We start from the raw sequence: 57,671 nt of genomic DNA, 5'->3' as shown, positions 1-57,671 counted from the left end.
GTAAAGTAAAACTAAAAACGCCCAAGAAAGCTGAGGCTATTGCGGTCATCAAAAACGTATTTTTGAGCATACCACTAGCGATTCCCTCTTCAGAATCCCAATGAAAAGCGTAGCTTATCAATAGACCAGCCACAATCCATCCAATCGTACCAAACACACGAACTAATGAGAATTGTTTTGCAGGGTCATTCATTTGATGAAAGGATACCGAATTTACCAGGGCTAATGTTGGCATATAAGCGATCATATACCCTAATACATAAGGGTAAAAAACACCAAAATCGGTGGCATTGGCCATTTGATACATCAAAAATGCTCCTATCAAATGAAGTACTCCTAATATTTTTTCGGCATTAAAAAAGCGGTCTGCTACCAATCCTATTATAAAAGGAGCAATGATTGCGCCCCAGGATTGAGTAGAATAGGCCATACCCGTTTCTATGTCTGAAGTTTTGAGTGTATTGGGTAAATAACTTCCCAGAGTAACGAACCAACCACCCCAAATGAAGAATTCTAAAAACATCATCAGGGAAAGCTGAAATTGTGTGCTTTTTTTCATGAACTTAGTTTAGCTTAGTTGAAAGATCAGTGAGTAAATCTCTTGTGGCTATAATTCCTTTTTCTTCACTCAATCGGTCTCCTTCATATTCTACTCCGATATACCCATCATATCCAGATTTTTTAATGATCTGAAGCATTTTCTTATAATCAATCGTCGTTTCGGCTCCGTTATCATCAAAATCATAGGATTTTGCGCTTACTGCCTTGGCAAAAGGCATCATTTCTTCTACACCTTGATATTTTGGGTACTCTTTTACACATTTAGTTCCCCAGCGTTCGCCTCCTTCACGTTCTAAGCAAAAATTCCCAAAATCAGGAAGGGTTCCGCAATTGGGCATATTCACCTTTTTCATTACTTGAACCAAAAGTTCGGCATTTGAGGATAGGTAACCATGATTTTCTACGATAACATTAACATTTTTTGTCGCTGCATACTGTGATAATTTGGTCAATCCATCGACTGCTGCAGTCAACCATTTTTCGGTATCGTTGGTACCGAATAAGTTAACACGAATAGAGTGGCATCCTAAAAACTGAGCTGCATCTACCCATTTTTTATGATTTTCAACGGCTTTATCTCTATCAGCCTCGCTAACCACTGCCAAATCGCCTTCATGATCCACCATGATCATCAAATTTTGCATACCATGCTCATCACTTTTTGCTTTAAGCGCTTCGATAAGATTTTGCAAGGCCTTTTCAGGTTCTGGATCTTTTTTGAGTTCTTCTGTATACAGCTGACTTACATATTCCAAACCTTCGAAACCAAGGTTTTTGGCTTTCTCTGCAAAATCCATAGGACTTAATTCTCCGGATTTAATGGCCTTATGAAGGGACCATTGCGCAAGAGATAGTTTGAAAAACGGTTTTGCTTCTTCTTTCATTTCAACTACAGGTTCTTTTTCTTCTTGAGTTGCTACTTTGTCATTCGTTTTTTCCTTACAGGAATATGAAATCACCAAAAGTGAAAATAAGCCTATTCTAAAAATTGATTTGAACATTGTATATCTATTAGGTTTTGTTTTTAGTTATAGTGACCAGGCACGTCCTTGTGTCAATTTATCCAGATCATCACATCCAACTTGCTCTCCTGGAACTGGCATATAAGCCAATACATCTTTTCCAATTTTTTCGCTGGTTTTAAATCCCCAAATAGATAAACCACGAACCCAGGATAGATAGGTGAAAATAAGAGCGTCTTCAGAAACTTTATCCAGATCTTCAGGGCTTGTCATATTTTCCAACTCTTTTTGGTAAGCTTCCTGTTGGTCTTTGGAAGCTCTAAGATATTTAGAGAGTAAAGCGTCATACGTTTCTACTTTGATCTTCTTCACTGGATTTTCTTCACTTACTCCTAAGGTATTATTGACGATCCCTGCTATTTTCTTAAACAGCATGGCTTCTTCTTCCTCCGAAGCATTGTTCACATACCGATCTACAAACATTGGAACATTAAGCGCTTTGGCTCCGGGCATATTCTCCGTTTCCGGAATGATGAGATCTACGAGTTGATCCAACACTTTTGCTTCGTCTTCCGAAAGTAATTCGGGAGTCCAGGTGAGTTGGATCTCTCTGGTACAGCTTTGTAGGATACTTAGCATTGTTGGCGTGGCCACCAATACTCCGGCCGATATCCCTATATTTTTTATGGCTTCTCTTCTTTTCATAATGGTAGAATTAAGCGTTTTTCAAGATTTGTTTTGCAGCATGATCTGCGGCTCTGGCTGTAAATGCCATATAGGTCAAAGACGGGTTTACACAACTAGCAGAGGTCATGAAAGAACCATCGGTAACATATACGTTAGGTACAGCATGAATTTGATTGTGTTTGTTAAGAACAGAGGTCTTTGGATCGTGTCCCATTCTGGCAGTACCCATTTCGTGAATTCCTAATCCTATTCCTCCGATATCGTCACGCGGTTCGATGTCTTTAAATCCTGCTTTCTTAAGCATATCCATCGCTTGCTTTATCATATCTTTTCTCATTTCGATTTCATTCTCTTTAAATTCAGCATCAAACGTAACTGTAGGTAATCCCCATTCATCTAGCTTTTCATAATCCAAAGTCATTTTGTTCTCATGATAAGGGAGACATTCTCCAAAACCGTTTAATCCCATTCTCCATTTCCCAGGTTTAAGAATTTCCTCTTTTAATTCTTTTCCATATCCTAATTCGGCCACCATATCTTCCCAATCATGTCTACTGGCACCTCCCTGAAAACCATATCCACGTTTAAAGGTTTCCTGATCGGTCTCTCCGCCAATATTTCTGAAACGAGGAATGTAAATTCCATTGGGTCTGCGTCCTTTATAATATTTGTCTTCAAAACCGTCAAAGGTTCCATAAGCACCAGCTTTAAAATGGTGATCCATGATATTATGTCCTAGCTCTCCAGAGTCATTTCCCATTCCGTTTGGAAATCTTTCAGACTTAGACTGAAGTAAAATACTGGCCGATGCAATTGCCGAAGCACACAAAAAGATGACCTTGGCAGTATATTCAAACTTTTCTTTGGTTTCTGCGTCGATTACTCTAACTCCCGTAGCTTTACCTGTTTTATCATCATACATTACTTCGTGAACGATAGAATGTGGTCTAAGGGTAAGATTACCGGTTCTTTCCGCTGCCGGTAGAGTGGAAGAGTTACTGCTGAAATAGGCTCCAAAAGGACACCCTCTCATACATCGATCTCGGAACTGACAGTTCATTCGACCTTCAAAAGTTTTGGTACCTGTGATATGAGCAGACCTACCGATAGTCATCACTCGATCCTCATAATTATCGGCAATATTTGATTTCAGATGTTCTTCAACACAATTTAATTCCATTGGAGGGAGGAATTGGCCATCCGGTAATTGTTCTAACCCTAATTTCTCTCCACTTACGCCTATGTATTCTTCAACTTTATCATACCAGGGAGCAATATCTTTGTAACGAACCGGCCAATCTACTGCAATACCTTCTTTTTTGTTCGCTTCAAAATCGATATCACTCAATCGATAACTTTGTCTTCCCCACATTAATGATCTACCGCCTACATGATAGCCACGTATCCAGTCAAAACGTTTGGTTTCGTTATAAGGATGTTTTTTATCGTTTACAAAGAAATGTCGATGCGCTTTTGCAGTAACATATCCTGTTCTATGCTGTTTTTCTTGTTCTTTAATTTCTTCACGGGACGGTTGCCCTTTATAGTCGTAGTCCCACGGATCATCGTTCATGGTGGGGTAATCTTCGATATGACGTACCATTCGTCCTCGTTCTAAGACAAGAGTTTTCAGTCCTTTTTCGCAAAGTTCTTTTGCTGCCCAACCTCCAGTGATTCCTGTCCCTACTACGATTGCATCATATTGTGGTTCTGTTTGCATAGTAAAAGATGATTTTGAGATTAATTAATTTTTTATTTCAAGGTTCTAAACCATTCTGCCATTGCTCTGGCTTCTTCTTCTGGGATATTTTGATTGATCATGAGTGTATTATTGTATTCCTTCAGAAGTGCTTTCGCAACCGGGTCTTTTTTTAGCATTTCATCAGGATTCATGATCATGTTCATTACCCATTCTGGACTTCTTTTTTCATAAATACCAGCCATAGGTGGGCCGATAAATTTTTGAGAAGCTTTATGGCAAGCAACACATTTTGATTTGAATAATGATTCTCCTTTTGTAGCGAGTTCTTGATTAATGTCTTTTTCGAAAGTGATAGATTCAATTGGTCCAACTCCTTTATTATCTAACATTACGGGAGTTTTTTCGACTTCTTTTTTTACTTCGGTCTTTATATTGTTGTTTTTGGTACCAATGGTAATCGTTTGTTTTTCTTTTTTAGTTTCAGAACAGCTTGTAGCGATCAATAGGAATGCTATTCCTAGACTTCGATAAAATAATTTCATAGTAATTCTTGTTTTCTTTTTACCCCTCTAGCTTATTAGAGAAGGGGATCGATGAAACATAGACAGAATAATTTCTAGATATTTTAGCAATCTTTAGGTTAATGTTGGGTATGTCTGGAGTATTATCAAATTTATTGTGAAAACTTTACAGTATTTTTAACTTGTTGTGCATTTTTTTGCATTAAATTGTCTTCGATTTTGTTCTTTCAGATAATTTAAGAGTATGAGAAAAGCTGCTTTTGAAAAGGTTGTTCCCCCAAAGGACTCCTCGTTTAAAGTATTCCATTGTAAAGCCTCTTTTGCTTCTTTTGAAGGGCGTTGGCATTTTCATCCTGAATACGAAATTGTATATCTACCCTCGGGAAGAGGAAAACGCTTTATAGGCACAAGGATCAGTAGATTCGAAGATGGAGATCTGATTTTATTGGGGCCAAATATTCCTCATAATTGCTTTAATGTAGGGTTTGAATCTGAGGAGTATGAAGAGTACGTCATCCAATTCAATGGAGCAGACATCAAAGAAATGAGCAAGTACTTTAAAGAGTTTGGAGATATAGAGCACTTGTTGATTCAAGCAAATACCGGATTGACGGTTAATTCTGATAAAAAGCATGAAATAGGCACTTTGATCAAAGAAATGATCGATCTTTCTCCTATAGAAAAATTATTACGATTATTTCGTGTATTACATCAATTCGCTCAAGTAACTCATCAAAGTTTGGATGCAAGACAATACTTGGCGCTATCTGTTACTACTACCGAAAGAGTAAAGGATATCTACAAAATCATTCAGGAACAGTATCAAACTAATATATCAACGAGACAAGTTGCCAATGAAATAGGAATGACAGAGAGTTCTTTTTGTAGGTTTTTTCTCAAAAATACAGGTAAAACTTTTAAGCAAGCCCTAACCGAAGTTAGAGTTCAGAATGCATGTAACTTGTTGGTTAATACAGATAATACTATATCTAATATTGCTTTTGATTGTGGTTTTAATAGTCTTTCCCTGTTTAATAGATTGTTTAAAAGAGTTGTTGATGATACACCAAATAGTTATCGTCAAAAATATGTCAATCACCTTCAGGTTTCTATTCCTAAAATAGCTTAGGTTCGTTTATAGATTCCTTTACTTTATTATTTTTTGTAATTTTGTACCATACATGAAGAGTTTTATTCAAAAAATATCGGCTGTTACTTTGGCATTAGTAGTGTTGTGCTCTACAATGTCATTTACGGTGAATATGCATTATTGCGGTAAAACTCTGGTCGATGTATCCTTGTATAAAGAAGCCAAAACTTGTGAGATGGATATGATGGAAATGTCGAACCATGAAACAAGTTTGATGAAGAAAATGGGGTGTTGTACTGACAAAAAACTGCAAGTAGAAGGTCAGGATGAGCTCAAAACTTCTTTTGATACATTTACATTGGATCAGCAATTATTTATTATTGCTTATTTCGAATCTTACTTAGATCTTTTTGAAGGTTTAGAAGAGCATATCATTCCGTTTAAAGAATATCCGCCACCATTTCTGGTCAGGGATCTTCAGTTATTAAACGAAACTTTCCTTATTTGATGATTAAATAAATGTTCATAATGCTCTACAGTAAAAACTGTTAGAGCTTAAAGTGCTTTGCACCAATGTTCAATTTGTTTAATTTTCAATTCATGCTAAATAAAAGCATCAAATTTTTTATAGAAAACAAGCTCGTTGCAGTATTGCTAGTGCTCATCTGTTTGGGAGCCGGACTGATATACTCGCCATTTGATTGGAAGATAAATGGGATTCTACATGATCCGGTAGCCGTAGATGCTATCCCTGATCTTGGCGAAAATCAGCAACTTGTTTTTACCCAATGGGATGGTCGTTCTCCTCAGGATATTGAGGATCAGATTACCTATCCCTTAACCACGACTCTGCTAGGTGTGCCTGGGGTGAAAACCATTCGTAGTTCCTCTATGTTTGGGTTCTCTACTATTTATATTATTTTCGAAGAAGATGTAGAATTCTATTGGTCACGAAGTCGTGTTCTGGAAAAACTTAATACGCTTCCTTCTGGACTATTGCCAAGTGGGGTAAATCCATCTCTTGGACCGGATGCCACAGGTCTCGGCCAGATTTTTTGGTATACCTTAGAAGGAAGAGATCCAGAAGGCAAGGTGACCGGTGGTTGGGATCTACATGAACTGCGAAGTATTCAGGATTATTATATCAAAAATGCCTTGTCTTCGGCTGGAGGAGTTTCAGAAGTTGCTTCAATAGGAGGATATGTTCAGGAATATCAAATCGATATCAATCCTGAACTAATGAGGCAATACAACATCAGTTTGCACCATATCGTAAAAGCGGTCAAACAATCCAATCGAGATATTGGAGCACAAACTTTAGAGATTAATCAGGCAGAATATTTGGTTCGAGGCTTGGGATATGTAAAATCCATTGCGGATATCGAGAATGCTGTGGTTGATGCAGCAAACTATACTTCGATACGAGTGAAAGATGTAGCTAAAGTACACTTGGGACCTGCTACCCGTCGTGGTATTCTTGATAAAGAAGGCGCAGAAGTTGTTGGGGGAGTGGTAGTAGCCAGGTACGGCGCTAATCCGTTGGAGGTCATCAATAATGTAAAAGACCAAATAGCGGAACTCTCTTCGGGTTTGCCAACAAAAGTACTAGCAGACGGAAGAACATCACAACTTACTATAGTTCCATTTTATGATCGAACCGAATTGATTCATGAAACATTGGATACTTTACATGATGCCTTAACCATGGAGATCCTCATTACCATATTGGTAATAGTAATGATGGTTTTTAATTTACGTGCGTCTATTTTGATTTCTGGACTATTGCCCATAGCTGTTTTGCTGGTGTTTGTGGCCATGAAATTATTTGAGGTTGATGCCAATATTGTTGCTCTTTCTGGTATAGCTATAGCCATAGGAACTATGGTTGATGTAGGAGTGATTCTCTCAGAAAATATCATCAGACATCTGGATGAAAATCAGCAAAAAGCCCCCGATAAAAAACAAACGATCAATACTGTAGTCTATACTGCTACAGCAGAGGTGTCGGGAGCTATCCTTACAGCGGTTTTGACTACAATCATTAGCTTTATTCCGGTATTTACGATGATTGGCGCAGAAGGCAAATTGTTCCGTCCACTGGCATTCACAAAAACAATGGCCCTAACGTTTTCTATCATCGTAGCCCTGTTTTTCATTCCTCCCTTTGCGGCGTATATATTTAAAAAACGAAATCTAAAGGTATGGTATAAATACTTGATTAATGCAATTTGCATTGTATTTGGAACTCTAGCTATCATTTATGGGTATTGGCTGGGATTGGTGATAATAGGGTTTGGCGTTTTATCCATAGTATTGCTGAGAGGTGTACTTTCTAAAAAGCAATATAACTTTGGTGCCATCTGTATATCAGCAATCACTATTGTCTTTTTGTTAGCAACATACTGGAGACCTTTAGGATATACTCACAACCTATTTGTCAACTTAATTTTTGTGGTAGCAATTTGCTCAGGTGTTCTGGGAGCGTTTTGGTTATTTAGAAAATACTATGTGCTGATGCTTAGATGGACTTTAGAGCACAAGTTTTTATTTCTGTTGATTCCTGCGGTAATCGTAGGTTGCGGATTTCTTATCATGAAAAATTCGGGGAAAGAATTTATGCCTTCTCTGGATGAAGGTTCATTCTTATTGATGCCTACTTCGTTACCGCATGCGGGTATAGCAGAGAACAAACGCGTATTGCAACAATTAGATATGGCGGTAGCCAGTATCCCTGAAATTGAAACAGTGGTTGGTAAAGCAGGCCGCACCACTTCTGCATTGGATCCTGCTCCCTTGTCGATGTATGAAAATTTAATACGATATCGATCAGAGTTTGAACAGGATAAAAACGGAAATCCACAGCGCTTTAAAATTGATAAAAACGGCCATTTTGAATTGAAAAATGGAAAAGTAGCTATAAATCCTAATTCGGTAAAGGAGTCCAATCAAATCTCGAATGCGGTTTCCAACCCATTAGAGATTGACAGAAATCAATTGATAATAGATGAAGACGGAGCATACTTTCGCAATTGGCGACCCCATATAAAATCCTCAGATGGTATTTGGAATGAAATTGTAAGCGTGACCCAATTACCAGGAGTGACATCAGCACCAAAATTACAGCCTATAGAAACCCGATTGATCATGTTGCAAACGGGAATGCGAGCACCCATGGGAATCAAAATTAAAGGTCAAAATTTGCAAGAAATAGAAGCTTTTGGATTGCAATTAGAAAACATTCTAAAAACCGTTGAAGGGGTTAAAAAAGAAGCAGTTTTTGCAGAACGGATTGTCGGTAAACCTTATCTGTTATTGGATATTGATCGTCAGAAATTAGCACGATACGGAGTTACTGTCGATGATGTGCAAAGTGTAATTTCAATCGCCATTGGAGGAAAGGCGCTAACACAAACTGTAGAAGGAAGAGAACGGTACGGGATTCGGGTTCGATATCCCAGAGAGTTGCGAAAAAATCCAGAGGATGTAAAAAACATTTATGTGCCGGTATCTAATGGGAGTTCTGTGCCTTTAAGTGAACTGGTCACCATTCGTTACGAACAAGGTCCGCAAGGAATAAAAAGTGAAGATACTTTCTTAGTAGGATATGTATTATTTGACAAGTTAAACAGTTTTGCCGAAATGGATGTGATAGAAAGTGCTCAAAAGGTCATCCAAGCGAAGGTAGATAGTGGAGAACTTGTGATTCCTAACGGCATTAGTTATGCGTTTACCGGAACCTATGAAAATCAATTACGCGCTGAAAAAACACTATCGTTTATAGTACCGCTAACACTTGTCATTATCTTTCTGATTTTGTACTTCCAATTTAAAAGTGTATCTACCACATTAATGGTTTTTACAGCTATTGCCGTAGCTTTTGCAGGTGGGTTCATCATGATTTGGCTTTATGGTCAGGATTGGTTTTTCAATTTTAGTTTGTTTGGAGAAAATTGGCGTGACCTTTTTCAGATCCATCAGGTGAATCTGAGTGTTGCTGTATGGGTAGGTTTTATTGCCCTCTTTGGAATAGCTACAGATGATGGAGTCGTTATGGCTACCTATCTCACGCAAACTTTTGATAGAAATAAACCAGAAACTCTTAGTGAAATCCGTGATGCTGTGGTCGAGGCAGGGGAGAAACGTATTCGACCATGTTTAATGACCACGGCTACAACGCTATTGGCATTGCTTCCTATATTAACTTCTAACGGACGTGGAAGCGATATTATGATTCCTATGGCGATACCAGCTTTTGGAGGAATGTTGGTAGCATTGATATCACTTTTTGTAGTTCCAGTTTTGTTTGGATGGAAAAGAGAAATTAAACTTAAAAAAGAGATGAAATGAGAAATTGGATATGGTATATAGGGTTTATTTTTACTTGTTGTTCTTTACAAGCACAACAGTTACAGGATTTCATACAAGAAGCAGAAGCAAATCACCCAGAAATAGCCGCCTATCAATTACGATATGAAATCGCACAGGAAAAAGTCGAAGGCTCAAAATGGTTACCTAATACCCAGTTTAGCGCTGGATATTTTGTGAGTGAACCAGAAACGAGAACGGGGCCACAACGCGCTAGATTTTCGGTGAGACAGATGTTACCTTGGTTTGGGACGATATCGGCCCGAGAAACATACCAAAATGCCCTAGCCGATACAGAATTTGTAAATATTGCTATTGTCAAAAGGAAACTAGGTTTGTCTGTTGCGCATTCGTATTATGAACTTTATAGTATTGTCGCTAGAAAAGATGCCTTTAAAGAAAACATAGAACTATTAAAAGTTTATGAGCAATTGGCCTTGTCCTCTTTAGAGGTAGGTAATGCTTCAGCGGTAGATGTGCTGCGTTTGCAAATGAGAATTAACGAATTGAATGAGAAGTATGAAGTCTTGAATGAGATGCTGGTTTCAGAAAAAAAGGCATTTGTAAAACTACTAAATAGAACATCTGATAACGATGCAATAGAGGTAATACCACTTCAAATTCCAGAACAGGATGTAGTGTTTGAAGACATAGATTTTGATTTGCATCCCGAATTGGTAAAATACGATAAACTGTACACTTCAATTGTACAGTCAGAGGAGCTCAATCTAAAAGAAAGTGCTCCACAGTGGGGTATAGGAGTGGATTATATTCCCGTTTCAGAAAGAACAGATCTTAGTTTTAGTGATAACGGAAAGGACGTGTTTATACCTTCTATTTCTTTATCTATCCCTGTTTTTACCAAAAAATACAAATCCAAAACCAGAGAAAACGAATTGAAGCAGCAAGAAATAGAGAAACATAAAGAAGATCGGATTAATGTTTTGGAAACAAGTTATATACGGGCTGTTTCAAAACGTAGGCAAGCCAGAATACGATATGAAACGATGAGTACGAATTTAGAACAAACCCAAAATGCAAAAGATATTTTGATAAAAAGTTATGAGACAGGAACCATTGATTTTGTGGATATTTTGGATGTTCAGGAATTGGAATTGAAATTTAGGATACAACAAATACAAGCGGTCAAGGACTATTTTAAACAGTCTGCGAACATCAATTATTTAAGTAATTCATATAATAAGCCACAACAATAAAATAAAAAGATGAAATCTATATATAATATATCAGGAATGACCTGCAATGGATGCAGAAGCGGGGTTGAAGAGAAATTAAGTCAGTTAGACGAAGTCACCGAAGTGGTCGTTGATTTAGAAAAAGCAGAAGCAGTTATTACTTCAGATACATCAATCCCTTTGGTGAAGTTACAAGGAGCATTACCTTCCAAATATCAGATCAATACGAAAAAAGGAGAAGATCCATTTGTGTTGGCTCCTCAGCCTTCAAAACTAAAGCAATTACAACCTCTTTTGATCATTTTTGGATACATCATTATAGCCAGCGTACTGCTTAACTATAAAGCATGGAAAACTAGTGAAGCAATGTTAGATTTTATGGGGTTATTTTATATCGTATTTAGTTTCTTCAAAATCTTGGATTTAAAAGGTTTCCCTAAGTCTTTTGCCATGTATGACCCTCTGGCCAAAAGCATACCTGCGTATGGTTGGATATATCCTTTTATAGAAGCAGGTTTGGGATTGTTGTTTTTGATGCGATTGTATATTCCTGTAGCATTGGTGATCACTTTGGTTATTCTCCCATTGACCACATTTGGAGTGCTTAAAGTATTATTGGATAAGAAGTCTATCCAATGCGCTTGTCTAGGGACCGCTATCAAATTACCTATGACTGAGGCTACTTTGATTGAAAATGTAATCATGATTGTCATGGCAATCCTAATGTTAATCCAAATAGTGTAATCATGAAGAAAAATAGTATTTATATTATCATATCAGTAGTCATTGGATTGTTACTAGGGTATTTAATTTTTGGTAAGGAATCCTCCTCACATCAGCATAATCATGCTACAACTTCGGAAGAAGTCTGGACCTGTTCGATGCATCCTCAAATAAGACAATCAGAACCTGGTGAATGCCCGATCTGTGGAATGGACTTAATTCCGGCAGGATCCATATCCGATGGATTGTCTCCAGAACAGTTCAAAATGACACCTAATGCGCTAGCTTTGGCGAATGTACAAACAACGATTGTTAATGGGGATACTGAAAGTGATGACCATGTGATTTCATTATCAGGTAAGATCACTTCAAATGAAGAAGGAATCGCCGTGCAGACTAGCTATTTTGAAGGAAGAGTTGAGCAATTACATATCAACTATGATGGGCAACAGGTTCAAAAAGGGCAATTATTGGCTACAATCTATGCTCCCGAACTGGTAGCTGCACAACAGGAACTTTTGACTGCAATCAGCTTAAAAGAGTCTCAACCAAAATTATATCAGGCGGTTCGTAACAAGCTAAAATTGTGGAAACTGTCAGACAAACAAATTAATAGTATTGAAGATTCTGGTAAGGTAAGAGAAAACTTCCCGATATATGCTACGGTTTCTGGGACAGTTTTAGAATTGATGAGTGCCGAGGGAGATTATTTGAAAGAAGGACAACCCATTGCAAAAGTGAGCAGTTTAAAAACCGTTTGGGCAGAATTTGATGTGTATGAAAGTCAATTGTCACAATTCAAAAAAGGACAATCCATTGATATTACTACCAATGCTTATCCCGATAAAACCTTTAAAAGCCAAATTGTTTTTATTGATCCTATTTTAAATGAGGCCACGCGAACAGTCAACATAAGAGCAACCTTGGACAACAAAAACAAGTTGTTTAAACCAGGTATGTTTGTTTCTGGAAAGATAACACCAATAGACGATTCGAATATAGCATCAAAACTATTAGTGCCGTCTTCTGCGGTAATGTGGACCGGGGAACGTTCTTTGGTTTATGTAAAGGTTAATGCAGACGAACCCGTATTCGAAATGCGCGAGGTGAATTTGGGCAAAAGAGTAGGAGCACAAATTGAAATTCGTTCGGGACTTGATTCTGGAGAAGAAATTGTAACCCATGGAACGTTTACCGTAGATGCAGCGGCACAGTTACAAGGTAAAAAAAGTATGATGAATCGAATAAGTACGATAAAAGCAGAGGTTGATTCTAGCAAAAAGTACTTACCTGTAGCTTTTCAAAAAACATTTTTAGAAGGGTTGACTACATACTTTGAAATGAAAGATGCTTTGGTGAACTCAAATCATGAGCAAGTAATTTACTTTACCAATCAGCTGCTAGAATTATTTAATAAGGCAGATGTTTCCTTGTTAAATGATGAACAAAAACAACTTTTTACAGATAGTAGAACGATGATTGAGCAGATCGGAAGTAGCAGCACTATAGACATGCAAAGAAAGTACTTTATAGCGCTCAACAATTCGATGGTGGATTTGACTTTACAATTACAAAAAGTAGCGAAACCTATTTATGTTCAAAAATGTCCTATGGCTAATGAAAATAACGGAGCAATTTGGTTGAGTCTTCAGCAAGAAGTTAAAAATCCGTATTATGGGAGTATGATGCTAAAATGTGGATCAGTAATCGATGTTATTGAGTAATTTGTTGGGAGTATAAAAGACTAAGCAACAGCTTCTTTTGATTTGGTGAGACTCTTGGCCCAGGCAATTGCTTCACCAAGATCTTTAAAGTTTTTGAGTTTGTTTCGCATAAAGAGCTTTTCCAGCATGGTATTTAATATTCCCTTTTGGTTATAGCTTACAATAGCATATCCTTTAAGCATATATTGAAATTTGTAGAAGTTTAGCCAATCACTGGGTACTACGGAGTATGGGTTAATTCTATTGGTAATATAGACCAAGTCCTTTCCGTTTTGATCATACAAGTTGGTAAGTTCTTCTACTACAATTTTACCATGATTCTCCCAGGTATACACAACATCTTTATGGACTTCTCCTACAACAAAAGTTTCAAAAAGAAAATAATCTCCAAACGGAAAATTAATTTCCTGAATGGCATCATGATAAAAAGGAGTATCTTTTATACTTTTCATACTACAAAAGTGAACAATTAATAATTCATTAAGCTATAGAATCGCCTGAAATTAAGTTCAAAATCGATTAATAGAATTAATGATCGACTAATGGTGGGGGATTTGTCTGAAAAGAAGATTTGAAACCTAAATATACAGATAATATTCTTAATATTTGATAAGGAAAGAAGTAGAATCTCGACATAGACTATAACGAATATGACCTATAAAGAACAATTTAACCTTTTTTATGATTAAAAAAGTTTATCAAATGCCGAATAGCATTATCTTTGTAGCCCCTAAAAAAGTAAGCTGTGATTAAGGAATTTATTATTGCCATGCTATGGAGTATTTCTCCGTTTGGAGAGGCCAAGGTAGGAATACCTTATGGCCTTATCAATGGTTTGAACATATACTGGGTATTTGTTTTGTGCTTCCTGGCCAATGTTTTGGTATTTCCGATTATGATCTTTTTTCTGGAGAAAATAAACAACTATTTATTACGATGGAATTTCTACAAAAAAGCAGCCATTTTTGTTGCCAGAAGAGCAAAAACAGGTTCTGGTGATAAAATAGAAAAATACGGTTTTTGGGGATTGTTATTTTTTGTAATGCTGCCGATTCCTGGAACAGGAGTATATGCAGGAAGTATTGCCACTTATTTGTTTAAAATTAAGAAACGTAAGGCGTTTGTAGCAAATAGCGTAGGTATATTCTTGTCTTCAGTTATTGTATGGTCTACTACCTTATTGACTATGCAAGGTGTATCATAATCTTTAATTTTTTATCCTTATTGCTTTTGATAGGACAAAGGTATTCTGTATAAAAGGTAAAAAAGTATACTTTTTACAGGATAACGTATACATTTTACAGATTCGATGCTAAAACATTGATTTTTAATGTTTAGTAGTGTTTTTTGTGTAGTGTTTTAAGTTGGTATGGTTTTTGGAAAACGACCAATGGAGTATCAAAATGTTAATAAATGAAGATACAACACTTTGAAAACCGATCGTGAAATTATAACTTTGAATTATGAATAGTTACCCCCTTCTACAAATGACAACAAAAATTAAAAAATTAGTATTTATTGTAGCTGCGTTCTGTTTCTTTTCGCAGGCCCATGCTCAAAATGAGCATATCGCATTAGAACGTATTAATGCTGAAGAGTTTCGTGTGCGAAGCACTAATGGTATTCCTTTTACCGTAGTTTTGGAAAACAGCAATAATAATGGTCAATATCAGTTGGCTAGTAACACTGAACTAACGTTTAAGTTTGATGATGTTACCAGGCAAAGTATGATCAAAATTGTTTTTGATCGTGCGGCATATCAGACTATGGAGGATAAAATCATTCTTCAGTATAGATCCGATGTGGAGTGGATTAAGTCGCAATTAGATATTACAGATGATCAGTCGAAGTTATTCCCTACACGTCCTATTTTTGACGATAGATCTTTAGAAGCGTTGAAATCAAAAGTATTTCAGTATACCACCACGTCTACCAAGGAGAATGCATTTAATAAATGGATAGAAAGAGTCAATTATTCCTATGGAGCGGTATTGTTCCTTAGAGAGTTATATGCAGCTTCTAATGGAGAAAATAATCCACAAAGTCGTAACTTCGAATCCATTAATGTGTACGAAGCGCTACGCATGTAGAAAAGAATAATAAAGATTAATATATCTTATTTGTAGTAAGAGTAATCACGATTTGTTGATTACTCTTTTTTTGTATGCTTTTTTCTAAAGGACTTATTATTTCTTTTACGAATAGATATACCCTTCTTTTTTATTCATTCGGGTTTGACGTTTTTAGACAACCAAGGTTTACAATTTAGTAGTATCTTTAAAGGACAATTCACACAATCCTCTGAATATGAATAGAAAAGTCCTTTATTCTTTGGCTTTTGTTTTTTTGGTTGCGGGTATTCTTTTTGCTTCACACTTCGATGCAAATCCCTCCTCATATGTTCTTATTATACCTGAAGAGCCTATTTCCAATACAAACAAAGAAAATTTTGATAAAATGATGTCAGTTTTAATGCACCAGAGGTGCGTAAATTGTCATCCCAATGATAATATTCCTAAGCAAGGTGATGATCGACATCCGCATTATTTTGGAATGTCTCGAGGAGCATCGAATCACGGTTACGAAGCTACCAAATGTGCTACTTGCCATCAAGATGAAAACAACAATTACTCCGGGGTACCTGGTGCTCCCGAATGGAGTTTAGCTCCAGAAAAAATGAAATGGGAAGGACTCACCAGTGTAGAGATAGCAGAATCAATGCTTGACCCAGAAAGAAATGGCGGAAGAAATCACGAAGAAGTAATGCATCATCTTACCGAACACGAATTGGTATTATGGGCCTGGGACCCAGGTGTTGATGCCAATGGTGTACCTAGAGAAAAACCTCCAGTACCGTTGGATGAATATATAAAAGTCGTCAAAGAGTGGTTTGAAGATGGCGCGGTCATTCCTTCAGAATAATCCAGAACACTTTCAGTGTATCCCTTTTAACTTAAAAAATATTACCTAATGATTATATCTTTCACTGTAAATAATCAACCCCAAAAAGTAGAAATTGAGGATCCTAACACCCCTTTATTATGGGTGGTTAGAGATATTTTGGATTTAAAAGGCACTAAGTTTGGTTGCGGAAAAGCAGCTTGTGGTGCATGCACATTGCTGGTAGACGGACAGGCCATTAGGTCTTGTTCTTATGCTGTAAAGTTTGCAGAAGGAAAGCAAGTGACCACAATTGAAGGATTGGGAACTCCAGAAAACCCTCATCCAGTACAACAAGCATGGATAGAAGAAGTTGTGCCTCAATGTGGATATTGTCAACCTGGTTTTATGATGGCTACAGCTGCTCTTTTAAACGAAAACCCTAAACCCACAGATGAGGATATAGATCAAAACATCATCAATATATGCCGTTGTGGTACGTATTATCGAATGCGTAAAGCCATTCATCGGGCAGCCGAACTAATAGGAGATACTAATGAGTCAACACCTAAACTATAATTATCATGGCAAAAAAGATATCACGTCGTAAGTTTATCGTAAGAGGAGGTTTGGGTACTGTTGGTGTGTTGGCAATTGGAACCTACGTGTTTAGAAATCCATTACGAAGAGCAATGTTAGGGATGGCAGAATCATTAGTCCCTCCGTATTCAGGAACGGGCACAGAACCGAACCTATGGTTCGAGATTACCAAAGAAAATAGGGTAAGAGTGCATTCTCCTAAGGTAGAAATGGGACAGGGTACCTTTACAAGTATTGCTCAAATGGTTGCCGATGAATTTGAAGTGCGTATGGATCAAGTTGAAGTAGTAGGAGCAGCTACAGAAACGGGGATTATCGACGGGATGAGTACAGGAGGAAGTTTGTCTGTTGCTCAACTTTGGCAACCTTTGCGAGAAATGGCCGCTACAATGAGAGAGATGCTAAAAATTGAAGCTGCCAAAAAATTGAATACCGACTTGTCAAATCTTACGATGAAAGAAGGGGTAATAAGTGGTAATGGTCAATCACTCAACCTATCAGAAGTCGTAAAAGATGTGACCAAATGGGAAGTGCCAGATACTCCGGATTTAAAACCACTTAAAGACTATAAGTATATTGGGAAACCGATTTCACGGGTAGACCTCGATGCAAAAGTATACGGAGACCCAATTTTTGGAATGGATGCCGCAATGCCGGATATGTTACATGCTGTAATAGTGAGGCCAGAACATGTTGGTGCTATTTTTAAAAGTGCTAACATTGGAGATACCGAAAAAAGACCAGGTGTGGTAAAGGTGGTACAAAAAGATAATTGGATTGGTATTGTTGCCAATTCTTATCCCGAAGCCTTAGCTGCCAAGTTTGAATTAGAAGTAGATTGGGACATACCAAAAAAGTGGACAGAAGAAGAGATAAGAGAGATCATTACTGTCGGTAATGGTAATGAAATGATGGTACAAAAAGAAGGGAGCGCATTGTCTGATGACCATAATGAGGTAGTTGTTCTCGAGTTTAAAAGTCCCATAGGAGCACATGCCCAAATAGAACCAAATGGAGCAGTGGCACATGTTGCAGATGGAAAAGCTACCGTAATTCTGTCTACACAGGTAGTTGGTGTTACCCAAAAACAAGTGGCAGAAGCATTAGGTTTTGAGTTAGAGAATGTCAATATAATCCCGACCTATTTGGGTGGTGGATTTGGACGTAGGTTAAATACCAGTCATGCTGTAGAAGCAGCACTCTTATCCCAGGAAGTAGGTAAGCCTGTGAAGTACTTTTTTACCCGTAAAGAAGAATTTCAGCATGATATGTTTAGACCTCCTACACATCATATCATGAAAGGGAAACTTGGAGCGAATGGACTGTTAGAAGGAGTGGAGCATCATTTTGCCAGTGGTAATGTCGCCATTGGATCTGTAATCATGCCCGATATGATTCATGGAGTACTCAATGCAGATATTGGAGCTATACGAGGTGGAAGTATTCAGTATCGTAAGGTGCCTAACTTTAGAGCTGTACAATGGCATAACCCTTTACCTTTTGCGACCAGTTGGTGGCGAAGTCTTGGTTTGTTGGCAAATACCTTTGCTATCGAAAGTTTTATGGATGAGATGGCGATTAAAGCAAAAAAGAATCCTGTTCAGTTTAGATTAGATCAGATAGAGGATGATGAAGCAGGTCAACGATTAAAAGCTGTAATTAAAAAAGCAGCGGATATGTCTTCTTATGCAGATCAGGTAACAAATGGTCGCGCCATGGGATTTGCAGCGTCTACAGATGCTGGGGCGCCTTGTGCTCATGTAGTAGAAGTGAGTGTTGAAAATAATGAAATCAAAATTCACAAAGTAACCTGCGTTTTGGACTGTGGAATCGCAGTAAATCCGGATCAGGTCAAGGCCCAGTGCGAAGGATCTATTATTATGGGAATAAGTGCATCCTTACATGAAAAAATGACACTGAAAGACGGACAACTATATCCTACGATTTATGGGCCCTATAATATGGCGCTTATGAAACATGCACCTAGAGAAATTGAAGTACATTTAATACAAGGGGCAGAAGTTCCGTTACCTGTGGGAGAACCACCGTTGGGGCCTATAGGAGCTGCAATTGCAAACGCTGTAAAAAGGCTTACAAACAAACGATTAACAGAATTACCATTACGACTTAGCTGAATGTTTTATGTATAGAGCGTAGTAACTCAATCTATTTCAAAGTATATTTAGGACTCTTGAAAGCAGTTCTTATAGAATACTGAAGGTGGTATATCAAATTTTTTCTTAAACGTCCTGCTGAAATGAGATAAGTCTTCAAAACCACATTGAAGAAATACTTCTGAAGGCTTTACATGATCATGCTCCATTAGATGTTTTGCATGCTCCAGGCGTTTGTTTAGGATCCATTTATGAGGAGTCTCATTAAAAATTACTTTGAAATCTCGATTAAAAGTCGATAAGCTTCTTCCAGATTGTTCTGCCAGAACCTTTAAGGGCAGATTATAGAGGTAATTGTTAAGAATAAGTTCTTCTAGGTCTGCTTTCTCATTTTGGGAAAACTCTTTAAAAATGATGCCAATATCCTTGTTAGCAAGTATAAGCGCTTGTAACGCCTTTTGAGTTTGCTGTTCTACATAAGAAGTATTCAAATTTTCACCATTATCAATATGCTGGATTAAAGAATCCATTATTTCCTGTAATTGATCAGTGTTAGGAACGTCTAGAAAGCATAGGTTGGTATTAGAGATAGATTTAGGTAATTCTATATGATCAATGACTTTTTTGATAAAATCATTGGTAAGAACAAAACCATAGGTTTTTGCAAATTTCTCTTCGGTACTCCAGGTTTTACGCAATTCAACAGTGTGATGTTTCCGAATTAACCCGAAATTATTTTTAGGGATAAGAAACTCCTCGTTACCAATTTTCAAATGAAGTGTTCCCAGTTGTGTAAAAAACAATATGGTACTAGGAAGATATGTACTCATCACATCCCCAACACGATCTTCACAAGAAGCAGCAATTTGTAGTTCATTACAGTAAATAAATTTGATATAATGATTTCCCATAGCTTAAAACTATGACTTTTTTGTAATAAACACTTGTCTAAAAATGTCATTTTATATTGTAGCAAGATGAAGTAACATAGATAAGAGTGCGATCATTCATATTAGCATTGCTCTAAAAATCATTCATTGTTATGATCAATGCTGCTTAGTTTGAAGAACGCTTTTTTTAGTAAGGTAAGAAGTGAAAAAAGTAAGAGCAAGAATGCGATTCCAAATCCAAGTAAACCGATATTAATACCTAAAAGTGTTTTTTCACTTCCGTCTAAGTATTTCATTGATCCGCCATAAGTGTCTTTTATAAAAAATGCAATTAGAAACCCTCCGGTAATCAGCATACTTAAAATGGTAGGAAGTAAGATTTCACTTTTCTTCCATACCAACCATAAACACAAAATCCCAATTCCAGAATTGGTAAGTAGTTGCCAAACTTCATGAATTCTGACATGTGGAGTCCAATCCGGATTAAAAACATGGGTATCGTTTATTTCAAGATAGGGGACGGCAAAAGCATATAAGATAACACTAAAGGTAATGGCGAATTTTTGCATGAGTTTCGTTTTGTTTAAGATAACTAAAAAATTAATTATCAGTGTTTTCAGTATTTCCGGAGGTATACTATTGACATACTTTTTACTGTATTCTTAAGATCGGTTTTTAACTTATTAGTATGATATCGATAGAAAAAATCACAAAAAAGAATGGCGATTTATCTTCTTGAAAATTTCTAAAATGTAGAAAAACCAATAAATGAAACTATGTACTTTAATTAAGTTCTAAAACACTATGTATTTAATATTGATGTAACTGTAAAATCAACTTATGATAACAAAGAAAATACTCCCTTAGCGGCTAAATGTTTTACTTTCACACCTAGTAACTAGATCACTAATCAACAACCAAAATACCCCAATACGTGCTTACTCTAAAAAGTAAACCCTTGCTTTTTTTACTGTTTTGTATGTCATTTTTTGTAGCAAAAAGTCATACCAAACTCAATCACACAGATTCCTTATTAGTAAAAAGTAATCGGCAAAAAGAACACCAAAAAGATAACAGTTTTAATAGTTATTTAGATCAAACCTCCAAAGAACTTCTTGAAAATTCTAATACCGAAAGCGCAAAGGTAGAAGCCAGAATAGTATTTGAAAAAATTGAAGATTCTGAAAATTGGATTTCTACATTTTCAGGAGCTAATGAAGAAATTCTTCTTCCTGCTGGGATCAAAGAAGTAGTCGACGAAGTAGAGTATCAAATTGCATTTGCCGAGGCGCAATTCGGTGTACAAACTTTTTTTAAGGTGTTTGTAAAAGTTGTTCTTCCACAAACCGATGTAAACGGATTACCGATCGAATTATTTTTCGGAGCAGATAATGTGCAGTTATCCAAGCAAGGTGGTCTTATTGGTAATGGAGGAACTATTGGAAGTGCTAATTTGGTGCTGTTAGGAAATACCCAGATTCCTTTTCATTCTTCCAACTGGTTATTGTCCTTAAATGGGACTGCAAATTATAGTAATGCTACCACCCAAAACACTTCGCATGTATCTATTGATTGTAATGGAGTTACAGGGATGAGTATTGATGGGGAGGTATCTATCTCCAGAAACGTATTGGTTCCTATACAGTCCAACGGAGAACCTATACAGAATAGTACCGATCGTGTCACCGGAACCTTTACTGCAACCGCTGCTTCCTGGAACGATTTAATAGTGGATGTGCAGTTACCACCATTTGCACTTACCAATCAGGAAAACAAGTTTACGTTTACAAGTAATCAGGCGGTATTTGATTTTAGTGATAGTAGAAATCCAGATACTATTGTATTCCCTCAACAGTATCATGAGCAAGGAGTTCTATTACCAAACGAGAATACCTGGAGAGGAATTTATATTTCATCAGCTCACATTGGCTTACCCAAAGTATTTAAAACCAAAGAAAGCATAGCCGCAGACGATCGAGTGTATATTGAAGGTGCTGACTTGATTATAGATCAAAATGGTCTTTCGGGGAGGATCTATAAAGAAGACGTTATTTCGATACAAGATGGGGTCACTTCAGCACCTATAGGTTGGCCGATGTCTGTATCATCCATCAGTTTGGAGTTGCTCAATAATAGCATCCTTGAATCAGAATTCTCGGGAGGTATGCGCCTTCCTATTTTTGAGGATATAAAAAATGGTACGGATGGAGTGGTTACTTCTTCATATAATGATACTAACGGTATTTTACCCGATGATACAGATACCTCTCTTTTGGAGTTCGAAGGAGTAATTTCAGATGAGGAATATAGCACCAAAGTTACAACACTCAATGAGATCGATGTGCCCATATTTCTGGCTTCCATAAAGCTACGAGCAGGTTCGTATATAAAAATGCCTGTAGAGAATGACAACTTTAGACCAGAAACCAATCTTAATGGGATAATGACGACGATCATCTCTTCAAAAAAACAACGAGAGGCCGCAGAGAACGCTACACAGTCTTATACTACTGATCAAGGGGTTACTGAAGATGAAACGGATATGGTGCGTTTCAAAGGACTCACTTTTGAAGGTTTAAAAATGAAGACTGTAGGGGCTACTCTGGATATTGATTATTTGGGCTACACCGAAGGCTTATCTATGGGTAATGGCAGTAATACCAAAGAAAGACATGCAACCGCAAAAGATAGTACAGGTAGAGATGAACAAACTGGACGATTGTCTCCAAAAGAAAAATCCAGGATTAATGTTTCTTTGGATGCCATCACCTACAAAAAATATCCCGAGAAAAATGAAAAAGCTTTGGGGTTTGATGTAAGCATGGATTTTACAGGAGGGGACGAAAAGAAATTTATAAGAGGAAGTACCAGTATTGATCTGATTGCGGAAGATGAAGTAGTAGATGGTGTTTCCAGTATGAAGTACAAGGATACCCGTTGGGCAAAAATTGCGGTAAAAGGACGCTGGACCTTTATCAAGTTAAAGGCATTTGTAAAAAGAACTTATGGAGATTCTATCTATGGAAATGCCTATGCAGGGGATGGAGAAGTCAAAATTGATTTTACAGATTCGCAACGAAAGAAATCCGAACAAAATTATGAAGAGGATAACAGTAATACGAATCTCAGAATAAAATCGAAGGTCTTATTTGCAGAAGATGCATCGTTCTGGTATGTTGATTTCTCGGCAGAATTTCCTCAAAAATTGTTTAGCAAGTCGACAGCTACACTTCCCACAGGAGCTTTTAAAATCAATGGATTTGGTGGGGGAGTATATAATAATATGAGACGTAGAATGGATCCCAGTAATGCCAGCGCCAAGGTATCGCCTTCAGGCTTTTCATATGAACCCGCTATGGGACATTTTGGAATCAAATTTATCGTATTCTGGCATCATGGGGGTGATAATTTGATGCGATGTGGAGCAGGAGCAGAGCTGAATATCAATAAAAATGGAGGAATCAACAGTTTATCCTTTATCGGGCAAGCTCGAGGGTTCAATAAGCTTGACAATCCACAAATGTTTATGAAAAATAAGCTGTCCAAACAATTGCAAGCTTATGAAGTGGCCAGGGATAAAAAAGGGAAGCCTATAGAAATGGAATATGCCAATGGAGATAAGGGAAAGTTATACAAATTGGATAAAGATGGTAACAAAATAATGGGGCCTGCCAAAGATGATAAAGGGAGAGATGAAAGAGGAACATACGATCATGCTACCAACAATGAAATAAGAGATACACGATCGCTATCAGAAAAAGTTTCAGAAGAGGAAGCAGGTATAGATGTCACCGAAATACAATCTATGCCAGATGTAGATGGAGTAGATGCTTATTTATTTGGGCAATTGGATTTCGAAAACAAGGCGTTTTATACGTATTTGGATGTCTATACGGATATCGGAGATGGTTTGATTATCGGTAAAGGAAGGGCCAAAAAAGCTGTAGAAGGGATTATACAGATCAATCAGGAAAGATGGTATGCCCATTTTGGAACCCCCTGAATAGAATGGGGCTTTCTTCGGGATTTGGGGATTTCAGAATAGATTATTCAGGCTATGTTATGATTGGACAAAACTTACCTAAAGCTATCCCTCCTCCGTATCGGGTATTAAATATTTTGGGAGATAAACTTCGCGTACTAGAAGATCAGCAGAGTAGATATAGAGATCAGTTGGCCGCAGGAACCGGTGCAGCATTTGGTTTGGCGTATGAGTTCGATACCGGTAATATGGTTTTTGGTCCGCTTTACGCTCGATTTACCGCTGGACTTGGGATTGATGTTTTGATGAAAAAATATCACAACCAGATGAGCTGTAATGGAATATCGCCTATTGGTAATGATGGGTTTTATGCCACAGGACAGGCTTATGCTTTTATGCAAGGAGAACTAGGAATTGGTGTAGAGATATTTGGAGATTATAGAAGATTCCCGATTATAGAAGGTGGTGGTGCTTTTTTAGGGAGATTTGGTGGTCCTAATCCAACGTGGTTTCAGGCTAGATTTGCAGCCAATTATAGTGTTTTAGGAGGCTTGATTAAAGGGAGAATCAATGAAGACATTACTATAGGAACTGTTTGTGACCCTGTTCCGGATAATGCGTTAGGGGTAGAGTTGATCTCAAGTGTGTCACCCGCAGAGAACGAATCGGGCGTAGATGTATTTACCTCTCCGCAACTAGCATTAGCTATGGAGGCCAATGCACCAATAGAAATTCTGGATGTTAATGAGCAAACCAAAACTTATAAAATAAAAGTCAAAACGTTTACATTAAAAGATGCTAACGATACCAATATCCCCGGGCGATTAGAATGGAATACAGCGAATACCCATCTTACCTTTGAATCCTTTGATATTTTACCGCCAAATCAGGAATTAACAGCTCAGGTAGAGGTTACATTACAAGAAAAAATAGATGGGGTTTTCAGAACTTATAAAGTTAATGGTGAAGAGTATCTAGAAACTAGAACGGTGAAATTTACCACAGGCGATGCGCCTACCTATATTCCGTTAACAAACGTACAATACTCTTATCCAGTGGTGAATCAAAAACTGTTTTATAGAAATGAGCATCCCACCGGATATGTAAAGCTTAAAAAGGGACAAGACTACTTATTCGAAAACTCCCATTGGAGCACCAAAGTAAAATACATTGAGGTGACCACCAATGTCACAGAGGAAACTTCAATTCAATATAACAGTACAAGCAATGAGTTGTCGTACGCTATTCCTCCAGTAGAGAAAGAAACAGCCTATACCATCAAAATGGTGAGTACTTCGGTAGGAGGATCAACCAAAACATCAGAGGCTTCTAATGATATCGCCAGCAATGAGAATACGGATGGAAGTACTTACACCATTAGGAATAATCAAGCAGAAAATGTGGTAAGAACAGATGCTGAAATCGATAGATTAACGTACAATTTTACTTCTAGCCACTACAATACTTTCAGAAATAAAATGCAGGCGATAAAAACCGATAAGAATTTTATTGGGAAGGTGTATATAGATGCCATTTATCTGGCATCAACCATCGAACAACATGATGAAGGTTTTGATTTAGTAGAACTCGAAGGAAGTCAATACTCAGAAGGCAAACCTCTGGTTGTTGCCAATTCGACCTTGGAGGATGACTACTTTAAGCAAGATATTGCACCTATATTGTACAACAATTATCCTATTGCAGGAAAATACAACTTCACTCGGGATACTCAAATTCTGGGCATAGCACCTTCAAAGTCAATTTCGGTAAGAGCAAATTATGTAGCCAGCATTAATAACAATACTGATACAGAGTGGCGTTCCAAAAACTTTCCATACAAGTACATGTTACCAAGAACGTATAGAGATGATTTTGAAGATATCATGGTTCGGATAAGTGATGATTATCATAACGGAATCTTGAGTGATACCGATAGTGCACTTCAATTCCTTGACAACCGATTTGGTTTTATGAGAGAAGGGAAGTACCGAACACGCTTTAACTATATCCTACCAGGAGGAATTAGAAAGTCTTATGCAGTATATGATTTTGTGTATTAATTGATTTTGAATGAAAAAAACTACCCTATATATCATCTTCGCTTGTTTTTTAGGAATTCCTGTAGTCATACATGCTCAAGAAGAAGAGCGTACACCTCAAATAAAAGTACTAGCGCTTAACAAAAAGACAAAGGTACATCTACGATGGGCTCCTAGCACTCCAGCAAGCTGGTTGAAACTGAACAAGCAAGGTTATTTGATCGAACGTGTTACCGTAAAAAAAGACGGAAAATTAATGCCTCCCTCTTTTGGTAAAACAATTCTGGATACCGTTAAGCCAAAACCATTGGAAGCATGGAGAACTATTGCCAACAAGAATGATTATGCGGCAATGGCAGCACAATTGCTTTATGGTAAAAGAAGTAGTAAGCCTATTGCCAATCCGATAGCCGCTATGTTTACCGTAAAGAAAGATTTAGACAATAGATTTTCATTTGTCTTACTAGCTTCTGATATGAATTTTGAAGCCGCGAATTTGGCAGGTTTAGGATATACAGATACTAATACTGAACCTAATACCGTATATCTATATCGAATTAAAAGTGCAGATCCCAAACTTAAGGTAGAAACAGGGTTGAAATTGGTAGATACAGAAAAGGAAGAAACACTACCTCCTCCAATTGATCTTTTTACTTCGTCAGAAGATCATAAAATTACACTCTCTTGGGATAAGGATATATATAAATCTATATACACCGCCTATGATATCGAAAAATCTGAAGATAGCTTGAACTTTGCAAAGGTAAATGAAGGGTTGCCTTTTATCAATTTTAGTCAGGAGGGTCAGGAAAATTCACAAATGTTTTTTACCGATAGCGTAGCCGAAAATTACAAATCGTATTACTATCGAGTGAGTGGTATTTCAGCCTTTGGTGAAAAAAGTCCTCCGTCAAAAGTTATTGTGGCAAGAGGTATTGAAAAACTAACGGCCGTCCCGAAGATCATTTCAAATAGCATAGAACCCTCTGGAGACGTAATTTTGAATTGGACATTTGATGAGCAAGCCGAAAAGCAAATCAAGAGCTTCTCTATTGATTGGGCTCCAAAAACAGAAGGTCCCTATACAACAATAAAAAAGGATATTCCGAGAGATCAACGATCAGTTACAGTTCAAAAAGTAGAAGCTTCGAATTATTACAAAATAAATGCAATCGGGATAAGTCATCAAAAAACCGCTTCACTGATGCATTTTGTGCAAACGTTGGATTCTATCCCTCCGGCAGCACCGGTGGGTCTAAAGGGTACTATAGATTCTTTGGGAATAGTACAACTATCCTGGCAGGCCAATACCGAAAATGATATTAGAGGGTATATCGTTCGAAAGGCAAATCTTAAAGAAGAACAAACAATTCCCGTTTCAACAGAGTTAATTACTTCGACCACTTTTATCGATACTACCCAAGTAACATCTTTAAATCCTAGTGTTTTTTACCAGGTAGTTGCTTTAGATAATCGATATAATATATCCGAGTTTTCTGAAAAGTTAGAAGTGAAGAAACCGGATGTTATTCCTCCTGTTCCACCGATTTTTGAGGACTACAAAGTAACAAAACAGGGTATTTCTTTACAGTGGATCAATAGTAGTAGTTACGATATAGTTTCACATCGTTTGTATCGAAAAGAACTAGCTACAAATCAAAGCGATTGGCAATTGATTTTTGAAACTGATACGATTTCTCGCTATATCGATAATAATATCAGAGCTGGAAGGCAATACCGATATGCCATTTTTGCTATTGATCGGAATGAGTTAAAATCAGAACCCTCTACACCGCTTACTATAACTGCTAACCTGATAGGTGGTGGTTCAATGATTAAAGGGTTTAATGCAACCGCAGATCGAGAAGAAAAGAATATAACCCTATCCTGGAGAAAAATGCCGGATCAAGTGGCAGAGATATTGGTATATCGCTCCAAGAATGAAGATCCTCCTATGTTGTGGAGACAGATCCCCGCTCATGTAAATGAGTTGGTGGATACCAGAATAAATCCAGACAATACCTATACCTACACCTTAAAAACGGTATTGAATCGCGGCATGTTACCTCAATCCAAATCCATAGAAGTTACCTATTAGCAAATCGTATCGTTATGAAAAAAATCATCTTCTTACTAGTATGCATCACATCTGCAAATTCTATGCTATGGGGTCAGGAAGGAATCACGCTCACTCAAGGTAATAAGGCATTCTATAGGCTTACTGTTTCTGGAGATCGATCCTATTCTGATGGGCCATGGTTTTTTGGAACCACTATTTGTGACAGAGGGATGCAAGAGATCCGTTTTCTAGATAAAAATAATGGTAGGATTACAACGGTAGATACCGGAGGAAAAACGGGAAGATTTCGATACGACACTGGAAATCATGAATTCACAAAGGATCAGTTTCCGATAAAAGTTCATATCGATAATAAGTTCGAGGATAGACTGTTGTGTAAAGGATTTGCTATTTATGATTTTCCGCAAAGCTGGTATACCGATGTGTTTAGAGATAGGGGAATGAATGTGATCAAAGTAGATTACAATGGGGCTTGTTATTCTAGGGGATATAGTGGGTTTTGGGAACCCGATGATCGTTATTATGGCGATATATTTTATTATCATGCTGCCTATGTGTATATGCGAGATTTGGAGGTGAGATCCGATCCTATCGTAGAGGTCAATGTACCAAGTGGACCTTTGTACCTGGCCAGCGAAGAGTATCTTACTATAGGAATCCCCGATAATTTAATAAATGGTTACAGCTATAATTGGAAGTACAAAATAGGTAGTGATCGTAACTACAGATACATTTCTAATCGGTATGTAACTGTTCAAAATGGGCAAAAAGTATTGCGTATCAAAGGAGAAGATTTTTTACCTCAATCGGCGTATGGTAAGAGAATTCGATTAGAATTGGATACGGGTTGTAGAAGTTCTAACCCTATATCTTTTACCTATTATCCATCGGCTCCTAGAGTAACGAATATCGCAAAAGTTGACCCTGTCTGTTTTGAAGGCGATGGATCGGTTACGATCTCCTTTGGTAGAAACTTGAACAATGCACTGCAAGAAAAATTGACGATTAATTTAAAGGACGATTTGGGAGTAAGATATACCAGTGGCATCCTTTCTACTTTTGATAGCGAGAGTGATGGTAGCTTTAGTTATACATTTGATGCGGTAAAAGCGGGTCAATATCAAATAGAGTTTGCCGGAGGGAATTTGACGATCAATGGCGTTCGGTTGAGTACCATTGTAAGAGATCCCGTAGATCCCGTAATTTTGGTAGATCCATCACAAATTGTTTTTGACGTAACCATCAAAGATTCCAGTTGTAATGATGGCGATACTGATGTTTTTAATAACAATGATGGGGTGATCACGATCTCCGCTCAAGGCGGAAGGCCAGGTACTTTTGAATATGCCATAAACCCTGTTAGCGAAATAGCACCTATAGAATGGAAGGATTTTGAAGCTACCGATCAACATATCGAAGAAAATCTGAGACCTAATAATTATGAGATACAGGTAAGAAAAAAGATTGGTTCAACATACTGCACAGGGTATTTTATCAATGATTTATCCATAACCAAGAGAATAGAGTCTATCGTTCAGCCTGATATGACACTCAATGTAGCTCAGGTTTTTGAAAAAGAACCTACCGCCAATGGTTTTACCGATGGAAAAATTAGATATGTAATAACCGGAGGTACGCCTTTGGATGATGGCTCATACAATTATGAGTTCCAGAACTCTGAAGGAACCATACTCAATACAGTGCACACCGAAGTTTTAGATAACGACGAGGGGTATGTAATCACATTACATTCGATAGGTGCGGGTATCTATACGCTGCGAGTAACCGACAAAAACTATGACGAAGCTACCTACAAGACAGGGTGTTTTGAAGAGAATATTAGCTATAATCTGCAACAACCAGACCCGATACAAGTGGTTTTTGAAGTTACAAATACAGTCTCCTGTAATATTAATAACGCTTTTGACGATGGGCGGGATTTTGAAGCTCCATTTAATCTGGCAGATCAATTCCAGGATGGGCAAATTGTAGCTCATGTAACTGGTGGAGTGATTTATGAATCTAATGCACAAACAGTACCATTTGATAATGTGCCTAGTAATGAAGAAAGGAAGCCTCTACCATACTATTACAATTGGAAAAAGAAGATTAATAATGTTTGGACAGATATCAATGTGAATGATAGTATTATCAAACACCAAAGTGTAGGGGATTATGCATTGAATATCGTAGATAAAAACGGAATTGTATTAGGGAACTATACCTCCTTTATCAATAGCAATGGCGAAATAGAGTACACACTATCTAATGCAATAGACAGTACATTTTACTTAGCGCAACCCGAGGTGTTATCAATCTCATTCGAGAAAACCGACATCAGTTGTTTTAGTGGATCTGATGCTACCGCAACAGCAACTGTACAAGGAGGAATTCCTCCATACGAATATTTTTGGAGTAATGGAGCTACAACGGCAATAGCAACCAATCTTAGAGCGGGTAAGCATTTGATCTATGTTACGGATAGTAAAGGGTGTGTTATCGAAGGTAGTGTTACCATCGAGCAACCCAATGGTTTAGAAATTAATCCAATAGCCGAGGTAGCACCAACTTGTTATCAAGGTAATGATGGATTTATAGAAGTTACCGTACAAGGAGGCCAACCCCCGTATACTTATTTGTGGAATACAGGATCTGCTAACACAAATATTAGTGGATTAACTGAAGGAACATATCTTTTGGAAGTTATGGATCAAATGGGTTGTAAAACTTTTTATGAAACAATACTTAATGATCCCCCTTTGGTGCAGGTTGATTTACCCGAAAGGCATGCACTATGCCAGGGACAGACTTTGGTGTTGGATGTACTTATCGAAGATCCGGGGGCTACCTATAATTGGTCTGGAGATAATGGTTTTACAAGTACAGACAGTTCGGTACTGATTGATCGGGCAGGAGTATATACTGCAACAGTGATTAATGGGGTGGGATGTACCAATGAAGATACTGTAGAAGTCGTATTTTTTGACGAAGCCATCGATGCACACTATCTGATTGCTACGCAAGCCTATGTAGGGCAAGAGGTGACACTCATTAATATCAGTTCTCCTATTGGAGAAAAAGTAGAGTGGAGTGTCCCTGAGAATGTGGCAGTTATTAATGAGACAAAAGAAGAGCTGACCTTACTCTTTGATGAAGAAGGGGTTTACGACATTAATTTACGTTCGCATGTAGCGGATTGTTATATGGATTTCAATAAAACAATTATCGTACAACCTGCGATTAACACCTATAAACCTTCAGATACAGATAGTTTTGTCAAAGAGTTTGTTTTGTTTCCAAACCCAAGTACGGGGTCCTTCAAAACAAAAATAGCACTCAAAAAAGCCTCAGATATTTCAGTAAAAATTATCCATCTCACCTCAGGAGCTGTTTTGGATGAAAAGGAGGGGAAAGAGAATATAGAATTCCTATTTGATAATACTATTACGCTTTCCTCAGGGATGTATTTGGTGATCCTGGAAACCCCACAAGGTACCGCAAGAAGAAAACTAGTTATAGAGTAAGTATATGAAGAAAATTGCATACATACTACTAGCGTTGCTATTTTGGTCTTGTCTTAAAGAAGAAGCCATACCCGTAGTCGTTGACTTCGAATACGAGGTCATCGATAATGATTTTTCGATTCCGGTGAGTATTGTGTTTTTCAACAGAACCGAAGGAGCAGATCAATACGAATGGCGCTTTGAAGGAGCAAATCTTAACCGATCTGTAGATAGAAACCCGGGAATAATAAAATTCGACACTCAAGGAACACATGCCATAACGCTTACCGCTACCAATATTGATGGTTCTGAGGATTCAAAAACTTTAGAAATTAAAATCGATGATCCGGTAGTTATTGATTTCAAAGCCACTAATCTGGTCAGTACTTTTCCTCCTGCCACCTATAAGATTGAAAATCGATCCACTGGGGCGAATACCTACAAATGGATATTCGAAGGAGGAGTACCTGCTACTTCTAGCGATCAAGATCCTGGAGAAATTGTTTTTGACGAACCAGGGGAGCATCAAATTCATTTAGAAATAAGTAACGGAAGAGAAACCTATACTAGGAGTACTGTGGTTGAGGTGGCTCCAAGCCTAACTTCAGACTTTGATTTTGAAATCAATTTTGATGATGATGATTTTCAAATACCCGCCAAAGTAAAGTTTACCAACAAATCCATCAGTGCTACAGAGTACACCTGGACACTGCAAGGTGCTAATATTACTTCTTCTAACGAACAAGACATAGAAGTCATTTTTAATAGACTAGGTGAGCAAGAAATTACATTAACCACGGGTAATGGGAAGGATGTCAAAACAAGCACACAAAGCATCACTTTCTTTAGAAATACCAACCTTAGAGAATTTAAAGATGTTAAACTGGGGATCAATACCGCTCATCAAAATAATAGTGTAGGTAGTTTTTTTAGTACCGTTACCAGAGAGGTATACACACAGGAAGAACTTAGTGCTGAGGTAGAAGAAAATATCGACCTTGTCTTTTATGGATTGAATAGCACTTTTGTACGCAATCAATTTATAAGCCCGGATCAGCTATCCAATACCCCGTTTAATGTGTTTCAAAACCCAAAGAGCACCGTCTTTATCAATACGCAAGAGTTATGTGCCTGCCCTATAGCAGTACCCGCACAGCAGTTTGATGATATGGTAGATGATACCTTATTGAGGACCCTTTCGATTGATGCTGATGATGATTTGTTTTTTGATAATACAGTACTACCTAGAATTGTACTTTTTAAGACCGAGGAAGGTAAAAAAGGAGCCATAAAGATTAAAAATTTTGTTGAAGCAGGGGATGACTCCTATATCGTAGTTGATATCAAAGTACAGAAAGAAAAAGATAATCATGAAAGAAAAAATTACACCGCATTTGATCGTATTTTTATTTTCTATATCATTCGTACAGGCACAGATACTACCTGTGCAATCTACCGTACAGTTGATCCCTCCTTATAGTTTGAGGTTGTCGGATTATAGCACTTCAGCTTTGGACAGGATATTTTTGAATGTTTTACTTATTGATGTGGTCGAGCCAACGATTCAGGTTCGGTTAAAGATGCATATAGAAAATAGTGCAGGGCTAGCTATCCAGAATAAGGATCTGGTTGCCGGAGCTACTCCCATAACGCTAGAGGGAGGTATTCCTACCAGATTGGGAAATACGGATCTACGACCTTATTTTGAGCTAAACAATTTGATAGGAATTACCCCGCAACAATATAATGCTTCATTACCAGAAGGACTCTATCGTTTTTGTTTTGAAGTGTTTGATATCACATCGGGTAGAAAGTTATCCAGAAAAGATTGTACCACGGTATTTTTAGTACTTAATGATCCTCCATTATTAAATCTACCTTCAAGAGGAGAGCAGATTGTGTCTAGAAACCCCCAAAACCTATTTTTTACATGGACTCCAAGGCATCTCAATGCGACCAATGTAGAGTACCAATTTGAGCTTAAAGAATTATGGGATCGCAATACAGATCCACAAACCGATTTCTTAAAGAGTCCTCCATTATTCGAAACGACTACAAGAGCTACGGCATTATTATACGGTCCTGGCGAAACACAATTACTCCCCAATAAGAAGTATGGTTGGCGTGTAAGGGCTGTGGTAAACGATGGGATTAGTGAAGCTTCAATATTCAAAAATGATGGATATAGCGAAATCTATTATTTTACGTATACCGATACCTGCGATGAGCCGAAGTACATATTAGCAGAGTCCCAGGGAGTCACCAAAGAAAACATTACCTGGCAAATTGCCGGTCATGAGCAGTATCAATTACAGTATCGAAAAAAGGGATCACCAAACGATTGGTTTAAAGGAAATACAAGAAACGGTGCTATTACCATTTATGACCTGGAACCGGGCACAACTTATGAGTATAGGGTAGGAGGGCAATGTATTGTAGATGGCCCCTTTGTATTTTCGGCGGTCTCAGAATTTACAACCACTATTGCAGCCTTGGATAACACAGTTTCGAGTTACAATTGTGGGATACAACCAGATATCGATATTACTAACCAGGAGCTATTATCCTCTCTAGATGTGAATAAAGGCTTTACAGCTGGAGACTTTGATGTAACGCTACAAGAAGTTAGTGGAGGTAATGGCATTTTTAGTGGCAAAGGATATATCACCGTACCGTACATGAGAGATGCAAAGATTAAGGTAGACTTTAGTAATGTAAAAATAAACACCGAGTATCAATTGATTGAAGGTGTTGTGAATACAACGATCCAGTAATCACTATCAAGAAGATCATGTTACCCCATTATTGTTCTTATAAAGAATGCGATTACAACAACAAAAATTAGTAAAGATTTGAAAAAGATACTCCTGTTTTTGTTGGTGCCGTTATTTTCATTCTCCCAGAGTATAGATAATCAATCCGTTACCAGGGTGATCAAAAGCAAACCCTTTAAAGTCAATGGTCAGATTTCGGCAAACAGTGTGTATTATAATGCTAACCAAAATGTAAATCGAGAACCGTTTACCTATTTTTTGCAAGGAATGCTTAACGTAAGCGTTTTTAGTTTTTCGATGCCTATAGAATATAGCTTTTCTAATCAAGGACAAAATCTGGATTATGAGCTTCCGTTTAATTACAATACCCTAAGCTTGCATCCATCTTATAAAGGGATCACGGCGCATATTGGTACCGTCAATATGAGTTTTTCTCCCTATACCATGAATGGACATCAATTTACTGGAGGAGGACTAGATCTTGTGCTTTCCAAATCATTAACGGTAAACGCAATGGGAGGTGAACTTTTAAAAGCCATTAACGATGATGGCAATCCAAGAACCACTCCTTCATTTAGCCGGATGGGGTATGGACTAAAAACATTGCTCAAGAAAAACAAATACAGCTTGGGATTTACTGGTTTTTATGCCAGAGATGATCAAAATTCTATAGATTCGATCCCAGAAGCTAGAAATATATTACCCAAAGAGAATCTGGTGTTAAGCGTTCAGGGAGAAGCAAAAATTGGGAAAAATTATAGGATACAGGCCGAGTATGCCTCTACAGCTATTACCCAGGATACAAGAGCAAATACATCAAGTCCAACAAAAACATCTCTGGCTGGACTATTTTTTAATAATCGTACTTCTACCGAGTATCATAATGCCATCAAAGCCCGATTTGGATATACGTTAAAATCCATAAATCTGGGATTGGGTTACGAGCGTATTGATCCAGGTTATGAAACATTGGGAGCTTATTTTTTTAATAACGATTTTGAAAATATAACGCTTGATCTTGCGAATACTTTTTTCAGAAACAGAGTATCATTAGCTTTAAACATAGGATATCAAAGAGATAATCTCAATAATGCAAAAACCAATAGCACCAACCGTACGGTAGGATCTATCAATGTGCAAGCTACACTTTCAGACAAACTTACTCTTGTTGGATCATTTTCAAACTTTACGACATTTACCAACACCAGACCCAACCAGTTTGATGATGTAAATGATGCCGATCTATTAGACGAACAACTAGAGGAGTTGAACTACCGTCAATTGTCAAGAAATGCAATGGTGTCTATGAACTATTTGCTGTCTAGTAAAAAAACACTGATCCAAAATCTATCGATAAACTATGCGCTCAACGATGTTGCCAACGAACAAGATGGGAATGTACGAATAGGAGATGTTTCAAGCTTTCATAATGCTAGCTGTGCGCATACGATTAATTTTACAGAAAGTAACTTTTCTATTTCTACAGCTATTAATGCTACTTATAATACGGTTGGAAGAGAAGAATCGACCACCTGGGGGCCTACTATAAGTTTTGGGAAACGCTTTTTGAATAAAACCCTAAACACTCGATTTGGAGCATCTTACAACCAATCCAGTGGGCTATCCGGAAACTCCAAAGTAGCAAATGTGAGATTGAATTTGGGGTATGTATTACTGGAACATCATAACTTCAATCTGAATGCCATTCAGTTATTTAAAACGGTAGAAGAAAGAGACAATCTTGCAGAGTTTACCGCAACATTTGGGTATAATTATGCATTTGGTTTGAAAAAGCCGAAGTTTAATTTTAACAGGAGAGAAAGAATACAGAGCGATTCGATCAAGGTGCGGTATCGAAAATACTATTTTGAAGGACTGCCCAAAGAAATTACACCAAGGCTTGTTGTGATTCCTGAAGAAGAAGGATTTGAGCATTTGGTTGCGAACCGAGACGGAAATCTGACTGATTTGGAGCAACAACTTTTAGAAACTCAGGAAAAGGACAAAAAGGTATACAAAGAAATCGCTTTGTCGTATCTAAAAGAAATGGATAGTTATTTTGACTTTATTGATTTCTATAATGAAAAACTCTATAAGTCTTATATAAAACTGATTACCGAAGCAAGACAAATTGATCGACAAATTAGAGATGAATACATGGTGTTGAGCGCAAAAATCAATACTGCTGAACAAAAGGATCCCAAGGATTTGAAACGTCAAAAAATATTGGAAAAACGTTATACATCCCATACCCAATTATTAAATGCTTTACTGAAATGGAATTTACAACCAGAAGATATCGAAAATCCGGAAGGAGACATAAAAATACTTAAAAAACAAAATGCTTCAAAAGTATTTTCGATGTATCAAAATAACCAGTCAGAGAAGCGCATCATCAATTTTATTGAGATCCAATTGGCGGATTTATATCATAAAGTGTTGCGTAAAGGATAGAAGTTTATCAATACGCTTATCATACGTCTTGATTCATATTCTCAATTACATAGGAAAATAATCAGAACCTATTGGAACCATAGGATTCTTAAATTTTAAATATGTATTACCTGTAAATCGAAACAACCATTATCATTTTAGATCAGATATAATGATAAAGGATCATGTTATTTTAGCTATATTTAGGTATTATTAATCAACTTTATTATGGATTCTTTTGAAGACCTGTTTTCAATACCGGAAGAGAAAAAATCAAGTATTGTTCTGAAAAAAGCCAAAGGCTTAACTGATGAAGAATTGGTGGAGAGAATTAAAGAATCAAAAAACCAACTTCTATTTGGAGTTTTATACGAAAGATTTAGTAAAAAAGTCTATAATAAATGCTATGGATTTGTAAAGAATGAAGATGAAGCAGAAGATCTTTCTCAGGATATTTTTGTAAAATTATATACTAAAATTGAAGGATTTGAAGGAAGAGCAAAATTTTCTACCTGGCTTTATGCTTTTACCTATAATTTCTGCGTGAATTTCATGAATAGAGATAAGTGTAAAAAGTTAACCAGCTTTTCGGAAAAATTAAAGAATAAAGAGTACGAGATAGCATCCGAAGAATTGGAATTAGATGAAGATTTTTTTGAAATCAAGTTATCAAAACTAGAGAAAGCATTGGAAATGATTGCCCCAGAAGATAAGGCCCTTCTTCTGCTTAAATACCAGGATAATATACCATTAAAAGAATTGCAAACTTTATTTAATATTAATGAAAGTGCTTTGAAAATGAGATTAAAACGTGCACGAATTAAAGCAGTAAAAGCACACGATCAATTATCTTAGTACAAGTTTTTATTCACTATACATGCTTATTTTCCTGCATTCAAAATTTCCATGATTTTTACTGAAGGCTTAACTTGCTAAGTACTTATTTAAAAAGAAATGTAAATAATGTAAGATTCCTAAATGGAACATTTTTATTTGATTTGGAAAATCAAAAAATCCGAACACGATCTGAGATAATTATAATTCTGGAAGAATTAAAATCGGCAATGGACTGTTAAAACTAATTTTATCAACCACATCTTCTTCCACAAGTTTGGAGAAGAAATTTTGCTTATGGTGGATAAGCGCAATCAAATCACATTCAGTTTGCATAGCAAAATCTTTTAAAGCTTCAGTTTCCGAAGTTTCTACATCGATCTTGCAAAACATGTAGTCTATATTTTGAAACAACTTCTTTAGTGTTTCTTTGTTGCTATTTTGTTTGTCTGTAAGGTACTCTTCTTCCATTATTCGAGCAATGTTAATTTTTGCTGCCTTTGATAACACGATTTCAACAAGAGGAGCTAATTCATTTTGGTTAAATGACCGCTTAAAATTAGTTGAAAAAGCAATTGAAGAAGGAATTTGCGGGGAATAACCTTGGGGTACTACGATAATAGGACATTTATTTGTTCCATTAATTACTTTTACTGTATTGCTCCCCAAAAATATTTCTTTAGCGCCCTTAGCCCCTTTGGTTCCCATAACGATATAATCTATTTCTTTTGCAGCGGAAACACTGTTAATTGCCTTCAAAAGGGTGTCGGGGACAGAAATAGCCTTGAATTCATGATTAGAATGGTCGTTATCCTTAATAAGTTTCTTCAAAAGAGCTTCTAATTCATGTTCTGATTCATCCGACATTTCACCTAAAATCGCATCATTATATTCTTCACTTAACATAACCGAACGATTACTAACATATACGTTCAACAAGAAAAAAGTACATTCTTCATTATTAAAAAGTACACGAGCATATGCTAATGCGTTTAAAGCATTATCCGAGAAGTCAATTGGAACTAATATTTTTTTCATTTTAAAACATTAATTATAAGCTTGTTAAAGATACAAAATTCAATTCTTGAAATAATGGTAAAAAACTTATAATCCTTATGACACAAAGAAATGTGTAAGGTCACCTTTATATACAAATCTTAAAAAGCATTTCTACGTAAAACTACTTTTTAGAAAATGAATACCAATAAGTTACGTTAATTTTTATTCAAAAATGTGACCTAAGAAATATTAATGTGTCAAATGATAAAAGTTGAAATAAGTTGAACCCATTAATAACCCCAAATGTTTATGAAAAAAATAAAAGATGATGTAAGACGCATGAAAGGAAAAAGTACCAACTCCTTTAAACCACACTTAGAGGTAACTCCAATTAATGAGGTAAAAAAACCATTTGATCTTTTTGATAAAATTATATTTAGTATCGATTTATTTTATCTTAACATCATGTGTAAATTAAAAAAGTATTCTGATACAATTTGGTCTATCATTATCTTATTGTTTGTCGGTTATCTTATCATTTGGTTAATCAAAAATTTTTAAAAACACCTGTGCCGAGCTATCAAAAAGCTCGGTTTTTTTATTTCTGAATTTCATTATTGTAATTCAAAAAAGGCTACATTTAATGGTGATAAAACAAACCATTCCTTGATGCTGTTAATTTCTTCTTTAGATCCTATTATAACACTTGTGGCCATACTTGCTGTATTAGTAATTGCAGTAAGTGTGATCCTTAGAAAGTTTAACCAAACTTACATAATAGGATATATTCTAGTCGGTGTAATTCTTGGGGAACATGGTTTAAATGCTATACAAGATGCAGCTTCAATTCATCTCCTGGGAGAATTAGGCGTAATACTATTGTTGTTTTTTATTGGTATGGAAATCAACCTTATTGATTTCTTAAAACGATGGAAACTTGCAGTTATAGGAACACTCTCTCAAATTGCTATTAGTGTTGTTTTGGTATTATGTATAGGACATTATTATGATTGGAATTTTGCACGTTCTGTAGTTATTGGTTTTGTGATAGCCTTAAGCAGCTCGGCTGTAGTCATTAAACTATTACAAGATAAGAGTCTTATAGATACCAAAGTGGGTAAGAATGTTTTAAGTATTTTATTGGCTCAGGATGTTGCTTTAGTACCGCTTTTAATCATTATTTCCCAATTAGGAGGAAAATCAGAATCAACAGAAAACATTATACTAATGCTCGTTGGAGCGATTTTAATTGTAGTCATTTTGGTGTATATCTATATAAAGGGAACTATTGTGTTACCTTTTTCAAAAAAAATATACCGGGATCATGAGTTACAGGTGTTTATGGCTATATTTTTATGTTTCGGATGTGCCTTGGCCACATCTCTTTTTGGGATATCAGCAGCTTTGGGAGCCTTTGTTGGGGGGATGATCATTAATGCTGCTCGGGCAACACATTGGATTCACGATACGTTGCATTCTTTTAGGATATTGTTCGTCTCTTTCTTTTTTATTAGTGTGGGTTTACAAATTGATCTATCATTTATCTATCAAAATTTGCTTACAATTTCTATTACAATTATTGTGGTTTACATTACTAATCATTTATTAAACTCCTTAATTCTTCGAGTATTTTCGTGTAATTGGAAAGAAGCCATTTTAGGAGGTGCCTTACTGGCTCAAATTGGGGAGTTGAGTTTTCTGTTAAGTTCGACCGCCTTTAGCTTAGGAATTATCGAAAATTTTGGATATAACTTTACGATCAGTTTGATTTCGTTGACCCTTGTGGTTAGCCCTTTCTGGATTGGAATAACAGAAAAACTTATCAAAAAATAATAAGACTCAAACTAAAAATTTCTTGGAGTCCAATGACCATATTTGATAATAAAAAAATTATAGAATTAATGTGACGTCTGGTAAAATTAGGTGTCTTAGGTTATTGTTTTGAACGCCTAATTTTTTAACATTTAAAAATTAACAAAAAAAACTTGTTTTATTCATTTTTTCACTATGTTTGTTTTAATAATGAGTTCATAAATAGAACGCATTGCCTATACAAAATGAAAACTTTTTTCAGATTCGGGCTTAGGAGGATAATGAGGTCTACTCCAAAAGCTGCCCTAGGGATAGGGAACCGAATTCTCAGGCTGACTTCTAAAAAATACACAATTGCACTTCAGTTTTTAGAACGAATCTCCTTCGTTCCTCATACTGTTACTATTATACGTATATGAGAATAGATTGATACGAATGACTTATTGTCATTTGCCGTACCAATTTATAATTTTTTCCAATCGCATTTCAGAATGATCCGTAGAATGTTAGGGCTGTTTACGTCTGTGTGTTTCTATTGTGAACTTCTTTATGCAATACAAAATCAAATAAATGAAAACTAAATATATCGATCTTATCGATCAAACCTTTTATTTTCCTCAGGAAGAATTCGATCTGGAAAACAACCAGTTACAATTTCATGGTATCAATTTAATGGCTTTAATAGCTCAATACGGTGCTCCTTTAAAATTTACATACCTCCCCAAAATATCAGAAAATATAAACAGAGCTAAGAATTGGTTTAATAATGCCATTCAAACGAATAATTATGCGGGTACATATAACTACTGTTACTGTACCAAAAGCTCTCATTTTGAACATGTATTGAATGAGGCACTAAAAAATGATATTCATATAGAAACTTCTTCTGCTTTTGATATTGATATTGTAGAAAATCTAAAAGCTCAAGGTAAAATCAATGATCATACCTATGTGATTTGTAATGGTTTTAAGCGAGATCAGTACATTCAAAATATTGCGAGATTGATTAATAATGGACATCAAAACTGTATTCCTATTATAGATAATTACGAGGAATTGTCATTATTAAGCGATACGATTGAAGGTAAATTTCAGGTAGGAATTCGTATTGCATCAGAAGAAGAACCGAAATTTGAATTTTATACTTCTCGATTAGGGATTGGATATCGCAATATTGTTCCATTTTATAACGATCAGATAAAAGGAAATCCTAACGTGGAGTTAAAGATGTTACACTTCTTTATCAATACAGGTATCCGCGATACGGCGTACTATTGGAATGAATTGCTAAAATGCCTGAAAGTATATATTAAACTCAAAAAGATATGCCCATCTCTTGATAGTTTAAATATTGGAGGTGGTTTTCCTATAAAGAACTCTTTGGCATTCAATTATGATTATGAGTATATGATCAATGAGATTGTAAATCAGATTCAAATTGCTTGTGAAGAGGCTAGAGTAGATGTGCCTAATATTTTTACCGAATTTGGAAGCTTTACCGTTGGCGAGAGTGGAGGTGCTATTTATGAAGTATTGTATCAAAAACAACAAAACGACCGGGAAAAATGGAATATGATTAACTCTTCATTTATAACCACATTACCGGATACATGGGCTATTAATAAACGCTTTGTTATGCTTGCTGTTAACCGTTGGGACGACGAATATGAACGTGTTTTATTGGGAGGATTAACATGTGATAGCGATGACTATTATAATTCTGAACAACATATGAATGCTATCTATTTGCCAAAATATGACAAAGAAAAACCTTTGTATATAGGGTTTTTTAATACCGGTGCTTATCAGGAAACCATAGGAGGGTTTGGAGGATTACAACATTGTTTGATCCCTCAACCAAAACATATACTCATAGATAGAGATCAAGAAGGTAGGTTGGTAACTTCTGTTTTTTCAGAACAACAAACTTCTGACCAATTGTTATCAATACTGGGGTATCAAAACGCAAAGGATAAGAACTTATCAAAAAATAATAAACGAGAATTAACCACCATTTTTTAAAACCATATTTAATTATTTTCAAAAATGAAAACGAGTAACACATATGCCGGTATTCCTGAAGAATATGCAGGCTATGACAAATCACAAATAGTAGTAATTCCTGTTCCTTATGATGGAACAAGTACCTGGGGTAAGGGAGCCGACAAAGGCCCTGAAGCTTTTTTGCACGCTTCAGAGAATATGGAACTATATGATATTGAAACCGATAGTGAAGTGTATACAAAAGGAATACATTTAATTGATCCTATTACGGTTAATGATACTCCAGAAGCTATGGTAGAGGCGGTGTATAACACCACCAAAAATCATATCAAGAGAAACAAGTTTGTCACATTATTTGGTGGCGAACATTCTATTTCTATAGGAGCAATAAGAGCTTTTGACGAGTGTTTTAATAATCTTACCGTTTTGCAGATTGATGCGCATGCCGATCTTAGAAAAGAATATAATGGATCTAAGTATAACCATGCCTGTGCGATGCACGAGGCTAATGAAAATACCAATTTAATTCAAGTAGGTATTCGTTCTATGGATGCTTCAGAAAATTTAGTAATGAATGAAGATCAAGTATTCTTTGCTCACGAAATGGCAAATGACGATTACTGGATGGATAATGTGATCGATCTCATGACCGATAATGTGTATATTACATTTGATCTAGACGCTTTAGATCCTTCGATATTACCAGCAACAGGAACTCCTGAGCCTGGTGGTCTGCTATGGTATGAAACGCTAGAATTCTTAAGAAAAGTATTTACTGAGAAGAATGTCGTAGGATTTGACATTGTTGAATTATGTCCAAGCCCAACAAGTAAGGCATCGGATTTTGCTGCTGCCAAGTTATTCTATAAAATGCTCAGCTATAAGTTTGAGGATAGTGAAGAAACCTTGGATGATGAAGATGATATCCAAGAAAATGAAACCTTAAAAAAGTTTAAATCTAATTATGAAGAATACGATGAAAGGTAAAGGCGAAATTTCAAAATTTATAGAAAAGTATTTTCTTCATTTTAATGCGGCTACATTGGTAGACGCCGCAAAAGGATACGAATCTCAATTAGCTAATGGCGGTAAAATGTTGGTTTCTCTTGCTGGTGCAATGAGTACTGCAGAGTTGGGAAAAATCTTTGCCGAGATGATCCGTCAGGATAAAGTACATATCATTTCTTGCACAGGGGCGAACCTGGAGGAAGATATTATGAATCTGGTAGCACATAGTCATTATGAAAGAGTACCTAATTATAGGGACCTGACTCCACAACAGGAATGGGAATTACTCGAAAAAGGATTAAATCGTGTTACCGATACATGTATCCCGGAAGAAGAGGCTTTTAGGAGACTACAAAAACATATTTTCAAAATTTGGAAGGACGCTGAAGAAGCTGGAGAACGTTATTTTCCACACGAATTTATGTATAAGTTATTGCTCTCTGGAGTACTTGAAGAATACTATGAAATAGACATCAAGGATTCCTGGATGTATGCAGCGGCCAAGGCCAATTTACCTATGGTTGTACCAGGTTGGGAAGACAGTACGATGGGGAATATTTTTGCCAGTTATGTAATGAAAGGCGCACTGCAAGCCAGTACCATGAAATCAGGGATTGAGTATATGACCTTTCTGGCGGATTGGTATACTGACAATTCGGAGACTGGGATTGGATTCTTTCAGATCGGTGGTGGTATTGCAGGGGATTTCCCTATTTGTGTAGTACCTATGTTGTATCAGGATTTAGAAAGAACGGATACCCCTTTTTGGAATTATTTCTGCCAAATAAGTGACTCTACTACCAGTTATGGGTCGTATTCTGGCGCAGTACCTAATGAGAAGATTACCTGGGGGAAATTAGATATTGATACCCCAAAGTTTGTTATAGAAAGTGATGCAACCATTGTAGCTCCGTTAATATTTGGCTACTTATTAGATATGTGAAAATGAAAACATCAAGAAACGCACATTTGAAACGAGTTATCGTAGATTATAAAAAGCTAAACAATGACATATTAGACTTGTTAGTGACCAAATATCCCGATGGATATAATGATGAAGATATTATCACTTTTAGAAATGCACAAAACGAAATAGTTGAATGTGTAGAGGTGAAAACCGAAGATACCTTATACTTGGTAAAGGTAAGTAAGCGTCTTGTTATTGCGATGGAAGATCATGATGAAGATGATGAGAGCAATAATCAAAAAGAGCAAGATATACCTGACAAATCTGAAATGGAAGAGGAATAAAACAAAAGAGATATGAAAAATGCCGAATTTCATCTGGCTCTTCCTTGCGGAGACCTGGAAAAAACAAAAGATTTTTATACCAATACACTTGGAGCTAAATTAGGAAGGGATACCGATAATTGGGTTGATATCAACTTACATGGAAATCAAATCACTTTTACTAAGGCAGGAGAGTTTAGCTTTGATTTCAAAAATTATCGCCTGGGAGATCAGATATTACCTTCTTTTCACTTCGGAGTGATTATTGATGTGGAGACATGGGGGAAATTATATTCACGTCTGTTCTCTATGGATTTGGAGGTGACCACCGAGGTAACTTTTTTGAAAACAAAGTAGGAGAACATCTTTCCTTTTTTGTTAAGGATCCTAACGGTTACATGGTAGAGTTTAAAAGTTTTAAAGACCATAGAGAGATATTTACTACATAAAGAAATGACAAATGAAGCGTATGCGATACAAATTGCGGATGCAATTTCTATAAGAGAGTGTAGGAGAAATTTTGAAGCAGAACTATTATTTCACGATACCGATGAACTTTTTTATGAACAATTTCAAGGACAGTTTATCTATGTTTTTAAATATGGTGTGATTTGTTTTTACAATATAAGTAAAGAAAAAGCAAAACAAATCTGTAATGAAATATTATCGTATGCCAAGAATAGCGCTAAGGAATATATTTCAGAAAGTATTAATATCGCCATTGGGGGAACAGCCAATACAGTGTCTTTTGGAACTGTTACTTTGAAGAAATTCGATGAAGAACCCCTTAGACTTATTATGCTTAATGTTTCTCAATCGGTAGCATTAAATAATTACGCCAATATTTCAGAGCAGACATTAGAAGATACCAGATTACATACCTCTTATCTTGAAGAAAACGGAAGACTAGATATTAATGGTAAAAAGCTCAAAAAGTATATCGGTCGAGTATTAAATATTAAAAATAAAATCTCTGAAAATCTATACATTTTCGATTCGCCTGATGTAACCTGGGATGATGAAACTTTAAATAAGTTGGATCAGGACCTAAAGCGAGTATTCGATTTAAAAGATAGATATCGAAGTATATATGATCGATTAGAGATGATTAAAGAAAATCTAGAGCTCTTTAAGGACATTATGTTTCATAGAGAAAGTAGTAAGTTGGAGTGGATTATCATCATCCTAATCCTGGTAGAAGTGATTGACCTTTTTATTCAAAAATTAACATGATAAGTAACTAGTTAAGTGACAGAAACAATATCAAATAACGAACTAAAGGTAATTGGAAGCGAAGAGTGGTGCGTCTTCAATGAATTTGGCATTCCTGCAATCAAGGCAAGAACAGATTCTGGAGCTAAAACCTCATCTATTCAAGCTAATAATATCAAACTGATTCATAAAGGAACTGAAGAATGGGTGCGTTTTGAGGTAAACCCTATTCAGGATAACAGAAGTATTGTAATTAGATGTGAAACCAAACTTCATGATAAAAGGGTGGTAAAAAGTTCTTCTGGAATTGCAGAAGAACGTTTTGTGATCAAAACACCACTAACTTTAGGAGAAAACACTTTCAATATAGAACTTACACTAGCTAATCGTGATGCGATGGAATATCGTATGCTATTAGGACGAGAAGCATTGATAGGTCGATACATGGTAAATCCATCAATAAGTTTTGCCCAACAAGTTTTTACACATGAAGAAATTCAAATAAAGTATAAACCTTTCCTTAAAGAGAAATCTGGGTTAAAAATTGCATTACTAGCCAGTAACCCAAATTTATATAGCAACAAGCGTATTCTGGAAGCTGGTATTGCCCGAGGTCACGAAATGGTATTTCTTAATGTAGAGCAGGCGTATATGAAGTTGGATGCTGCGGAACCCGAAATACGTTACCGAGGAGGGAATATCATTGACGAATTTGATGCCATTATTCCTAGGATAAAACCTTCGGTTACATTCTATGCTTGTTCACTAATTAGACAGTTTGATTCGATGGGCGCTTATTGTTTGAATTCTGCCGAAGCAATTACGCAATCCAGGGATAAGCTATTAGCGACCCAGCTTTTTGCGAAACATGATATTCATATCCCAATTACGGGATTTGCAAAATCTCCTTTAGACACCAAAGATCTGATCAAAATGGTAAATGGTGCCCCTTTGATCATCAAGCTACTTGAAAGTACTCAAGGAAAAGGAGTGGTATTGGCAGAAACTAATAAAGCGGCAGAAAGTGTAATTAATGCTTTTAAAAGTGTGCAAACCAACATTTTGGTACAGGAATTTATTAAAGAAGCGAATGGCCAGGATATCCGATGCTTTGTGGTTAACGGTAAAGTCGTGGCATCGATGCAGCGGCAAGCAGCCAAAGGAGAATTTAGAGCGAATATTCATCAAGGAGGTTCTGCGTCTAAAATTAAAATCACTGCAGAAGAGCGAAAACTGGCAATCAAAGCAGCCAAAATATTGAATTTACCTGTTGCGGGTGTAGATATCATTAGGTCAAACAAAGGTCCACTTTTGCTAGAAGTAAATTCATCTCCAGGTCTTGAAGGTATTGAAAATGCTACTGGATTGGATATCGCCAACATTATGATTGAAGCTATTGAGAAAAAATTGAAGTTTAAGAGATAAAATGATAAAAACTATGTAGCAACGTATTACTCAACTAATACTTAATTGATGAAAATTAAAAAGCATAAACAGAAATCAAGACTGATAGTTTATCAAGGTGATGAACTACTAGTATTTCAAAAAATAAGTAATAAACTTAAATATGGATTAGTTGGTGGGTTTTTAAAAAAAGAAGAAACTCCAGAAGATGCGCTTATTAGAGAAGCTTTTGAAGAGACGGGGGTACAATTTTTAAAAGAAGATCTGGATTATTACAGCTCTTTTACTGTGGACTGGGGGAATAATCAAAAGTTATCCAAACACTATTTTGTTTGTAAAGATCCGAATAAACCATTTTCTCTTAAAGAACCCGATAAGTTTCGAAAAATTGAATGGGTATACTGGAAAGACACCATGGAATATTTAGGTAAATCCGACCGGAAGGTGATCAAATCTCTTTTCAAACCATGTAAGATTAATTATTAAAATCAGTGCATATGAAAGGTGTAACTATTAATGAAAATGTTGAATATGGAATATTTAAGAAGTATTATGATGGATATTATCAATTCATAATGGATAATGGTGATACCATCGTTTTTGAATCGATATCTCGTTTAGCAGCCAGGAAATTTGACCTTAAATCGGATACGTTTAAAGGTAAATATTTTGAAATTACCTACTCTGAATATGTTGAAGAGGACGATGAAGATTTTATATCCTTCAAAATTGAAAAATTAGAACTGGCTTAAATTCAAAAAATACAAATAGTAGATGTGACTCTCTAAACAAAAATGTGTCATAACTAAAGAAAAAAACAATCAACCCATCACGTGTAAGTATCTAAGAGATGATTTACTAAAAGCGCCAGACTTGATGTGATAACAATCTGGTTTTTTTAAAACAAAGTAAAACTTAAATCTTACATATCATGAAAAATTCAAAAAACGTACTGTTCGTCCTAATAGCATTATTTTATTGCACGCTAACCGTAAAAGCACAGACATCGGATGAAGAAACAGAAAGCATCACGGGAGTATTCGAGGGTTTTGACGGAGAACATTTTAATTTCAATTATACTACAGAAGATGATGAAGAGGATGTAATGTTATTTGCCAAAGCTAATTCCGAAGTTCTTGAGAAGTTTAACCTAAATAGTGAAAAATTTATAGGAAAAACTTTTAACATCACGTTCATTACTGAAACCGAAACAGAAATCGATGAAGATGGTGATGAGCAAGAATATGATGTTAGAACTATTGTTGATTTGGAGTTGTCCAACTGATTATTAGTAATCCCTGATTCAAAGAAAAAGTACCAGTAGCAAGAGAGTAACTGGTACTTTTTTGTTGATTAAAACAAAAAATGAAAATCTATCCGACTGAGAGATTTCTTCAGGATATAATTGTTATTAAAACATTATTTGTTGGTATTATTAAAAATGCTTTTTTAGTCCTTTAAAATAATGCCATCATTGTCTTTTTTGATTGCTATAACAATTTCAGGATAGCATCTTTAATTGTCGGACTTCATAAAGCTTTCGTAGTTTATCAATTATAGTATTATATTGTAGAAAGAAATTAGAAATCATCTTTAATATATAGTATACAATGAGTAAAGCACCCTTTATAAAAGAATTAACCTTGCCTGCTGTAGCGGCCCCTATGTTTTTGATATCTGGACCTCAATTGGTTATCGAGTGTTGTAAAAATGGAATTGTAGGGACTTTTCCGGCGTTAAACCAACGAACTTCTGAAGGATTCGAAGAATGGTTGATTGAGATCAAAGAAGCACTTTCGGATTTTGAAAAGGAAACAGGTAAAAAAGCAGCACCATTTGGTGTAAATCTCATTGTTCATCATTCAAATCCAAGATTAAAAGCTGATCTCGCTTTATGTGTTAAGCACCAGGTTCCATTAATCATCACCTCCTTGGGAGCGGTTTCAGAATTGGTAGATACAGTACATAGCTATGGGGGATTGGTATTTCATGATGTCATCAAAAAACGACATGCCGAAAAAGCTAGCGAAGCAGGAGTAGACGGATTAATTTTGGTAGCAGCAGGAGCAGGGGGGCATGCGGGCACCTTAAATCCTATGCCATTTATTACCGAAATTAAACAGTTCTTCAAGAAAACCATATTACTTTCTGGATGTATTAGTACAGGAAGAGATGTCGCCTCTGCTATGCAGATGGGGGCAGATTTGGCATATATGGGGACTCGTTTTATTAATACCGAAGAAAGCAAAGCTCCAAAAGAATATAGAGAGATGATCATTAACTGTGGGGCAAGTGATATTGTATATACTGCCGCTATTTCTGGGGTTGCTGCAAATTTTTTAGGTCCAAGTTTACAGGCCATGGGGATTACCGAAGAAATGTTGACCCGAAAGACTAAAGTAGATTTTGGTGAAGAACTAACGGTGGATGAGAATGAAGCAAAGGCATGGGCTACTATCTGGTCGGCAGGTCAAGGAGTGGCAGCCATTCATGATGCACCTAGCGTAAAAGATTTAATTTCAAGCCTAAAAACAGAATTTAAGAATGCTATCCAGGAGCAAAACCAGTTATTGGAAACCTATAAATAATAGAGATAGGTGTTTTTTACAGTAATGGGATAATTACTTCCCGATACAATAAGTAACAAAGTTATAGTAATACTGGGTACTGGGGTACAAAGATAGAGGTGTGCTTTTGGCTTTTTTTTATTACGTTTAATGTGTGATGCGTTTGCACTCCAAAAGAGGCACATGCAATATACATAGTGGTATAAACTTTTTAAATTTCATTTTCAAACATTTTATTCAACCGCCATTCAGCTACTTTTTGAATCCTTAGAACTCTATTGGCCAATTCCGGTTCATATGAACACCTTTCTTTGTTAAAACCGATCCAATCAGGAAAGTGAATTTTTGCAAGTTTGAACATTAGTTTGTTAAAGTATTTTGGTCCGTAACTTACTATTTTACCTTTATCTCCAACGATCAAGCAAGTCCTATAATGGATTACATATACAAAGGCACGAGTCAAATTAAATGACGGAGTTGGTAGACCTTCATCCTCCCAAAAAATTGCCCATGACATACCTTCAGTCTCCATTTTAGGATTTGAAACTCTAGTTTCCTTTGGTAATGAATTCTTATTGTAAATCATTGCTGCCCAAAATCGAAAGAAAAGGTATATGTGGATTATATATTCGATATGCTTTATTGTTTAATATGTTCTATATAGTCTGATAAATGATGTCCATCACTATCACCATAAAAATTACTGCTATATTCATAGAGAGTATCCTTAACTTCTACCTCTAGTAAAAGGTCATGTGAGCCACCTCCTTCAAACGAAGTTTTGTATCCCTTTAATACGGTGCCACCCCAACCACCGCAATGTGCCCAAGTGAGTAAAAGTACTTGTATTTGTTTTTCATCACTACCCAAGTATTTATACGCCTTTTGAATGATTGGTAGTTTGAATGCGTTATTAATGGTATCATATAGTAGTACTCCCTCAATCAATAAGTACTCCAGGTCAGATTGGAAGGACACTCGGTTTTTGTAATCCAGTACATTTATTTGCTCATGCACAGATTTTTTAGATGTTTCATCTAAGTCCAAATAACAAATTATTATTTGCCTGGCAAATTCTGCGGATATTTGAACATTCAAAGAAAAATTCTCTCCTTGTGCTATTTGATTAATTGTACGTATAAAATCATTTTTAATCTCTGGAAACTTTTCATAAAAATACTTTATATGTTTTGGTATTTTTAGATTCAATCTATTCTCAGCCTTTTCAAATAGTGTATTTTTCTTTAAAGAGATGCCTTTTTCTTTATCCGATATTATTCTATTTTTTATGAGCTCTTCGATATAATTAAATTCTTTATTACTGCGATAATTTCCACTGAGCTTTAAAAGCTTTCTAGGTAGGATATAACCGTTGTTGTCAGATTTTAGGGACTTAATAATGGTTTCGGCCTCTTCAGTTGAAATACCTAAGTATGTAGATTCATTACATTCCTTTTTTAAATCTATTATTGGGATACATTGATCAAAAATATCAAATAGCAATTGAGTAATATAGTCGCTAAAGTTGTTACAAAGCATTATAGCTTCGGCACCAAATAGGTTAAACTCCTCTAGAAATTCAAGTATATAAGGTGACATATCATACTCTCCTATGCTTTTCTTCTGATAAGAAATGATTTTATGATTTTGAACTGAACTATCAGACCAATCTGTAATCCTGGCACACGTAATAATCACATCCAGGTAAGATGGACCGTTACTTATTAAAAGAATATATTTCATATAATGTATCTGCTTTTTTGATCCAGAGCTTTTAAAACTGTTGGAATTCTATATTTTCCGTGCATTGAATGGACCTTTTGAGCTGCAAAATCAAGATCTATACCTTTTGCCGAAACAAACAAAGCTTTTTTACTATTTCCTCTGTATACTTCTCTTTTCTTTATCTTCAGTTTTGAATAGTCATTTTTGGCTACTCCAATAATTGGGATCTGTTCATTGAGGTGTTCAAACAAAAAACCACCTAAACCTAATTTACCATTATCATCTAGAACTACATACCCATCAATAATTATTAAATCCAACTTATTATTCAAATTCATTTTATCAATAATATTTATGATACAGGGTAATTCTCTTTTATAGAATGCTCCACTTTGGTATTCTTTGACCCCAGTAGTTATTTCGTTTTTTTCAAATAGGATAGTGTCAGAGTCCCAATAAGAGAAACCTAAACATGCAGTGTTTGCTTTTTTTCCAAAATAATAGGTGTCAAAACAGTAAATCATGTATAATATTTAATTTCAAGTTTGTACGATAATACGAAATGATTTGAAATAAAGTCAATTCTTTCATATTCCAAATCGTCTTTATTTTGAGAATGTTGTTAACCTTACGTGTATGAATCGTTGTGACGCAGCCACTAGGATTTATGCACCTTGTTAGCTACTTTTTTTATTTGATTTAGATGATGTTCCAAATGATTGACATAATCATTTATTAGAAACCTCAAGTCAGAGATATTCCCATTATCTAATTCAATTTCACAATTCAGTGTTTTATCGGTCTGCAGTTTGATCAAATTTTTAATTCGATTATTGATTGAAATCCAAAACTCCACAATTTCTTCAATTTCGGAATTTTGATAGTCATTGGCTCTTACTAATTCATCTTGATTGTATTTTCTAATTTTATAGGGTTTATTCTCAAATTGAATTTCAGTAAATCTTTGAAGGTTATTTATTCCTGAATCAATTAAATGTCCTAAAATTTCTTTTTTCGACCACTTTTCAGGAGATATTTTTTTACTCATTTCCATTTCAGAAGATTGAGATAAATATTCCAATCCGCTATTAAGTAATTGTTCAAGTTTATTAGTTGTTTTTTTCATTCCAAAATTGTAGCTGCGTTTAATATATGTGTCGAAGAAGAGTAAAATGTTTCCCCAATTTCGACAAAAACCGCGCATTGTTTGCAAATTTTTATTTTTTGCAAGCATTACGCCTTACCAAAAATGCAACAACCATTCGATTGATTACTTAGTTGCTATGACATCATATGTCGTGTTGTAGGTAGTTATTGTTTTGAATTAATCACAGTATCCGTTATATCATCATAACAGGCATAATAAGCTCGATTTCCAAATTTAGTAAATGACCATTGAGCAATTTCGGATTCAGTTTTTAGTTCTTTCGGGATTAAGTGAGGAAAAGCTTGTCCGATTGCATGAGTTTTAATCAAGAAATGAACATCGTTTATGGCTTCGTCTTTTGATAAATAATTGTCAAACAGGATTTCGGATATTGTTAATTTGTCAGAACTAATAAGGTATTTGGCTTTATAGACTAATTGTCCATCCCAACTTCTGGAAAAAAGTAAATAACTGTCATAAGCGTATATGTCCCATTTACAGTCCATAGAATCGGACTTAAATGCTATACCTTCTAATTTATCACCATTATGCGGATATTGAAGATAGGTAGATGTTTTATCGAAATCAGAGGTGTCAAATTCAATTAATTCCTTTCCTAATGATGTTCTTAATTCATTATACTTTTCCGCAACAGTTTTTTCCTTAGTAAAAGCCATTGTTGTTCTTGTGTAAGAACTTATATCTAACACTTTTTTGTTAAAAGGATTATCGCTATCATCTAATTCAAACCAGCGAAAAGAATATTCTTGAGAATTTGTTTTGAGAAATTCAGATTCTCCTTTTCGCTTATTTTTTTAAACCAGTTAAACATAAAGTATTTTTTGATTACCTACAACGGTTAATATATGTGTCGTAGCAGAGCAAAATGTTACCTTGCTTTTCGAATTTTCTGCGTATTGGGTGCTAGCTTTTACCTTCTGCAAGCATTGAGCCTAACCAAAAATACAACAACCATTTGATTGATCACTTAGCTGCTATGACATCAATAGTGTGCCTGTTGCACAAGTTAACAAAAATGTAAGATAGATTTGTTATTGATTTTGGATTGGTATGTTATCTTTAGTTATGCAAGGCAAGAAAATATACCAAGAAAAGCTCTTCAATCAATTTCAGCTTAGTGATCGTGTTCCATTACATAATTTTTACAGACGTCTCAAGGATTTTTTGGATCTTCAGTTTTTATACGGATTAACTCAAGAGTATTATGGATCTAGCGGTCAAAAAAGTATTGATCCCGTTGTATTCTTTAAACTATGTTTAGTGGGGTATTTAGAAAATATCATCAGTGATCGTAAACTTATGGATCATTGTAGTATGCGATTGGATATTTTATATTTTATCGGCTATGATATAGATGAAGAGCTTCCTTGGCATTCTACTATTAGCCGAACACGACAACTATTTCCGGAATCAGTTTTTGAACAGGTATTTACTCATATTTTCGAGATGTGTGTTAGTAAAGGTATGGTAAAAGGCAATACTCAAGCCATTGACTCAGCTCCGATAAAGGCAAATGCAAGCATGGATACTTTGGAGTTAAAAGTTCCAGAGCAGGATCTAACAGCTCATCTAGCGGATATTCGTCATATTAGCAACCGTGATAAAGATACTTTTCGCAAAGCCAAAGAAAACAAAGCGAGTAAGGAACAGCGGGGTATTACTGCCAGCGATAAAGAGCTTAAAGAGATAGAGAGCCGCACTGGCAACTGGAGTACGCATCAAAATCATCGGCCTGGAGCTGGTAATAAAGGTAGTCGTTACACCAGTAACAAAACACATTATAGTCCGACCGATCCTGATGCGCGTATAAGCGTAAAACCTGGTAAGGCTAGAAAACTTAATTACTGTAGCCAACTAAGTGTAGATACGGCTAACCATGTGATCACTGACATCAAGGCTTATCATGCCGATGGGAAAGACAATCAATATCTACAGGATATAGTAGATCGTTTACAACAGCGGTTATGGGGGTCTGGTTTTCAATTGGAAAACGTACTTGCCGACACAGGCTATAGTAGTGGAGAGAACTACGCTTATCTAGAACAAAAAGGGATTATAGGTTATATACCAACACACGGGACCTATAAAGGAGGCCCAGACGGGTTTACTTATGTAGAAGCTAAAGATCATTATATCTGTCCTAACGGATCAGTAGTACCCTTCAAGAAAGTATTTTTGGATCATCGTACCAAGACCAAGAAGAAAGAATACCGTATATCTAGCAAGATATGTAGAGAATGTCCATTATCATCAAGCTGTTTGGGTAAAAGTGCTAAAGAGAAGAAATTTAGTGTTACGTATTACAGAGAGGAATATGAGCGTATTAAGGAGCGATTACAAACCAAAAAAGGCAAACGTATGAAATCCAAACGACAGAGTACTGTTGAGCCAGTGTTTGGAACACTTACCCAATTTATGGGCTTACGGAAAATCAATACGATCGGGATTAGGCAGGCTAATAAAGTGATGCACCTATCAGCAACTGCCTACAATTTGAAGAAGTACCTGAAATTTGTAGAAAAACAGTTAAAAAGTGGAGCAGGAGCTGCACGCTGCTTTTTGAGAATCAAAAACATCTTTCCTTGCTTTATAAAACTGTATATAAGCCATTATAATTTTATTCCTTATAAGATAACAACAAAATAAAAACGCTCTTAAAAGAGCGCATTTAGGGTCAATTATTTGAAAAATATTGGCTTGTGCAACGGTTACCATTGTTAGGTGCTGTTGGTTCTTACCTTATTTTTCGATACTCTCGTTTATTATTGATTATGAGCGTTACATTATTACTTTCTTGATTGAAAGCAAACTTATATTCACTTAATGTAGATGTGTCAATGAATATACTGTCAGAAATTTGAGTTAAATAGGAAAAGTTCCCATTCCAATGTCTATTCATTAATAACAGACTGTCACTTGGTTTTAATGAGATGATATATTTGCTTTCTGCATATTGATATTGACCTTCAAAATAGTTTATAAGGTTATCATTGTCTATATCTTGCGTAAATTCGACTATTTCTTTCGCAAAAGGATATCTCCAATCATAGTGACTTGCGATTGATCTCAAAATTTCCTGGATTAAATATCTGCTTGCATATGAATTTGTCATTACCATTGCTCCATTGCAATTGTCATTTTCTGTAAATCCAATAAATTCGCAACGATACCCTTTGTTTGTTCCACGAAAGGAAAATACCGTTGGATTTTCCTTGTCATCAACAAAAAAGCCTAAGTCTAACATTATCTTAGCACTTTCATCAGTTAGATAGCTATTCGGTTTCTCATTTAGAGAGTCACCAATTGCCTTAATAAATTTTAATATATCAGAAGGATTCGTCCATAAGCCTGCCGCAGCTAGTTCTGGATAAAACCTCCACCCATTATCAACCTTACTTTTGTCATAATTATATCCGACAGCTACATTTTTGCTTTTGTCCTCAAAAGCTGGATTGAAAAAGCTTGAATTCATTTTTAAGGGTTTCAATACTAATGAGTCCATTACATCGGGATATCCTTTACCCGAAACATCTTCGATGAGTTTTTGAATAACGACGTATCCACCCCCAGAATAAGACCAATCTGTACCAGGTTCAAATTTTAACTTGACCATATCATTATTTGCTGGATTAGTTCCGTTCAAAATACTTATTAAATCAGGAAGACTATCATGGTTTTTGTACCCTTGAAATCCACCTACTGTTAGTCCAGATTTATGCGATAGTAGTTGACGTAAAGTTACTTTAGTAGAATCCTTGTAATTTGAATAGTCTATTTTCCAATCTCTTAGGTACATATTTACATCTGAATCTAAGGCTATCAAATTAGCCTCTACCATTTTTAATATCGCGAGACAAGTTAATGGCTTGCTTACAGATGCAGCTTGAAACATAGTATTGGAATCAATAGAATCTTTTAGTTCAACATTTCGAACTCCATATCCTTTTTTTATTCGGACCGTGTCTTTTTCTATCACTGCAATGCTAACGCCAGGAACGCCATAGTATTCCATTCGTTCATAGATGCTGAACTCACCATTTTTGTTATTTACTGTAGCAGTTGTAATTAAACCATTTTCAATTTTCCCTATATCCAAATCCAATTTGGAATCGGGAAGTTCTTTGCATCCTAAGATTATTAATCCTAATGAAAGTACGGTTAATTTGATTGATGCTTTCATGTTCAGAATAGTATTGTATATAATAGCAAACGTGAAATTTGTCAATAGATTATTATAATGCCAGGGTTGTTAAATAATAAATGACATGTTGAATTTATTGGCTAATTGCACCTAACGTATGTGTATAGTTACCTCAATGAGGTGATATTTCAGAATATAAAAACAATAATCTCCAACAAAAAAGCGATAGCTCGTAAAAATAGAGTTAGTGAAATAGAAAAACAAAAGTGGGGTTTAGTACAAGACCGGACGGTAAAAACGGCCCATATCTACCAGAATAGGGACAAACAGATCACCATAGGGGACTGCTAGATTCCCATTGTCCCCAAATCACTATATAACATCCCGTTTTTAACGAGGTTGAGCACCAATTATTGGTTATTTCTATTGTATGGTTCTATTTTGTTATGAAATAATAATCAAAAGTTCATAATAAAAACCTTCCAACATGAAAAAGCAAATACAATTTATACTGTCTACCATCTTTATGGTATCAATAGGCTTTACTGGCTATGGACAGCAACCGCAAATAGATGACTATTTTTATACAGACAACGGTATCGGATATGCAATAACTAGCACTAGCCCTAAGGAGGTAAAGATTTTTGGGCACCCTAAAGGTTTCCCAGCAGGTTCTTTTGTTAGAAAACTAGACATACCTCCAACCGTAACCTGCCCCAATAATGCCTTTAGGCCAACAAA

Annotated in this window: 49 protein-coding genes (2 of these 49 running past the window's edge); 34 read left to right on the top strand and 15 right to left on the bottom strand. The window is 36.0% G+C overall.

Going from position 1 to position 57,671, the window contains the following annotated elements; all coding sequences use genetic code 11:
• The 5 genes in view from AC0L3Q_RS15610 to AC0L3Q_RS15590 are tightly spaced (at most 32 nt apart) and all read right to left on the bottom strand, a layout consistent with a single transcriptional unit that may run on beyond the window.
• Positions 1 to 559, bottom strand: partial view of a nucleoside permease gene (locus AC0L3Q_RS15610; protein WP_473280804.1) — the start only. 671 nt of this gene lie to the left of the window's left edge; only the first 559 of its 1,230 coding nucleotides appear in the window; its start codon is at positions 557 to 559; the stop codon falls past the left edge of the window.
• Between the two features lie 4 nt (positions 560 to 563).
• Positions 564 to 1,562, bottom strand: coding sequence for a sugar phosphate isomerase/epimerase family protein (locus tag AC0L3Q_RS15605; protein WP_473280803.1), 999 nt, complete (start codon positions 1,560 to 1,562; stop codon positions 564 to 566).
• A 27-nt stretch (positions 1,563 to 1,589) separates the two neighbouring features.
• Complete coding sequence (locus tag AC0L3Q_RS15600; RefSeq protein ID WP_473280801.1) at positions 1,590 to 2,228, bottom strand: gluconate 2-dehydrogenase subunit 3 family protein; 639 nt, start codon at positions 2,226 to 2,228, stop codon at positions 1,590 to 1,592.
• 10 nt (positions 2,229 to 2,238) lie between these two features.
• Entirely contained in the window at positions 2,239 to 3,930 is a 1,692-nt protein-coding gene (locus tag AC0L3Q_RS15595) for a GMC oxidoreductase (RefSeq protein ID WP_473280799.1), read from the bottom strand.
• A 32-nt stretch (positions 3,931 to 3,962) separates the two neighbouring features.
• The gene (locus tag AC0L3Q_RS15590) at positions 3,963 to 4,454 is read right to left on the bottom strand and encodes a c-type cytochrome (protein WP_473280797.1); all 492 of its coding nucleotides are present in this window, start codon (positions 4,452 to 4,454) and stop codon (positions 3,963 to 3,965) included.
• A gap of 223 nt (positions 4,455 to 4,677) precedes the next feature.
• Between AC0L3Q_RS15590 and AC0L3Q_RS15585 the strand changes: the two genes are divergently transcribed.
• From AC0L3Q_RS15585 to AC0L3Q_RS15560, 6 genes are all read left to right on the top strand, one after another.
• Complete coding sequence (locus tag AC0L3Q_RS15585) at positions 4,678 to 5,562, top strand: AraC family transcriptional regulator (protein ID WP_473280795.1); 885 nt, start codon at positions 4,678 to 4,680, stop codon at positions 5,560 to 5,562.
• 52 nt (positions 5,563 to 5,614) lie between these two features.
• The gene (locus AC0L3Q_RS15580) at positions 5,615 to 6,031 is read left to right on the top strand and encodes an HYC_CC_PP family protein (RefSeq protein ID WP_473280792.1); all 417 of its coding nucleotides are present in this window, start codon (positions 5,615 to 5,617) and stop codon (positions 6,029 to 6,031) included.
• A gap of 92 nt (positions 6,032 to 6,123) precedes the next feature.
• Positions 6,124 to 9,870: an efflux RND transporter permease subunit gene (locus AC0L3Q_RS15575; protein ID WP_473280790.1), complete on the top strand. Its 3,747-nt coding sequence runs from the start codon at positions 6,124 to 6,126 to the stop codon at positions 9,868 to 9,870.
• A complete protein-coding gene (locus tag AC0L3Q_RS15570) occupies positions 9,867 to 11,105 on the top strand; it encodes a TolC family protein (protein WP_473280787.1) in 1,239 nt (412 codons plus the stop codon). The genes AC0L3Q_RS15575 and AC0L3Q_RS15570 overlap by 4 nt, the downstream gene beginning before the upstream one ends.
• Before the next feature lie 9 nt (positions 11,106 to 11,114).
• Positions 11,115 to 11,828 (top strand): heavy-metal-associated domain-containing protein, encoded by a 714-nt coding sequence (locus AC0L3Q_RS15565; protein ID WP_473280784.1) that lies wholly within the window; start codon positions 11,115 to 11,117, stop codon positions 11,826 to 11,828.
• 2 nt (positions 11,829 to 11,830) lie between these two features.
• On the top strand, positions 11,831 to 13,531 hold the full coding sequence (locus tag AC0L3Q_RS15560) for an efflux RND transporter periplasmic adaptor subunit (RefSeq protein WP_473280781.1): 1,701 nt from the start codon (positions 11,831 to 11,833) through the stop codon (positions 13,529 to 13,531).
• A gap of 20 nt (positions 13,532 to 13,551) precedes the next feature.
• Here the strand turns inward: AC0L3Q_RS15560 and AC0L3Q_RS15555 are convergent, their stop codons facing one another.
• Positions 13,552 to 13,983, bottom strand: a complete 432-nt coding sequence (locus AC0L3Q_RS15555) for a hypothetical protein (protein ID WP_473280779.1) — start codon at positions 13,981 to 13,983, stop codon at positions 13,552 to 13,554.
• A gap of 293 nt (positions 13,984 to 14,276) precedes the next feature.
• On the opposite strand from AC0L3Q_RS15555, the gene AC0L3Q_RS15550 reads away from it, so the two are divergent.
• The 5 genes from AC0L3Q_RS15550 (at position 14,277) to AC0L3Q_RS15530 (ending at position 19,146) form a co-directional block, all read left to right on the top strand.
• Complete coding sequence (locus AC0L3Q_RS15550; protein ID WP_473280776.1) at positions 14,277 to 14,735, top strand: COG2426 family protein; 459 nt, start codon at positions 14,277 to 14,279, stop codon at positions 14,733 to 14,735.
• Between the two features lie 259 nt (positions 14,736 to 14,994).
• Positions 14,995 to 15,621, top strand: a complete 627-nt coding sequence (locus AC0L3Q_RS15545; RefSeq protein ID WP_473280774.1) for a hypothetical protein — start codon at positions 14,995 to 14,997, stop codon at positions 15,619 to 15,621.
• Positions 15,622 to 15,838: 217 nt separating this feature from the next.
• On the top strand, positions 15,839 to 16,453 hold the full coding sequence (locus tag AC0L3Q_RS15540) for a hypothetical protein (protein WP_473280771.1): 615 nt from the start codon (positions 15,839 to 15,841) through the stop codon (positions 16,451 to 16,453).
• Positions 16,454 to 16,501: 48 nt separating this feature from the next.
• The gene (locus AC0L3Q_RS15535) at positions 16,502 to 16,990 is read left to right on the top strand and encodes a (2Fe-2S)-binding protein (RefSeq protein WP_473280769.1); all 489 of its coding nucleotides are present in this window, start codon (positions 16,502 to 16,504) and stop codon (positions 16,988 to 16,990) included.
• 5 nt (positions 16,991 to 16,995) lie between these two features.
• A complete protein-coding gene (locus AC0L3Q_RS15530) occupies positions 16,996 to 19,146 on the top strand; it encodes a xanthine dehydrogenase family protein molybdopterin-binding subunit (protein WP_473280767.1) in 2,151 nt (716 codons plus the stop codon).
• Positions 19,147 to 19,193: 47 nt separating this feature from the next.
• On the opposite strand, the gene AC0L3Q_RS15525 is transcribed toward AC0L3Q_RS15530, so the two are convergent.
• The gene (locus tag AC0L3Q_RS15525) at positions 19,194 to 20,036 is read right to left on the bottom strand and encodes a helix-turn-helix domain-containing protein (RefSeq protein ID WP_473280764.1); all 843 of its coding nucleotides are present in this window, start codon (positions 20,034 to 20,036) and stop codon (positions 19,194 to 19,196) included.
• Positions 20,037 to 20,155: 119 nt separating this feature from the next.
• Complete coding sequence (locus AC0L3Q_RS15520) at positions 20,156 to 20,584, bottom strand: hypothetical protein (protein WP_473280762.1); 429 nt, start codon at positions 20,582 to 20,584, stop codon at positions 20,156 to 20,158.
• Between the two features lie 410 nt (positions 20,585 to 20,994).
• Between AC0L3Q_RS15520 and AC0L3Q_RS15515 the strand changes: the two genes are divergently transcribed.
• The 8 genes from AC0L3Q_RS15515 to AC0L3Q_RS15480 all read left to right on the top strand — a co-directional run bounded on the left by AC0L3Q_RS15515 (position 20,995) and on the right by AC0L3Q_RS15480 (position 37,681).
• Positions 20,995 to 24,018 (top strand): hypothetical protein, encoded by a 3,024-nt coding sequence (locus AC0L3Q_RS15515; RefSeq protein WP_473280760.1) that lies wholly within the window; start codon positions 20,995 to 20,997, stop codon positions 24,016 to 24,018.
• Entirely contained in the window at positions 23,991 to 26,057 is a 2,067-nt protein-coding gene (locus tag AC0L3Q_RS15510) for a hypothetical protein (protein ID WP_473280759.1), read from the top strand. Before AC0L3Q_RS15515 ends, AC0L3Q_RS15510 begins: the two co-directional genes overlap by 28 nt.
• Positions 26,058 to 26,067: 10 nt before the next feature.
• Positions 26,068 to 28,134: a fibronectin type III domain-containing protein gene (locus tag AC0L3Q_RS15505; RefSeq protein WP_473280756.1), complete on the top strand. Its 2,067-nt coding sequence runs from the start codon at positions 26,068 to 26,070 to the stop codon at positions 28,132 to 28,134.
• A 14-nt stretch (positions 28,135 to 28,148) separates the two neighbouring features.
• Positions 28,149 to 31,640: a T9SS type A sorting domain-containing protein gene (locus AC0L3Q_RS15500; protein WP_473280753.1), complete on the top strand. Its 3,492-nt coding sequence runs from the start codon at positions 28,149 to 28,151 to the stop codon at positions 31,638 to 31,640.
• Between the two features lie 4 nt (positions 31,641 to 31,644).
• Positions 31,645 to 33,099, top strand: coding sequence for a PKD domain-containing protein (locus tag AC0L3Q_RS15495; protein ID WP_473280751.1), 1,455 nt, complete (start codon positions 31,645 to 31,647; stop codon positions 33,097 to 33,099).
• On the top strand, positions 33,065 to 34,393 hold the full coding sequence (locus tag AC0L3Q_RS15490) for a hypothetical protein (RefSeq protein WP_473280748.1): 1,329 nt from the start codon (positions 33,065 to 33,067) through the stop codon (positions 34,391 to 34,393). Before AC0L3Q_RS15495 ends, AC0L3Q_RS15490 begins: the two co-directional genes overlap by 35 nt.
• A 78-nt stretch (positions 34,394 to 34,471) precedes the next feature.
• A complete protein-coding gene (locus AC0L3Q_RS15485) occupies positions 34,472 to 36,847 on the top strand; it encodes a hypothetical protein (RefSeq protein WP_473280747.1) in 2,376 nt (791 codons plus the stop codon).
• Positions 36,848 to 37,054: 207 nt separating this feature from the next.
• Positions 37,055 to 37,681: an RNA polymerase sigma factor gene (locus AC0L3Q_RS15480; RefSeq protein WP_473280744.1), complete on the top strand. Its 627-nt coding sequence runs from the start codon at positions 37,055 to 37,057 to the stop codon at positions 37,679 to 37,681.
• Positions 37,682 to 37,861: 180 nt separating this feature from the next.
• Here AC0L3Q_RS15480 and AC0L3Q_RS15475 read toward each other — a convergent pair whose 3' ends face one another.
• Positions 37,862 to 38,698: a universal stress protein gene (locus tag AC0L3Q_RS15475; protein WP_473280742.1), complete on the bottom strand. Its 837-nt coding sequence runs from the start codon at positions 38,696 to 38,698 to the stop codon at positions 37,862 to 37,864.
• Between the two features lie 270 nt (positions 38,699 to 38,968).
• Here AC0L3Q_RS15475 and AC0L3Q_RS15470 point away from each other — a divergent pair, with 270 nt between their 5' ends.
• The 13 genes from AC0L3Q_RS15470 (at position 38,969) to AC0L3Q_RS15410 (ending at position 49,917) form a co-directional block, all read left to right on the top strand.
• On the top strand, positions 38,969 to 39,220 hold the full coding sequence (locus tag AC0L3Q_RS15470) for a hypothetical protein (RefSeq protein WP_473280740.1): 252 nt from the start codon (positions 38,969 to 38,971) through the stop codon (positions 39,218 to 39,220).
• A gap of 108 nt (positions 39,221 to 39,328) precedes the next feature.
• Positions 39,329 to 40,492 carry a cation:proton antiporter domain-containing protein gene (locus AC0L3Q_RS15465; protein ID WP_473280738.1) on the top strand — a complete coding sequence of 388 codons (1,164 nt, stop codon included), beginning with the start codon at positions 39,329 to 39,331 and terminating at the stop codon, positions 40,490 to 40,492.
• A 549-nt stretch (positions 40,493 to 41,041) separates the two neighbouring features.
• The gene (locus AC0L3Q_RS15460) at positions 41,042 to 42,493 is read left to right on the top strand and encodes an arginine decarboxylase (protein WP_473280736.1); all 1,452 of its coding nucleotides are present in this window, start codon (positions 41,042 to 41,044) and stop codon (positions 42,491 to 42,493) included.
• A gap of 24 nt (positions 42,494 to 42,517) precedes the next feature.
• On the top strand, positions 42,518 to 43,462 hold the full coding sequence (gene speB / locus AC0L3Q_RS15455) for an agmatinase (RefSeq protein WP_473280734.1): 945 nt from the start codon (positions 42,518 to 42,520) through the stop codon (positions 43,460 to 43,462).
• On the top strand, positions 43,452 to 44,426 hold the full coding sequence (locus AC0L3Q_RS15450; RefSeq protein WP_473286951.1) for a deoxyhypusine synthase family protein: 975 nt from the start codon (positions 43,452 to 43,454) through the stop codon (positions 44,424 to 44,426). Before speB ends, AC0L3Q_RS15450 begins: the two co-directional genes overlap by 11 nt.
• 26 nt (positions 44,427 to 44,452) lie before the next feature.
• Positions 44,453 to 44,734 (top strand): hypothetical protein, encoded by a 282-nt coding sequence (locus AC0L3Q_RS15445; protein ID WP_473286949.1) that lies wholly within the window; start codon positions 44,453 to 44,455, stop codon positions 44,732 to 44,734.
• 12 nt (positions 44,735 to 44,746) lie between these two features.
• Positions 44,747 to 45,070, top strand: a complete 324-nt coding sequence (locus AC0L3Q_RS15440) for a VOC family protein (RefSeq protein ID WP_473280732.1) — start codon at positions 44,747 to 44,749, stop codon at positions 45,068 to 45,070.
• 96 nt (positions 45,071 to 45,166) lie between these two features.
• Positions 45,167 to 45,946, top strand: a complete 780-nt coding sequence (locus tag AC0L3Q_RS15435) for an RMD1 family protein (RefSeq protein ID WP_473280729.1) — start codon at positions 45,167 to 45,169, stop codon at positions 45,944 to 45,946.
• Between the two features lie 15 nt (positions 45,947 to 45,961).
• Complete coding sequence (gene rimK / locus AC0L3Q_RS15430) at positions 45,962 to 47,350, top strand: 30S ribosomal protein S6--L-glutamate ligase (RefSeq protein ID WP_244548145.1); 1,389 nt, start codon at positions 45,962 to 45,964, stop codon at positions 47,348 to 47,350.
• Between the two features lie 48 nt (positions 47,351 to 47,398).
• A complete protein-coding gene (locus tag AC0L3Q_RS15425; protein WP_473280726.1) occupies positions 47,399 to 47,815 on the top strand; it encodes an NUDIX hydrolase in 417 nt (138 codons plus the stop codon).
• Between the two features lie 11 nt (positions 47,816 to 47,826).
• Positions 47,827 to 48,081: a hypothetical protein gene (locus AC0L3Q_RS15420; protein WP_473280724.1), complete on the top strand. Its 255-nt coding sequence runs from the start codon at positions 47,827 to 47,829 to the stop codon at positions 48,079 to 48,081.
• A gap of 179 nt (positions 48,082 to 48,260) precedes the next feature.
• On the top strand, positions 48,261 to 48,614 hold the full coding sequence (locus AC0L3Q_RS15415; protein ID WP_473280722.1) for a hypothetical protein: 354 nt from the start codon (positions 48,261 to 48,263) through the stop codon (positions 48,612 to 48,614).
• Between the two features lie 325 nt (positions 48,615 to 48,939).
• Positions 48,940 to 49,917: an NAD(P)H-dependent flavin oxidoreductase gene (locus AC0L3Q_RS15410; RefSeq protein WP_473280721.1), complete on the top strand. Its 978-nt coding sequence runs from the start codon at positions 48,940 to 48,942 to the stop codon at positions 49,915 to 49,917.
• A 190-nt stretch (positions 49,918 to 50,107) separates the two neighbouring features.
• Here AC0L3Q_RS15410 and AC0L3Q_RS15405 read toward each other — a convergent pair whose 3' ends face one another.
• From AC0L3Q_RS15405 to AC0L3Q_RS15385, 5 genes are all read right to left on the bottom strand, one after another.
• Positions 50,108 to 50,482 (bottom strand): hypothetical protein, encoded by a 375-nt coding sequence (locus AC0L3Q_RS15405; protein ID WP_473280718.1) that lies wholly within the window; start codon positions 50,480 to 50,482, stop codon positions 50,108 to 50,110.
• A gap of 53 nt (positions 50,483 to 50,535) precedes the next feature.
• Positions 50,536 to 51,639, bottom strand: a complete 1,104-nt coding sequence (locus AC0L3Q_RS15400) for a hypothetical protein (protein WP_473280715.1) — start codon at positions 51,637 to 51,639, stop codon at positions 50,536 to 50,538.
• Complete coding sequence (locus tag AC0L3Q_RS15395; RefSeq protein WP_473280713.1) at positions 51,636 to 52,145, bottom strand: endonuclease V; 510 nt, start codon at positions 52,143 to 52,145, stop codon at positions 51,636 to 51,638. The genes AC0L3Q_RS15400 and AC0L3Q_RS15395 overlap by 4 nt, the downstream gene beginning before the upstream one ends.
• Positions 52,146 to 52,279: 134 nt before the next feature.
• Positions 52,280 to 52,747: a DinB family protein gene (locus tag AC0L3Q_RS15390; RefSeq protein ID WP_473280711.1), complete on the bottom strand. Its 468-nt coding sequence runs from the start codon at positions 52,745 to 52,747 to the stop codon at positions 52,280 to 52,282.
• Positions 52,748 to 52,932: 185 nt separating this feature from the next.
• Positions 52,933 to 53,445: a hypothetical protein gene (locus tag AC0L3Q_RS15385; RefSeq protein ID WP_473280709.1), complete on the bottom strand. Its 513-nt coding sequence runs from the start codon at positions 53,443 to 53,445 to the stop codon at positions 52,933 to 52,935.
• 409 nt (positions 53,446 to 53,854) lie between these two features.
• Here AC0L3Q_RS15385 and AC0L3Q_RS15380 point away from each other — a divergent pair, with 409 nt between their 5' ends.
• The gene (locus tag AC0L3Q_RS15380) at positions 53,855 to 55,435 is read left to right on the top strand and encodes an IS1182 family transposase (protein ID WP_473286891.1); all 1,581 of its coding nucleotides are present in this window, start codon (positions 53,855 to 53,857) and stop codon (positions 55,433 to 55,435) included.
• A gap of 88 nt (positions 55,436 to 55,523) precedes the next feature.
• Here AC0L3Q_RS15380 and AC0L3Q_RS15375 read toward each other — a convergent pair whose 3' ends face one another.
• On the bottom strand, positions 55,524 to 56,969 hold the full coding sequence (locus AC0L3Q_RS15375; protein ID WP_163421313.1) for a serine hydrolase domain-containing protein: 1,446 nt from the start codon (positions 56,967 to 56,969) through the stop codon (positions 55,524 to 55,526).
• 448 nt (positions 56,970 to 57,417) lie between these two features.
• Between AC0L3Q_RS15375 and AC0L3Q_RS15370 the strand changes: the two genes are divergently transcribed.
• Positions 57,418 to 57,671 carry the beginning of a leucine-rich repeat protein gene (locus AC0L3Q_RS15370; protein ID WP_473280706.1) on the top strand. Its footprint extends 2,788 nt past the window's final position, so only the first 254 of its 3,042 coding nucleotides appear in the window; the start codon lies at positions 57,418 to 57,420; the stop codon falls past the right edge of the window.

This window comes from Aquimarina sp. KJ22-3 (assembly GCF_055808215.1).
The sequence above is the reverse complement of the archived record's forward strand: the minus strand, read 5'-3'. Positions and strand labels throughout refer to the sequence as shown.

Excerpts from the sequence above, each read along its gene's own strand:
- AC0L3Q_RS15605 (WP_473280803.1), bottom strand. The coding sequence starts at position 1,562 with ATGTTCAAATCAATTTTTAGAATAGGCTTATTTTCACTTTTGGTGATT.
- AC0L3Q_RS15600 (WP_473280801.1), bottom strand. The coding sequence starts at position 2,228 with ATGAAAAGAAGAGAAGCCATAAAAAATATAGGGATATCGGCCGGAGTA.
- AC0L3Q_RS15595 (WP_473280799.1), bottom strand. The coding sequence starts at position 3,930 with ATGCAAACAGAACCACAATATGATGCAATCGTAGTAGGGACAGGAATC.
- AC0L3Q_RS15590 (WP_473280797.1), bottom strand. The coding sequence starts at position 4,454 with ATGAAATTATTTTATCGAAGTCTAGGAATAGCATTCCTATTGATCGCT.
- AC0L3Q_RS15585 (WP_473280795.1), top strand. The coding sequence starts at position 4,678 with ATGAGAAAAGCTGCTTTTGAAAAGGTTGTTCCCCCAAAGGACTCCTCG.
- AC0L3Q_RS15580 (WP_473280792.1), top strand. The coding sequence starts at position 5,615 with ATGAAGAGTTTTATTCAAAAAATATCGGCTGTTACTTTGGCATTAGTA.
- AC0L3Q_RS15575 (WP_473280790.1), top strand. The coding sequence starts at position 6,124 with ATGCTAAATAAAAGCATCAAATTTTTTATAGAAAACAAGCTCGTTGCA.
- AC0L3Q_RS15570 (WP_473280787.1), top strand. The coding sequence starts at position 9,867 with ATGAGAAATTGGATATGGTATATAGGGTTTATTTTTACTTGTTGTTCT.
- AC0L3Q_RS15565 (WP_473280784.1), top strand. The coding sequence starts at position 11,115 with ATGAAATCTATATATAATATATCAGGAATGACCTGCAATGGATGCAGA.
- AC0L3Q_RS15560 (WP_473280781.1), top strand. The coding sequence starts at position 11,831 with ATGAAGAAAAATAGTATTTATATTATCATATCAGTAGTCATTGGATTG.
- AC0L3Q_RS15555 (WP_473280779.1), bottom strand. The coding sequence starts at position 13,983 with ATGAAAAGTATAAAAGATACTCCTTTTTATCATGATGCCATTCAGGAA.
- AC0L3Q_RS15545 (WP_473280774.1), top strand. The coding sequence starts at position 14,995 with ATGAATAGTTACCCCCTTCTACAAATGACAACAAAAATTAAAAAATTA.
- AC0L3Q_RS15540 (WP_473280771.1), top strand. The coding sequence starts at position 15,839 with ATGAATAGAAAAGTCCTTTATTCTTTGGCTTTTGTTTTTTTGGTTGCG.
- AC0L3Q_RS15535 (WP_473280769.1), top strand. The coding sequence starts at position 16,502 with ATGATTATATCTTTCACTGTAAATAATCAACCCCAAAAAGTAGAAATT.
- AC0L3Q_RS15530 (WP_473280767.1), top strand. The coding sequence starts at position 16,996 with ATGGCAAAAAAGATATCACGTCGTAAGTTTATCGTAAGAGGAGGTTTG.
- AC0L3Q_RS15525 (WP_473280764.1), bottom strand. The coding sequence starts at position 20,036 with ATGGGAAATCATTATATCAAATTTATTTACTGTAATGAACTACAAATT.
- AC0L3Q_RS15520 (WP_473280762.1), bottom strand. The coding sequence starts at position 20,584 with ATGCAAAAATTCGCCATTACCTTTAGTGTTATCTTATATGCTTTTGCC.
- AC0L3Q_RS15515 (WP_473280760.1), top strand. The coding sequence starts at position 20,995 with ATGTCATTTTTTGTAGCAAAAAGTCATACCAAACTCAATCACACAGAT.
- AC0L3Q_RS15510 (WP_473280759.1), top strand. The coding sequence starts at position 23,991 with ATGGTATGCCCATTTTGGAACCCCCTGAATAGAATGGGGCTTTCTTCG.
- AC0L3Q_RS15505 (WP_473280756.1), top strand. The coding sequence starts at position 26,068 with ATGAAAAAAACTACCCTATATATCATCTTCGCTTGTTTTTTAGGAATT.
- AC0L3Q_RS15500 (WP_473280753.1), top strand. The coding sequence starts at position 28,149 with ATGAAAAAAATCATCTTCTTACTAGTATGCATCACATCTGCAAATTCT.
- AC0L3Q_RS15495 (WP_473280751.1), top strand. The coding sequence starts at position 31,645 with ATGAAGAAAATTGCATACATACTACTAGCGTTGCTATTTTGGTCTTGT.
- AC0L3Q_RS15480 (WP_473280744.1), top strand. The coding sequence starts at position 37,055 with ATGGATTCTTTTGAAGACCTGTTTTCAATACCGGAAGAGAAAAAATCA.
- AC0L3Q_RS15475 (WP_473280742.1), bottom strand. The coding sequence starts at position 38,698 with ATGAAAAAAATATTAGTTCCAATTGACTTCTCGGATAATGCTTTAAAC.
- AC0L3Q_RS15470 (WP_473280740.1), top strand. The coding sequence starts at position 38,969 with ATGAAAAAAATAAAAGATGATGTAAGACGCATGAAAGGAAAAAGTACC.
- AC0L3Q_RS15465 (WP_473280738.1), top strand. The coding sequence starts at position 39,329 with ATGCTGTTAATTTCTTCTTTAGATCCTATTATAACACTTGTGGCCATA.
- AC0L3Q_RS15460 (WP_473280736.1), top strand. The coding sequence starts at position 41,042 with ATGAAAACTAAATATATCGATCTTATCGATCAAACCTTTTATTTTCCT.
- speB (WP_473280734.1), top strand. The coding sequence starts at position 42,518 with ATGAAAACGAGTAACACATATGCCGGTATTCCTGAAGAATATGCAGGC.
- AC0L3Q_RS15450 (WP_473286951.1), top strand. The coding sequence starts at position 43,452 with ATGAAAGGTAAAGGCGAAATTTCAAAATTTATAGAAAAGTATTTTCTT.
- AC0L3Q_RS15440 (WP_473280732.1), top strand. The coding sequence starts at position 44,747 with ATGAAAAATGCCGAATTTCATCTGGCTCTTCCTTGCGGAGACCTGGAA.
- AC0L3Q_RS15435 (WP_473280729.1), top strand. The coding sequence starts at position 45,167 with ATGACAAATGAAGCGTATGCGATACAAATTGCGGATGCAATTTCTATA.
- AC0L3Q_RS15425 (WP_473280726.1), top strand. The coding sequence starts at position 47,399 with ATGAAAATTAAAAAGCATAAACAGAAATCAAGACTGATAGTTTATCAA.
- AC0L3Q_RS15420 (WP_473280724.1), top strand. The coding sequence starts at position 47,827 with ATGAAAGGTGTAACTATTAATGAAAATGTTGAATATGGAATATTTAAG.
- AC0L3Q_RS15415 (WP_473280722.1), top strand. The coding sequence starts at position 48,261 with ATGAAAAATTCAAAAAACGTACTGTTCGTCCTAATAGCATTATTTTAT.
- AC0L3Q_RS15410 (WP_473280721.1), top strand. The coding sequence starts at position 48,940 with ATGAGTAAAGCACCCTTTATAAAAGAATTAACCTTGCCTGCTGTAGCG.
- AC0L3Q_RS15405 (WP_473280718.1), bottom strand. The coding sequence starts at position 50,482 with ATGATTTACAATAAGAATTCATTACCAAAGGAAACTAGAGTTTCAAAT.
- AC0L3Q_RS15400 (WP_473280715.1), bottom strand. The coding sequence starts at position 51,639 with ATGAAATATATTCTTTTAATAAGTAACGGTCCATCTTACCTGGATGTG.
- AC0L3Q_RS15395 (WP_473280713.1), bottom strand. The coding sequence starts at position 52,145 with ATGATTTACTGTTTTGACACCTATTATTTTGGAAAAAAAGCAAACACT.
- AC0L3Q_RS15390 (WP_473280711.1), bottom strand. The coding sequence starts at position 52,747 with ATGAAAAAAACAACTAATAAACTTGAACAATTACTTAATAGCGGATTG.
- AC0L3Q_RS15385 (WP_473280709.1), bottom strand. The coding sequence starts at position 53,445 with ATGGCTTTTACTAAGGAAAAAACTGTTGCGGAAAAGTATAATGAATTA.
- AC0L3Q_RS15380 (WP_473286891.1), top strand. The coding sequence starts at position 53,855 with ATGCAAGGCAAGAAAATATACCAAGAAAAGCTCTTCAATCAATTTCAG.
- AC0L3Q_RS15375 (WP_163421313.1), bottom strand. The coding sequence starts at position 56,969 with ATGAAAGCATCAATCAAATTAACCGTACTTTCATTAGGATTAATAATC.